Here is a 52,294-nt window from a genome sequence, read left to right as displayed (position 1 = left end):
ACTCTGATGAATGAATAAAAGAGAATAAAATAAGGTTCCAATCCCAAAATCAGGGATTGGACCCTTATTATTTTATCTCTAAAGATAAAAACGAAAGAAACCTATTCGTTTTTCAGCAGCCTCCAAATAGTGGATTCTTTTTTTGAACTCTATAATAATTCGGCACGTAGTTCTGCTCCAGACTTTGGTGATAAATAACTCGGAGCGATGTCAAGTACGGTATGAGCACCAAACTTCCCTTCTTGAGCCAATTTTACACAGGCTCTGGCATATGCCACTAGCACACTGGCCGTGAACTCTGGATTACTATCTAAATGCAGACTATATTCAATGACTTGATGAGAATTTTCATGAGTCGTCCCAGTATGCAAAACAGTGCCACCATGAGGCATTGTTTTATGCTGGGCATTTAGTTCTTCTTGAGAAATAAAATTGACTTCTGTGTCATAATCAGCAAAATAATTCGGCATTGTCGTAATGGTTGATGCGATCTGTTCTTTATCAGCCCCCTCTGCCACAACAACAAAGCATTGACGGAAATGTTTGTCACGCGTTGTTAAGGTCAATTTTTCACCAGCTTTAAGGCGGGTAATTATACCCTCATTAGGAATGGTATACTGAGTCCCATCGAGCACCCCAGGAATACGTCGCAATGCATCTGAATGCCCTTGACTGACTCCTTTCCCCCAAAAGGTCGTCGTTTCTCCCTTTGGTAAGACACTTTGAGCGTAAAGGCGGTTGAGACTAAACAAACCGGGATCCCACCCAGATGAAATAACTGAAACCGTCTGATTCTCTTTAGCGACGCGATCAACCTTGGTAAAATGCTCAGGAATTAACGCATGGGTATCAAAGCTATCTACCGTATTAAAATCAGCCGTCAATGCTGGTGTTTGTTCCGGTAAATCTGTTGCTGAACCGCCACATAATATACAGACATCAATCTGATCTTTCATCTTCAAGACATCCTCCATCACAAAAACCTTCGCGCCATCTGTTTGCACATCTGCCGGTTGTCTTCTTGAAAAAACCCCTACTAGATTCATGTCACTATTTTGTTTAATTGAGCGCTCAACACCTCGTCCTAAGTTTCCATATCCAATAATTGCTACATTCATCATTCGTTACACACCCTTCATTTTTGGCTACTCAAAGTATACCATATCTTGATAATAGCTTACAAAAAGGTTAAGACCTTTTACAAAAGGGGCTCGCTGATTCTTGTTAAAATCAAACTGGTCACACTCGGTTATTTCGGACCTTATTGACTGTTCTAGTCATGATTTTGCAGCCAACCTGAGTGTAGAAAAAATTTTTGAGGCCTGACATCTTTTGTTGATGGGTCATTAACAAGTCATCCGGCGAGTCAAATAAGCCGAAGTCACGGCTAATCGCTTCTTTTTGGATATAGGTATCATTGCCATTCCAATCAATTGGGGGATTTTGTAAATCCTTTGTGGCAATCGCATATTGGTTAAAGGCCCCACGCTCATAAGAAAATAGCTTTTGAACTGACTGCAAGTATTTTTTATCAGTGATGACACCCTCCAGCGCGTACCAGTGTTTCTGATAATACACTTCCACCCAAGTATGTAAGATAAAATCAGGTGCCAGCCATGAAATAACGCCGGTTGTCGCCCCCCGTTGAAACCCTTTACTTACCTCAAAGGCGTGAAGTCGGCAAGGAATGCCAACCGCCCTTAATAATGCCATTAACAGTGTCGCCTTCGTATTGCATTGACCAACCCCCTCAGCTAACACTCGATTGGCCGTTAATTTATCGGAAGCATTATAGCCAAATAAAATATCGTTTTGCACAAATTCATAGATTTCCTTAATTTTTTGGTAATCAGCTAACTTTTGCCATTTTTTTTCAGTTACCAATGCCTGAATGTCTGGCGAATTATAATTCAACAGTTTGGTCTCGTTTAAATAATTTCCCTTCATCATTAAGCTCCTTTCTTTGCTACAGCATTACTATAACAAAAATTCACTTAATTAACTTTCAAAAACTCGCTATCTTTTAGGGAAAAAGAGACAGGCATTCCCATCATTTTTTTGACCGTACTTGAAAAATGAGAAGGCGTGCCAAAACCGGCAATCAAGGCAGCTTCAGTGGTTGTTTTTCCGTCGAACAACTCCCTAAAAGCTCGTTCCAACTGATGAAGAACAAGATAACTTTTTAACGGAACACCTATTTGTTCTTTGAATAAATGGGCCAGTCGACTTGGCGAGAGATGGACTTTGGCGGCGATATTAGCAAGGGTGTGGTCATCACATTCACAAGTTCCAAGCAACTCAAGGGCTTGCCTAACTCGTTCATCGTATTGATTTACAAACGGCTGGAGGCCCAAGTAATTGACGAGCTCTTCTTTAAACCTAAGGTATTTTTCTATGCTACTATCACTTTTTAATTCTTGAGCCTGCTGTCGCAATCCATCCAGCCCCTGTCGCTCAACAATCCAGTACCCTTGATCATTTACTTTGGAGGTTAATTGTTCGGCAAATTCCGAGGTGGGTTCTATCAGAGCTGAATAATACAGTTGCTTTTTCGCTGAAAAAGCATGGGAGACATTTTTAGCGATAACAATGCTCTCACATTTAATTACTTTACCTTCGATAGTGATTTCGACAGGAGCTTCAATCCCGATAAAAAGTTGCATCATCCAGTGACGATGAGCTACCGCTTCCAAGTGATTGGACAAAAATCCAATTTGATCGACTTGCCAAAAAATTTTATTTATCACGATAAGTCACCCAACCTTTCTGATTTTCACTCGCTAAAGCCTTAGTCACCTAACTGTTCCCAAAAGACCAAGGATGCCATTTAATTTACTAGACTTCCCGACTTTCAAATGACTTTCCTTTAAATTATAACAAAAAAAAGAACAGAACACCTGGTTCCATTCCTTCATAAGTGATTTAGTCTTGATTTTTTGACCAATCTGCAGGGCTTTTTTTCCACTCCTGTAGTAAGGACACTTCACGTTCAGTGACATACTCAATCGACAAAGCCACCTTAATTAGCGTGCTGTAATTGGTCAAGGTCAATAAGTCAACTTTTTTCGCGGCAAAATTTTCAATTCCTTTTGGTAACTCGTAAGTAAAGATCGCGGCAACCCCTAAAACCGTTGCGCCTTCACGAGTGGCGGCTTCAGCCGCTTCCAAAACGCTACCACCTGTAGAGATTAAATCTTCGATAATCATCATTTTTTGGCCTTCAGTTATTCGCCCTTCAATTTGATTTCCTTTACCATGGGCCTTAGCTTTACCACGAATATAAACCATTGGCAAATTTAATATTTGAGCCACCCAAGCGGCGTGAGGAATGCCGGCAGTTGCCGTTCCCGCAATGACTTCCACATCTGGGTAAGTCTCTTTGATTCGTTTGGCCAAGCCTTCGGCAATCGCTGTACGTACTTTCGGATAACTCATGGTTATGCGATTATCACAATAAATCGGACTCTTTAAACCACTAGCCCACGTGAAAGGGGCACTAGGACTAAGGCTCACCGCTTTAATTTCTAATAACTCTTGGGCAATTTGTTTGGCTAATTCCGTCATTTTAGTAATCTCCATTCCATTCAGTCAATATTTTTTTATAAGCCGTTGCTGGGGTTTCCGACTGAGTAATTGGCCGTCCCACAACAATATAGTCTGAGCCAATTTGATAAGCATCAGCTGGGGTTACCACACGCTTCTGATCACCAACTTGACTCCCACTTGGGCGAATACCTGGTGTTAAACAAACAAAAGCGTTGGCTGTTACCTTTTTAATGTCGCTGACTTCCAGAGCTGAACAGACAACGCCGTCCAAACCACTGGCTTGAGTCAATTGGGCATAATGGCTAACACTTTCAGCTAAGCCAACAGCAATTAATTGGTCATGTTGCATCGCTGCTTCACTGGTAGAAGTCAATTGAGTAACTGCAATGAGTTGAGGACGTCGCTGACCTTCAGCCGTTCCCGCCACTAACCCCCGCATGGCTCCTTCCATCATCAATTGTCCCCCGGCTGCATGAACATTGGTCATGGCAACACCGAGCTTGGCAATGCCACGCATGGCACTTTCAACCGTATTAGGAATATCGTGAAGTTTCAAATCCAAAAAAATATCATGGCCTAACGCCTTTAACCACGTCACAATCTCAGGACCTTCTTGATAAAATAACTCCATGCCCACTTTTACATATAACTTTTCATCGGAAAAGTGGTTTAAAAAATCTGCCACGCCTTGTCGATCAGGAAAATCTAGCGCAATAATCGGTCGGTTCATCTTTATCTACCTGCCTTTACTTCATTAATCAAAGCCGTTAAACTTTCAATCCCTAACTCATCCATTCGTTTAGGTAATTCATCAATCAACTTAGGACAGATATATGGATCTGTAAAATTGGCCGTCCCAATTGCTACTGCACTGGCTCCTGCCAAATACATCTCAAGAACGTCGTCCACAGTATAAACACCGCCCATGCCAATAATAGGAATATCAACAGCATGAGACACTTGATGAATCAAGCGAATTGCCACTGGCTTAATCGCAGGGCCAGACAGCCCTCCTGTTTGATTTGCTAAAACGGGTTGTCGCGTTTTCAAATCCAAACGCATTCCTAATAGGGTGTTAATCATCGTCAGTCCGTCTGCCCCACCGTCTTCGATCGCTTTCGCAATCGGCACAATATCCGTTACATTAGGAGATAACTTTACGTAAATCGGCACAGAGCTAACCGCCTTAACGGCTTTCGTTAAACGATAAGCCACTTCTGGGTCTGTTCCAAAGGCAATCCCACCATGTTTCACATTAGGACAAGAAATATTTAACTCGATGGCTTTGACATTAGGAGCATCGCCAATCTTTTGACAAACCTCTACATAGTCCTCTTCCGTGGACCCAGCAACGTTAGCGATAATTGGCACATCATAAGCTTCCAAATAGGGCAATTTTTGACTCATCACAACATCCAGCCCTGGATTTTGCAGACCGATGGCATTCAGCATCCCACTTGGCGTCTCCGCCACACGGGGTGTTGGATTGCCAAAACGTTGCTCAACGGTCGTCGCCTTGACCATGATGGCTCCTAAGAGACTTAAATCATAATACTTGGCATACTCTTCACCAAAGCCAAAGCAGCCACTGGCAGGCATAATGGGATTCTTTAAAGCTAATCCTGGGATACTCACTGCTAACCGACTCATAACCTTACCTCCCCTGTTGCAAACACTGGTCCTTCATCGCAAACCTTTTTACTTTCTTTCCCTGTTTCATCAGCTTGCAAGTGACAGACACAAGCGTAGCAAGCTCCCATGCCACATGCCATACGGGCTTCTAACGACAGATAAGCCCGTGGATGATCGTGAAAATTAGCTTCCACCGTTTTCAATAAGCCATTTGATCCGCAGCTATAAACGGCCGTTGGCTGATACTCTTTTAATAACCGATCTAACACATTGCCAACATGGCCCTGTGTCCCATAAGAACCATCATCCGTCGAGATATGAACTTCGTCCAAGGCCTTAAATGCTTCCTCGTAAAAGATGACTTCCTGCTTGGCAAAGCCTAATATATGAACCACTTTAGCGCCCCGTTTTTTTAGTTGACGAGACAACTCATAAAGCGGCGGCACTCCAATCCCCCCTCCGATAATAAAGACAATATCCTCAGAGCTAATATCCGTAATCGGGAAACCATTTCCCAGTGGTCCCATGACATCGAGTAAATCACCCGTGGTTAACTGACTAAAGTCCGCAGTGCCTGCCCCTTCCACTCGGTAAATAATCGTACATTCGGCTTTTTCCAGATTAATTTTAGCTAAACTAATCGGTCGACGTAATAATAAGTCGGCCCGTGGGACTTTAATGTGAATAAACTGACCAGGAACCTTCATTTCCTTTACCAACTCACCTGTTAAGACTAATTCATAAATATTCGGGGCCAACTGAATTTGACTGACCACCGTCATCATTTCCTGCTTCATGATTAACCTCCTAATTTTAGTCCTTGTGACGTTACTGACTTCCTTCGTTTTTCTGACCATGCTCCTCCCGCAAATCAGCAGCAAGATAGATCGCAGCTTGCTGCTAATTCATGTTTATAAGGCTTCGACTTGAAACGCTTGGGATTCTAAGACTTTCAAAATGGCACTAGCTGTATCCAAAGAAGTAAATAAGGGGACGCCATGCTCTACTGATTCTCGGCGAATCAAGAAACCATCAGATTCAGCCGCTCGTTTTTTATCCATCGTATTGACGACCACTTGCGCTTCCCCTTTACGAATCACATCAATCACCGTCTCACTACCTTCGTGAGAGATTTTAGAAACTGACTTAACTGCCAGTCCTTGCGCTTTGAAATAAGCAGCAGTTCCTTCGGTGGCAACAAGACTGTAGCCGATATTAGTGAAACGTTTGGCCAGTGCCAAACTTTCTTCTTTCGCTTCATCAGCAATCGTGAACAACACTGACCCATAGCTTGGCAAATGCATGCCACTTGCTTCAAAAGCTTTATACAAAGCTTTATCCAAGTTAATGTCCGATCCCATGACTTCTCCCGTCGATTTCATTTCAGGTCCTAGGTAAGTATCAACTAGCTGCAACTTGGCAAATGAGAAAACAGGAGCTTTTACGTGTACGCCATGACTTTCCTTATAAAGACCATCTTGATAGCCTAATTCTTTTAAGGTTTGCCCTAAAATCAATTTTGTGGCAACTTGCGACATGGGAATATCAGTGACTTTACTTAAAAAGGGCACCGTTCGGCTCGCCCGAGGGTTAACCTCTATCACGTAAACAGTCTCTTGATGAATCACAAACTGGACATTCATCATCCCCTTACAGTTCAATCCTAAGGCCAAGCGTTTAGTATAGTCGGCAATCGTTGCCTGAATCTCAGCTGACAGAGTTTGCGGTGGGTAAACCGCCATCGAATCTCCCGAATGAACGCCTGCTCGTTCGATGTGCTCCATAATTCCAGGAATCAAGACGTCAGTCCCATCACTAATGGCGTCAACCTCACACTCTGCTCCGACTAAGTAACTGTCGACTAAAACAGGATGTTCTGGTGAAGCTTTGACCGCTTCTACCATATAACTTTCCAAGTCCTCTTTATTTTCAACAATTTCCATCGCTCTGCCACCTAACACATAACTTGGACGTACCAAAACCGGATAGCCAATTCGCTCGGCGATCACGACCGCTTCTTCTTTACTTGTGGCTGTATCGCCTGGTGGCATAGGAATGTCCAACTCTTTCAAGGCTTGTTCAAACAAATCACGATTCTCAGCACGATCCAAGTCTTCAATCGTTGTGCCAATAATTTTAACACCGCGCTTCGTCAAGGGCTCGGCTAAGTTAATCGCGGTCTGTCCACCAAACTGAACAATCACGCCGATCGGTTGTTCTAGATCAATCACATTCATCACATCTTCAAGGGTTAAGGGTTCAAAATAAAGTTTATCAGAAATTGAAAAGTCAGTTGAGACCGTTTCAGGATTGCTGTTCATGATAATCGCTTCATAGCCTGCCTGTTGAATCGCCTTAACAGAATGAACCGTAGCGTAATCAAACTCAACCCCTTGACCAATCCGAATCGGTCCTGACCCCAAGACCAATACGGAGTCCTTTTGAGAACGAAGACTCTCATTTTCCTGCTCATAGGTGCTATAAAAATAGGGAGTGACCGATTCAAATTCAGCGGCACAGGTATCCACCATTTTGAAAACAGGGGTTAATTGGTGATCTTTTCTAAATTGACTTACGCTTAGTTCATCACTTTGCCATAACTCGGCGACTTTTTTATCAGTAAAGCCATTTTGTTTGGCTTCTTCCAAAACCGTCACATTGCCAACATGATCGGCTAATTCTTTTTCCAGTTCAATGATATGCAAAAGTTTATCGAGAAATAATAGATCAATTTTCGTCAACTCCGCCAATTCTTCAATCGAATAATCACGGCGTAATGCTTCAGCTAGGTAAAACAAGCGATCATCTTGAGCCTTGATAATTTTTTCCATCAAGACATCTTCGCTCACCTTCGCTAACTCTTTTAACTCAATATGATGAGTCCCTATTTCTAATGAACGAACGGCTTTTAAAAGCGATTCTTCGATATTGCGGCCAATAGCCATCACTTCGCCAGTGGCTTTCATCTGAGTGCCTAATTTACGTTCACCTTTTTCAAACTTATCAAAAGGCCAGCGAGGGATTTTGGATACGACATAATCAAGCGTTGGCTCAAATTCGGCGTAAGTGGTTTCTGTGACGGGATTTTTCATCTCATCCAACGTCAGCCCGACGGCTATTTTTGCTGCTAATTTGGCAATTGGGTACCCAGTTGCCTTACTGGCTAAAGCGGAACTGCGGCTTACTCGTGGGTTAACTTCAATCACATAGTAGTTAAAGCTATGAGGGTCCAATGCCAGCTGAACGTTACAGCCACCCTCAATCTTCAACGCCCGAATAATTTTTAACGAAGCGTCACGCAGTAGCTGATGTTCAATATCAGAGAGGGTCTGACTTGGAGCAAAGACGATGGAATCCCCTGTATGAACACCTACCGGATCAAAATTTTCCATATTACACACCACAATGGCGTTGTCAGCTGAATCACGCATAACTTCATATTCAATTTCTTTGTAACCAGCAATACTTTTTTCGATCAAGCATTGAGTAGCTGGTGACAACTTTAACCCATTACTGGCAATTTCAATTAATGCTTCAACATTATCACACATACCACCACCCGTTCCCCCTAAAGTGAAGGCTGGGCGAACAATGATCGGAAAGCCGATTTCTTCAGAAAATTTGACAGCATCTTCCACATTATTGACAATCACACTTTCAGGAATTGGTTGATCTAATTCTTCCATTAATTGTTTGAACAAATCGCGGTCTTCTGCCTGATCTATGGCGGTTAATTTCGTGCCAAGAAGCTCAATCTGCAACTCGTCTAAGATACCTGATTTTGATAATTCCATGGCCATATTCAGGCCTGTTTGACCACCAAGGGTTGGCAAGATCGCATCGGGGCGCTCTTTTCGCAAAATCCGTGAAACAAATTCAAGGGTAATCGGTTCAATATAGACTTTATCGGCAATTTCTTTATCGGTCATAATCGTTGCTGGATTTGAATTCACGAGGATAACTTCGTAACCTTCTTCCCGCAATGCCAGACAAGCCTGAGTTCCTGCATAATCAAATTCGGCAGCTTGACCAATGACGATTGGCCCAGAGCCAATCACCATAATTCGTTTGATATCTGTTCTTTTCGGCATTAGTCAATCTCCTTCCAAGCATCCATTAATTCCATAAATTCATCAAACAGGTGAACCCCATCATGTGGCCCAGGTGCGGCATCAGGATGAAATTGCACCGTAAATGCAGGAAAAGCCTTATGACGAACCCCTTCGACTGTTCCATCATTGATTTCCACATGAGTTATCATCAATGTTTCATGATTAATCGAGTCTTCAGCCACTGCAAAACCATGATTTTGCGAGGTAAAGTCGATTCTTCCAGTAGCGATTTCCCGAACTGGATGGTTCACGCCCCGATGACCGAAACGCATTTTATAAGTATCAGCACCATTGGCTAAGGCAAAAAGTTGATGCCCTAGACAAATGCCAAACACAGGAACTTTTCCTTGAATGCCACGAATCATTTCCAGAGCTTCCGGTAAACTTTTAGGATCTCCCGGCCCATTACTGAGCATGACGCCATCAGGATGTAAATTTAAAATGGTTTCAGCATCCGTATTATAAGGTAAAACGGTAATATTACAATGACGCTTACTTAATTCTCGTAAAATGCTGTGCTTAAGCCCAAAATCCACTACGACCACATTGCGACCAATTCCCGGACTAGGATAAGCTTTAGTTGTTGACACTTGTTCCACTTGATTCGTTGGCAATACCGTCGCCTTTAATTGATCGAAGGCATGATCAAGATCTGCTCCTTCATCGACAAAACTGCCTTTCATCGTACCGACAGAACGGATTTTCCGTGCCAACATCCGGGTATCAATGCCCGCAATGCCGGGAATATCTTTGCTTTTCAAAAATTCATCCAAGGTCATTTGACTGCGCCAGTTCGATGCCAGACGGGCATGTTCCTTAACGATTATCCCTTTACACGTTGGTTCAATCGATTCAAAATCATCTCGGTTAATGCCGTAATTTCCTACCATAGGATAAGTAAACGTGATGATTTGGCCATTAAAACTCTGGTCTGTAATCGTTTCTTGGTAGCCAGTCATACTCGTTGTAAAGACTACTTCGCCAGTTACCGCTCGATCAGAACCGAAGGCTTTTCCGGTAAAAATAGTGCCATCTTCTAAAATTAATAAGCGTTTCACTAATTATTCCCCCTGTTTCCAAGCAACCTGACCATCGACTAAGGTCAAAAGGGTTTGGCCTTTGACTTCTTTGCCGATAAACGGGGTATTGGAAGATTTAGATTCAAAATCGACATCGTCAATGGCGTAAACTGTTCCTAGTTCAAAGACTGCCAGATCAGCCGGTCCACCGATGGTAATGCGACCTGCTTTTAAGTTAAACAGTTCGGCAGGTTTGACGGTCATCCAATCGATGACTTGTGCTAACGTGAAAATCCCTTTTTCCACAAACTCAGTATACATTAAGGCAAAGGCTGTTTCACTGCCGACAATGCCGAAAGGCGCTTTGGTCATAGTCTGGTCTTTCTCATCATGACCATGGGGCGCGTGATCCGTCGCAATACAATCAATCGTTCCATCCAACAAACCGTCAATTAAAGCTTGACGATCATCTGTCCCCCGCAAGGGTGGGTTCATTTTGAAATTGCCGTGATCATGAGTGATGTCCTCTTCTGACATAATCAAATGATGGGGACAAACTTCACAGGTCACATGAACTCCTGCTCGTTTTGCATCACGGATTATTCTGACACTCTCTTTGGTAGAAACATGACAGACATGGTAGTGAACGCCAGTCTCTTCAGCTAGCAAGATATCGCGGGCGATCTGTGATGATTCCGTGGCACTCATGATACCAGGCAAGCCTAGTTTTTCCGAAACTTTCCCTTGATGCATACAACCACCAAACAACAAGGACTCGTCTTCGGTATGTGCCACGATCGGACGATTGTATTTAGCTGCTTCCTTCATGGCCAGATACATAGTGCCAGCCGTCTGCACCCCAACACCGTCATTGGTAAAAGCGAAAGCCCCCGCTTTGGTTAAGCCGGCCATATCGACTAAGACCTCACTTCGCAATTCCTCTGTAATCGGCGCATATTGTAAAACCTTAACTACCGCATCTCGCTCAATAATCTCTTGAACTTCAGCAAAACGTTCAACCGTATCTGGAACAGGATCCAAGTTGGGCATGGTACAAACCGTTGTGTAACCTCCGCGTGCCGCCGCCTTACTCCCTGTTTCAATTGTTTCCTTATAAGTAAAACCTGGTTCTCTAAAATGGACGTGAACATCTACCAAACCTGGGGTAATCAATGCTCCGGCCAGATCGATGATTTCGTCAAACGCCACGCCACTAGTGTCAAAGTCCAAACCGATGGCTTTGATTTTCCCTTCTTCAATCCAGACATCGCTTTTTATTAACTCATTTTGTCGGTCTACTATCTGACCATTCTTCAATAATTTTTTCATAACTTACGCCTTCCCTTCTAAGATCGCTTCTAAAATCGCCATTCGCATAAAGACACCATTACTCATCTGTTGCACAATGCGAGATTGAATACTTTCCACTAGTGAATCTGCCAGCTCAACATCCCGATTGACTGGGGCTGGATGCATGATAATCGCATCAGTTTGCATTTTTTTAGCTCGCTCAATTGTCAAGCCATATTGTTGGTGGTAATCTTCTTTAGAAAAACTTTCAGTGCCGTCGTGCCGTTCGTGCTGAACTCTCAACATCATCATGACATCAACTTTTTCAATTAATTCATCCAGCGGTAAAAATGTCCCATAAGCTTGAAATTTTTTGTCGAACCACTCTGGAGGGCCAGAGAAAAAGACTTGAGCTCCTAGACGTTTGAGCATTTGCATATTGGATTTAGCCACACGGGAGTGATTAATATCTCCCACAATCGCCACTTTTAAGTTTTCAAAGCCACCAAATTCCTCATAAATTGTAAGTAGATCAAGCAAACACTGTGACGGGTGCTGGCCACTGCCATCGCCACCGTTGATTATCGAACTAGTAATCGTGTTGCTTTGAATCAATTGATTGTAATAATTTTCTTCCTGATGACGCACGACACAGGCATCAACACCGATCGCCGACATGGTTAGGACTGTGTCGTAAAGAGACTCTCCTTTTGTAACGGAACTGGTTGACGTATCAAACTCGATTACTTCTAAACCTAAACGTTTTTCCGCTACTTCAAAACTTTTGTGGGTTCGAGTGCTATTTTCAAAAAACAAATTAGCTACAAAAAACTTTCGCTGCTTCGGTTTCCAGTTATCGCCATTTTTGAATTGCTGGGCTCTGCGGATTAAACCTAAGACTTCTTGATCACTTAGGGCTTCGACTGTCAATAAATGCTTTAAACTAACTTGTTCTCTTGTAATAATCATCTTCTAACCTCACTTTTCTTTTTTTAATCTTCGCTTAATGCTTTGGCTGGTAAAACCAGATTAAGAATGATTCCAAATAAAGTAGCTAAAGCCATTCCTGATAAAACGAATGCTCCTGCTTCAAATTTCAAGCCACCAATTCCCACAACTAATATGACGGAAGCGATCAACAGATTCCGCTTTTGATCAAAGTTCACCTTATTATCAATTAATATTTTTAAACCACTAGAAGCGATTACTCCAAATAAGACAAAACTGATCCCGCCAATGACTGGCCCGGGAATACTGGTAATGATCGCGCTAATTTTCCCAACAAAAGCTAGGACAATGGCTAATACCCCTGCGCCTCCTAGAACAAATACGCTGTGGACGCGAGTGATTGCTAGCACGCCAATATTTTCACCATAACTTGTGACTGGCGGGCCACCGACTAAACTTGCGACGATTTGTGCTAGTCCATCACCGAATAACGTTCGTGATAGACCTGGTGACTCAAAAAAATTCCGCTTCGTTAATTTATTTAGAACCGTTAAGTGACCGATGTGCTCTGTCATGGTCACAAAGGCGATTGGCGCCATGGTTAAAATCGCGCCAAGGTGCAATTTTGGTGTATAGGTGGCAAAAGGAATCTGGAAATCTGGCATGGCAAACAATGGTGCATTTTTAATCAGTTCTGTATCAACTATGCCAAAGGCCAAGGCCACTAAGTAGCCACCAATAATCCCCAACAAAATCGGCAGTAGACCTAAAAATCCTTTTAGATACATGTTGAAAATGATGGTCAGCACCAAGGTGACTAGCGCCACAATAATGTATGTAATATTGTACTCACCAGCAGGCGTGTACATGGCATTTTTGGCAGCTGTTTCAGCTAAACCAAGGCCGATCACCATGACAACAGGTCCTACCACAATTGGTGGTAATAATCGATCCAACCATTTTGTGCCAAACTGCTTGATCAGCAACGAGACTAGCAAGTAGACCAATCCGGTTGTTAAAGCCCCTTGAGCGATGGCTGGATAGCCGGCTCCCTGATCAGCCATTAGCATTTGCATCGCCGTAATAAAGGCAAAACTACTTCCTAAATAGGCTGGAATTTTCCCCTTTGTAACCAGCATGTAAACAATCGATCCCAAACCTGAACTCAACAAGGCAATACCAGGATCAAGGCCAACTAGCTTTGGCACTAAAACCGTCGCGCCAAACATCGTGAATAAGTGCTGTAAACTTAAGCCAAACCATTGGAACGGTTTCGGCTTATCATTAATATCCAATACTGCATCTGGATTTCTAAACTCTGTCATAAAAACAACTCCTCCTCAGTGGCTTCTAACCACCTATCATTCTCTCATTATTGCTAATGTCATATCCTATAGTCTAAAAAACCCTCATACCAGAAAGGTTTGAGGGTCAATACACTTCACCAAATTTAGGCTAAGCTTAGCCTTTGGCTCTATGATTGCTCTTCTCAGTCTCTCTGGACTCAATTAAAAAGCGCGTTTATTTTTCTTTGACAATACAGATACGATCTTGTTTGTCGAATTCTTCCATTTCAACAACCACTGCTTCTTTCGCTGACGTTGGCAAATTTTTACCAACAAAGTCGGCTCGGATCGGTAACTCTCGGTGACCTCTATCCACAAGTACAGCTAAAGAAATTTTTTCTGGTCGGCCAAAATCCATGACAGCGTCAAGTGCCGCCCGAATGGTTCTGCCAGTATACAAAACATCGTCAACTAAAATGACATGCTTTCCTTCTACAGAAAATGGAATGGTTGAAGCCGATAAATCAGGTTTAGCTTCAATCTCCTGCCCTTTATCATCGCGGTAAAGAGTGATATCAAGTTCCCCAACTGGTAATTCAATCCCCTCTAACTGCTTCATCCGTTCAGCAATTCGTTGCGCAATAAAAATCCCTCTTGTTTTAATGCCGATTAAAACCACATCTTGAACACCTTTGTTACGCTCAATAATTTCATAGGTAATGCGCGTTAGAATTCGCTTCATCGTCACACTGTCGATTACTTCTTTTTCAATCATGCTACTGCTCCTCTCATTTTTCTCCATTAAGATTGGCTTCTTTTGCTCCCGCCCTGCTTTAACCAGTTGACAACTTGTTAACCTCTGACTTGATCTGCTTGCTTAGTGAACCATAAGCAGACAAGCAAAAACTCCTGCCTCTAAAATAAAGGCAGGAGTTAAGTAGTTGGATTCACTTAAATACAGTTTCCCCAAGGGATGACTGTGCGCCTTTTTAGCCTCACGGGACTAGTTCTTAAAGGTGTCTATTTAATTTTTCTTCTTACATAGTGTACCCTTAATCCACTTAAAATGCAATCTATTTTTCCAAGTTTTTTAAGGTTGTCGCAAATAGCTCTGGAACAGGGATTTCAAAAAACATTTGTTCACCTGTCCGCGGATGAACAAATCCCAGCGTTTGAGCATGTAAAAACTGACCCTTGCCTTCCAGTGTTTTACGACGACCGTATAGTGGGTCCCCTGCCACTGGATGTTTGATGTATTGCATATGGACACGGATTTGGTGAGTCCTTCCGGTTTCCAATTGACATTCAATCAAGGTATAGTCTTTAAATCGCTCAAGAACTGAGAAATTGGTGACTGCTGGTTTGCCACCTTCAATAACTGCTTGAGATTTACGGTTAATTTTCGAGCGACCAATCGGCGCATCAATCGTGCCTTTGTCGTGTGATATTTCATCATGGACAATCGCTAAATACTTACGAGTGGCCGTCTTATCCTTCAGTTGCTTACTCAAAGAATCATGGGCTAGATCGTTTTTGGCAACCATCAATAAGCCAGAAGTATCTTTGTCAATTCGATGGACGATACCAGGACGAATGACATCGTTAATACTAGATAGATTTTTTATATGGTACAACAAGGCATTAACCAAGGTCCCGGTCGGATGGCCTGCTGACGGATGGACGACCATTCCTTGGGGTTTATTAATAACCACCACATCATCGTCTTCATAAACAATTTCTAACGGAATGTTTTCCGCTTCAATTGTCATTTCAACTGGTTCTGGCCGCTTGATTTCAATCTTGTCTTGATCTTTAACTTTGTAATTGGCTCGAGCCACCTCGCCGTTAACCGTGACCAGTTCTTCTTTAATCCACTGTTGAATTTGCGATCGCGAAAATTCGGGCATCGCCTCCACTAACGCTTTATCAAGACGGCCCCTTTGACCGTCAATTGTCACTTCAATTTTTTCTAACATATCATTTCACCTTATCTGTTTTTTCGTCAAGTATGATGTAAATAAAGACGCAAATGACACCGATTGTCAAGGCGATATCAGCTACATTAAAAATAGGAAAATTAAAAAATTCCACTTGAAACATGTCCACGACAAATCCTAAACGCAAACGGTCGATAAAGTTACCGATCGCTCCGCCTAAAATCAAGGACAATCCTACTAATAACCACTTACTCTCCCCTTGGTTTTTATAAAGAAAGTACAAAACAACGACTGACGTAATCGCTGTGATGATGTAAAAGAACCACATTTTACCTTCCAAAATACTCCAAGCTGCTCCTTCATTACGAATATGAGTCAGTGATAAAATCGGATTTTGCATGATGGTTTCACCAAAGTCGATATTACCAGCCACCCACCACTTGACAACTTGGTCAAGTGCCACAACAATGGCCGCGATAATTAAATAAATAATCAATTAAGGTTCCCCCAATCTTCATAATAATCTTGAAACAATTCTTTTGGTCGCATAATGCCAATTAAGTTACCGTCAGGGTTACCATCATTGGTAATTAGCAAAGCTTCCACTGTTGGATCCTTTAAAAAATAGTCAATCGCTTGAAAGACATTTGTTTCTTTATCGATAAAACGGTAATTATTGCGTTTTCGATCGCTTTCTAAGACAACTTCCACTGTTTGACCATTAATTCTAATAGAAGTCTCATGATCTTGCATCGCCATCCAAATTCCCAAACCGTGAGCTGTCACTAACCCGAGAAACTTTCCTCGATCATAAATCGGAAACTGTGAATAACGCTTCTCAGCAATGATGGTCAATATGTCGGTTAATTTAGTTGCCTTGTCAAAGCCCGTCACTTGTTTTTTAAATCGAGGAATCACCTTTTCTGGTCGTGTCAAATCCCCTTCAATCTTCAATAATTTAGCTATAATCCAGTCATTCGGTTCCGCAATAACAAAATCTGGCGAAATTCGATCGTGTACAATGGCATTTCGCAGTTGGGCAATTTCGATTAAATCGTCTTGATAACGCCGTACCAAAAGGTCCTGACGCTTTGCTAAACGCCTAACTAGCTCACTAAAGCCCATGCTATTTGGTGCATTCACTTCATCTCGCATCCATTTTTCAACCCGATTAAAGGCTGCTAAAAATTCATTGGCCTGTTCTCCCACTTAATCGAGCTCCTCAATCACGTAAAATTTTCGAGACATCACTGCGACGAAGATGACGTAAATCGCTAAAATCCCAACTCCCAATTCCCAAGACTTAAAAATAATTGGCAAAATAAAAATCAATGTGAATAATGACATATACAATTTAAGAATGTTGGGATTAATTTTGATTTGCAATCTTTTCTCTTCCCCACTGTTATCAATATGAACAGTTTCGCTTTTAAGTAATGAAAACTTGACATCCAAATTAAAGCCTGCTTCCGCCCCGTCAATTTCTTTTGTTTCATCGTTATTTAATACACACACTTGTTCGCCATTTTTAAAAACTTTCAAGGGGCTCCCCATTCCAAAGAAGCCAGTTTTTCTAACTAATGATACTTTCATCGCTTATCTCCTCTTTCTAATAGGTCCGACCTTCAACTCTTAGTGATTTATCACTTAGAAGTTGTTGTGATCGAAACCGTAGGTGTAGTGTCCACTATCACTCCACTTTGCTACGATCTCATCAATCTCTAAAAACTAAAGTTTTAAGAATTGAAGGGCAATAACTAAAGTTATAAGCATAGGGGCTCTCCTCTTTCTAATAGGTCCGGTCTTTGATTCATTCCTATTTATTGTCACTCGTTCTTTATAATAAAAATTAACGTAACTTTAAGACGCAAAACGACTATTTCATCCCTTCCTATAATAACAGTAAACATCAAAAAAAGCCAAATAGAATGTAGTAAATCCACTCTATTTGACCGAATTAAATTAGATTTTTTTTTGATTCAAGTTTTTTTCACGTTGCAAGCCACTTTTTAAGGCTTTAGGATAATAAATAAATAGTCGACCAACTACATACCCGAATTTATACATAACCGCTTCTACTTTCTTCATGTCTGCCACGTCCTCGTCACTTACTTAACATCAGTATAGCCCATTAGTAGTGACTTGTAACGACGCTTTCAGCAATTTAACATTTATTTATTGTTTTTGTAACAATTTTAATATATCAGCCGTTATTAGGGCTTGGTCGCCACTTTCAATTTGATGGCTTTAGCGCGGTGGCTGGCCGCCACCACCGCCTCTACCACCACCTCCTCCACCCATCTGATTGCCTGATACGGCCTCACCAGATTGTGAAATTGAAGTAGTCATCTCTTCTATGGTTAAGCTCAACAACTTGTCCCCTTGGTAATCACTGTTAGCAGCAAAACCAAACTGAGAGTCTGTGGTCATGGTGCCACCTACTGATAGGGTATACTCACTGCCTTTTTGGATGTCAGGTGCACTAATCGCTACATGCTGATAGCTTTTATTAGGGGCAAAGCTAATGATGTTATTGCCGTCAGAGTCTGCTACATTAATAAGTTGATCCGCTCCTTGGCTACTATCAAAATAAATGCCGACAGAAGCTTGACTAGAACTATCACTTGGCAACATAGCCATCCCACCACTTCCTGCTGCTACGAGAATACCACCACTTATGGTGTAAGTTCCATCATAATCCAAGGCACCATTACCACCATTCGTCGGACCACTAACAAGGGCTGTTCCACCGGTTTGAGTCACCGTTCCATTAGAATCAATGCCATCGCCTTCAGCGTCGATAAATATCACACCACCGTTAATGGTAATGGAGTAATCACCACCACCGCCGCCAAAATTATCTTTGCCAAAACCACCGGCACCTGCGTCTGCTCCGTCGCTACCACCGCCGGCATTTAACCCGTCATCACTACTTGTGACTGAAATTGTACCATCTTCAATGATGATATCGGCTGCTTCTAATCCTTCATAAGATTCCGCGACCGTTACTTGACCGTTATTGATTGTCAGCGTATCATCTGCGTGAATACCATCGTCTCCAGTTTTTAAGTTAAACTCGCCATTTTCAATAGTGATGCTACCATTAGCGTGTAAGCTATCGTCTGCTGAATTAATGGTAAATTTCCCCGTATTAATCTGGATGCCACTACCAGCTTTCATCCCTTTAAGACTTTCAGTATCGCTGGGAGTGCCCGTTGAACCGCTGCCTGCTTCAATAGTAATTGTCCCGTTTGAAATCTTTAAATTGGTTTCCGCTTGAATACCATCACGGCCCGTCGTAACATTAAAACTACCACCATCAATGGCTAACCATCCTTTCGTCTCATCTGTTGAATTACTGGACTGAATCCCATCATTATCCGCCTTAATTTCGTAATTGCCTGCTAAGATTGAAATTGAATCATTGCCCTTAAGCCCATTGTTGGCTGCTTCTATTTGATACGTGCCGCTGATTAGAACTAAATCGTCTTTACTTCTGATGCCGTCATGGTAACGGCTAACCACTTCTAAACTGCCTTGTCCATTAAGGGTTAAATCAGCTTTACTAAACAAGGCGGCATCAGGTTCAGTGTCATCGCTGTCCCCTTTCACCTTACGGTTATCTGTTAACACGTTGGTCGTCCCTTTGGCCAAAGTGATGATGACTTTATCAGCTGTCTCAATCTCAATAGGAGCAGTGGTACTATTACTAATTGTGGCCCCATTTAAGATAATTCGAACATCATCTGTTTCCTTATTGGCCGCTACTTTTAATTGCCCTTCTTTTAATTCGCCACTGACTGCATAAGTCCCTGCTTGAGTGATAGTCAGACTGCCATCTTTCACAGTTACTCCTTCACCTTCAACAGTAGCTGACTGACCTGTTAATGTGATAGTAGTTGTTGCATCAGCGACAGTCGCCTCTTGCTTATCCTTGTCACTGTACACACCGTATTGATCTGCCGCCTCTGTCTCAGTCACAGTTTGATCACTTGTGGCTGTGGTCGCTGTCGAACTACCGCCTGTACTTTCTGTTTCTGTCACCTTCTGACAAGCACTTAATGTTAATAAGGTGGCTAATAATAGTAGTTTTTTCGATTTTTGATAACTCATACTCGACACATCCTTTTTGAGACTGTTTATAACTCTTCCCGATTTGTGGCCATTTTTGCTGAAGTGACCGTTAAATTACCATTACGGATTCTAATTTTATCTAATAAATCTTTTTCCAACGTTTGATCTTTCAGCATCACGCTGTAACACAATTCATATAGACTTCCCATATTCGTGGTTTTAACCCTGTCAAGTGTGGCTTCATGAGTATATTCCTCAAATAAATCATCAAATAAATTAGGATAATCCAAATCTTCCGGTATCACAATTTTAATCAGCCGATTAGAGACTTTTGACTGTTTCCCAAAATTTGTTAGTTGTAACAAGATTAATGTTACACCTGTAATTACTGAGAACACCGCAATATAGGCAATGTATCCCATACCCGTTGCTAAACCGATGCCCATTGACCAAAAGATACTGGTTATCTCACGAGAACCGCCGGCCACAGAACGAAAACGAATTAAGCTAAAGGCGCCTAAAACTGCCATCCCTGTTCCTAAGTTACCATTCACTAGCATGATCACCGATTGCACAAGAACCGGTAAAATTGCTAAGGTCACGATAAAATTTTTAGAATAAACATTGCGATACATGTGAATGGAGGCGACAAATACGCCTAAGATGATGGAACTAACTGTACAAATTAATAATTGCACCATGGTAATATTTTCAGTATTATTGGCTAATAGACTAGATAACATGTTGAAACGACTCCTTCTTAAATAAATATCGTTGATAGGTTTGACCATATTTGGTAAATGATCCTGGGTAAATCGCTAAGTTTGCTAATGCTTCAGCAAACCAAATGGGATAAGCTCCTAAAGCTTTGACTTCCATTAAGACATCGATTTCTGGTGCAACCCGCGCTCCTTCTGTGCCACTGAGTAGCTGTAAATCTTCTTGTCGATAGCGAATATTAAAATCAAAGGTCACCCTGAATTCCGGCTCACTCGGAGCAAAAAAAGCGCGGCGTTCATAGGCAATCATTACTTTGGGCTCCAACTGCTTACGGGCCAACAACCAGCTGATTTCCTGACTCACTTGGCGCTCAACGCCAGAGGCAAACTTATCCTCAGGTTGGGCAATATAATCAGCCACTTCTTCTAATGGCATGGCTACTCGGCGTTTATAAACTATCCCCGCGTATTTCTTTTTAATTTCTAAAAAGACGGGTGTTGACTCTTGCGGCTCACCATAGGCCCTTAAGCGAAATTTCTCCCGATAGTCGGGCTTTTCAATCGAAGCTCGAATCAGATCATAATCTTCTGTATCAAAATACAAGGAAGAAATAGTGTGCAAGCCGTACTCATCCTCGACTAAATCAGAACCCAACTTTACAATTAATTGCTCGAAATCAGCATAGCTGAGTAAATATTTTTTTTCCTTTCGTTGAAACATATGTTTTAGTTTGGTCATTTTGGATCACTCTTTCTTTCTTTTTGTGATATCCTTAGGTTAACTTGCTTACCATAAACGAACCTTAAAGCATTCCTTAAGATTATTTTAAGCTGACACCCATATGATGTAGTTAATGAAGAAAAAAATATCGGATAATTCAAATTAAAGGTAAAGAAATGAGGACCTAAAATGAGCATGATGATCACTATTTTACTGGTAGAAGACGATCAGATTTTGGCCGGCAGTATCGCTGAAATATTAGAAGAAGTTGGAACCGTCACACAAATTTACGACGGGGACGAAGGGTTATATGAAGCAGAATCTAATAAGTACGACTTATTTGTTTTCGATATTATGCTTCCTGGCATTGATGGCTACGGCATACTGGAAAAACTTCGCCAACAAGGCATCGAGACCCCTGTTCTTTTTCTAACAGCTAAAGACAGCTTAGAAGATAAAATTAAAGGATTCCAACAAGGGGCTGATGATTATTTAACGAAACCCTTCCACCGAGAAGAACTTTTATTGCGGGTACAAGCGATGCTAAAACGCAGTTTAGGTCTTTCAGCTGAACAGACCATCAGTTTTCATAACACCGATTGTCAACTGACTACCCGAATCGTCACGATTAACAATCAACCTTTAGAACTTCAAGGCAAAGAATTCGAATTGCTCATCTATTTAATCAAGCAAAAAAATCGGATTGTCACAAAAGAACAGATTTTCGAACGAATTTGGGGATTTGATTCTGAGACCTCTTATACGGTTGTCGAAGTTTACATGAGTAATTTACGAAAAAAATTAAAACAGGCCGATTCCGATGTCAACATTAAAACCATTCGTAATGTCGGTTATATTCTAGGAGAGACTTCTTAATGAAAACAGAATTTAAACAACGACGTTCGCTCTTTATGAGAAACGTCTTAGCCTTCGGGGTTATTTTCCTAATGCTCGGCTTCATCGTTAACCAAGTGCTTTACCAATCTCTTTATACCAATATCGACGAAGAACTACGCTCAGTGTCAACCAATAGCAACTTTATCGAACAAGAACTTACTAAAGGAGATCCTGGTAGCAACAACATGCCCAAATTCTCTGAAGAGCTTAAACCTCATCGAGATCTAAAACCACCAAATACGTTTCAAGTTCAACCGGTGTTATGGTCAAAAGACGGTAAAATCATCAATCAGGAAGCTCTGGGCAATCGTTATACCGATATGGCCAACTTGACCTTTGATAAACAAAAACTTGGACAGATTGAAGCCCTCCATGTGGAAGATAGTTATGATCAAAAAATCAACTTTCGTTCCATCACCAAACAGGTGGATTCAGGAGATGTAGCTTATATTCAATTCATTTCCAATACCAATCAGTTAGAAGAAAGTATGAAATTTTTTCAACAAGTTTTGATCGGCTGTATGATTGTTTTTTGGATCCTATCCATTGTCGTTAGCTATTATCTAGCCAAGCTCAACATGGCGCCAATTATGGCCTCTTGGAAACGACAACAAGAGTTTGTGGAAAACTCCTCCCACGAGTTGCGAACCCCTTTAACAATCATTCAAGCCAAGTTGGAAAAGCTTTTCACTAAACCAAATCACACGATTTTAGAGGAATCCGAAGACATCGCCTTGGCTTTAAACGAAACACGTCGCCTGAATCAGTTGACAAATGATTTGCTACTGTTAGCACGCTCTGACAGCAATGAATTAGTGGTCGACCGAAAATTGGCTGATGTCAAAGAGTTTTTAGTTAAAGCGAGCGAGCCTTATCAGGAAATTGCCAAAAGCCAACACAAAGAAATGAAACTGTCATTAGGTCACCTGCAAACCGTTTCTTTCGATAGCAAGTTAATCACGCAGCTGTTGATTATTTTATTGGATAATGCCCTAAAATATACAGGAGAAGGGGATACTATCACCGTTTTTTCAGAAACAACGGCCAAACATTGGTTAATCGAAGTTCGAGATACCGGAATTGGTCTCAAAACAAGTAATACCGATCAATTATTTACTCGTTTTTACCGAGAAGATGGTGCCCGCCAGCGAAAGACAGGTGGTTACGGATTAGGTTTATCTATCGCTAAATCAATTGTTGACATGCATCACGGTAAAATAAGTATTAAAGAAAACCAACCCAAAGGCACTGTTTTTAGCATCACCCTTCCTTTAGACTAAAACATGCTTACTGACAACAGCGTCAGTAAGCATGTTTTTTAGAATAATCCTTTAATACTTCCGTTTGAATCAACAGACATTTTCAACGCAGCTGGTTCTTTTGGCAAGCTTGGCATCGTCATAATATCACCAGTAAAGGCTACGATAAAACCAGCTCCCATCTTCGGCACCAGCTCTCGAATGACAACCGTAAACTCGCTAGGACGACCAACTTTTTTCGGATCATCTGACAATGAAAACTGAGTCTTTGCCATACAAATTGGCAATCTGTCCCAGCCGTATTTCTTAAAGATTTCGATTTGTTCCTTGGCTTTATCAGTAAAGAACACCCCGTCTCCGCCGTATAACTCTTTGACAATCGTCTCAGCTTTTTCTTCTATTGTCATGCCAAATGAATAAACAGCTTCAAAATCACTGCTATCTTCTTCAATTATTGAAATGACTTTCTCCGCTAAAGCCAGACTTCCTTGATAACCGTCCGACCAACTACTGGTGATTTCAACAATAGCTCCCAGATCTTCACATAGACGCGTTAATAATGCCAATTCTTTGTCGGTATCGCTGGTAAACTGGTTAACAGCAACGATGACAGGTAAGCCATATTTTTGCATGTTTTGAACGTGTTTTTCCAAATTTGCCACGCCCAGCTTCAGCGCTTCAGGGTTTTCGATTGTCAGCTCATCATGAGGCACTCCTCCATGCATCTTTAAGGCGCGAATGGTCGCCACAATCACAATCGCGTCAGGCGCTTTTTCTAAAATTGGCACTTTAATATCCAAGAATTTTTCCGCGCCTAAATCTGCTCCAAAACCGGCTTCTGTTACCACAAAATCGCCTAGCTTTAATGCCATCTTTGTAGCGACGACACTGTTACACCCATGAGCAATGTTGCCAAAAGGTCCCCCATGAATAAAGGCTGGTGTTTGATATAACGTCTGAACTAAATTAGGTTTAAGTGCGTCTTTTAGCAATAAGGTTAGCACCCCTTCAGCATTCAGATCACCCACGGTTATCGGTTCATTCTGAAAGGTATAGCCAATGATAATGTTGCTTAACCGGCTAGTTAGATCCGCCAAGTTTTTAGCCAAACAAATAACGGCCATAATCTCACTAGCCACCGTAATTTCAAATTGTTCTTCTCTTGGAACACCTTGCTTAAGCCCGCCTAAGCCAATCGTTGTTTGCCTTAAGCTGCGATCATTAATATCCAAAACCCGTTTCCAAATAACACGGCGTGGGTCGATTTGCAACTCATTTCCCTGATAGATGTGATTATCAATTAACGCAGACAGGGTGTTATTCGCCGTGGTAATGGCGTGCATGTCCCCAGTAAAATGTAGATTAATGTCAGCCATCGGCATGACTTGCGAATAGCCACCTCCCGTGGCCCCTCCTTTAGTGCCCATAACAGGGCCTAGGGAAGGTTCTCGTAAAGCAATTACCGCTTGTTTCCCTAGAGCATTCAAAGCATCTCCAAGACCAATTGTCACGGTTGATTTACCTTCACCAGCATTAGTAGGATTAATCGATGTCACCAATATTAATTTTCCATCTGGTCGATCTTTTAAGCGATTCAAAACGCTCGTTTTTATTTTCGCTTTAAGATGACCGTATTGTTCGACTTCATCTGTTGATAAATTAAGTTTTTCAGCAATGTCTGTTATCGGAACACCATGACTTGTTTGAGCAATTTCAATATCCGTTTTCAATACTCTCTCCTCTTTCTGCTAATCGTTTGATAAAATCCATTGAATAGATTTTAGATAGGGGATTAAGAAAGCTGATCCGCGGCTCAAAAGAGCAAACGCTTACCTTTTTTTGAAAGGGCCTCTCTTACTCACACCCTCTCTCTATTATACCGTGAAAATAAAAAAATAGCATTATCAACCAATAGTTATCATAGATTGTTTGACCTTTGGCCTATTAATCTTTATAATGAATTTAGCTCCAAAATATATGCGACGGGGGAATGTAAAATGACTGAAGGCATTGTCAAATGGTTTGATACAAAAAAAGGCTATGGTTTTATTACTTATAATGACACCGAGGAAATCTTCGTTCATTTTACTGGTATCGAAGGTGATGGTTTCAAAACCTTAAAAGATAATCAACACGTCCAATTTGAAATTAAAGAAGGACACCGTGGCTTGCAAGCAACTAACGTGTCTGCCATTGAAGAATAAACGCAAAAAAGTGTCGGCTCTTTGGCCCACACTTTTTTTACTTTATAGGAAAGTATAAAACTTTCTCTATATCGCAGTTCCGATCCGGCTTCACGCCTCGTTCAGCTTTTCTTAATACTGACAATAATTCCTTTAAATTCGGCTGATTGCTCCAAGGCAGATATAAAGTTAGCAAGTGTCTTTTTTGACATCAACACGGTCCGATCTGATTCTTCAATTTCATGGTGTCCATCGAAGATGAATGTCAGGCCATAAGCCCCTAAAGAAATTTTTTCAATCGTTCTCAAATCAAATTGATGACGATTCCTTTTTAATATCGCGTGGACAATTAACCGATCGTCTTGAATGCTAAAGTGGCGTGATTGCCCCAAATAAGTCAGTATAGCAAAACAGATAAAAAACGATACACACAAAACACTCAGTCCCAAGGCCTCAAATGCGGCAATTGAACTAAGAAAAAAGGTACCGAAAGTTAAAGACCAATAAATAATGCTGGTTGCTAATTCAGGTTGCCACCTAAATTTTTGGTTGGTTTCTTTTTTAGTCACAACTGTACCTCTCAAACTATCAACTAATACTCTCATACTACCATATTATCCATGAAATAAAAAATATTTACTTAAAGAAAGGCTTGAAAGATGCTAAAAATATACATAGATGCTGCTACTAAAGGCAATCCAGGCATTAGTGGTGCTGGTGTGCAACTCATTGGTCAGCAGTTGTATCAACAATTAAGCTATCCGCTACCGGAATTAACGAATCACCAAGCGGAATTCGCTGCTTTGGAATTAGCGCTTAATGAAATTATCGCTCAAGAATTACACCAACAGAATATCATTGTCTATACTGATAGCAAATTAGTCGCTCAAACCGTTGACAAAGATTACTCCAACAATCCGCTTTTTAGTCCTTATCTGGAACGAATCAGAGGTCTTTACCCTTACTTCCCCCTGCTGGTCATTCAGTGGCTCCCTGAAAAAGAAAACAAAGGCGCTGATAATTTAGCACGACAAGGCCTACAAAAAGCCCTAAAATTAGCTAAAAAGAAGCCAAAATAGTTTTAGCGTCTCCGTTCTGGGGACGCTTTTTTACCTCTAGCCAGCTAGCGGCTACTCTCCTAAGACTAAAAAACTACCGATGATTTAAGAGTTAAACCAACCAAAGTGTTGGCACGCTTTATAAATACCATCATTCACATTTAAATCCGTGACATAATCCGCTTTTTCTTTAACGTCCTGTCCCCCATTCCCCATGGCGATACTCAACCACTGGGAATCAAACATGACCAAGTCATTGGTATCATCACCGAACACGACGACCTCTGCTAAAGGTGCCTCAAGCTCCTTCATCATCTCAAGAATGCCTTGATGTTTTGCATCATATTGAAACATCAAATAATCAGGAACAAAACGCAAATTGCCAAGATCATTTCGCTTTATCAGTCGTTCTTCTTCCTCTTTCCCAACGGAAATATAAATTTTGAAAATCCTTGTCAGCTGCTGAAAATCCAATTTTGGGTTAATTAGATAGTCCGTCTTTTCTTGTCGTTCACCAACTTGTTGACGAAATAAATCATTTTTGGCATGAACTACGTAAGAATCATCCAAACTCAGCAAGACTCCATAACCAAGCTTCTCCGCCTGTTGGATTATGCCAACCGCTTTCTCCAGGTCTAACGGGTGATTTTGTTTCAACTGATTATCAATTACCAAAGCGCCACCACCAGCACACACCATATTCTCAAGACCAATCTGCTCCATAAACGGACGAGCTTTATAGTGAGCCCGACCGGTTGCAATGGCGACAAAGTGACCCGCTTCCTGTAATTTTTGGAGCGCAAGCTGAGCTGAAGGGACAACTTGATTGGTTTTCCGATCGGTCAAGGTTCCATCAATATCAAAGAAAAAATATTTTTTTGTCACATCGATCCCTACTTTCTTACCTCTCTCTTACTAAACTTTCAAGTAAATCCACAAAGCCAGGATCATCATTAAATGGATGAATATAATTAAAGATTTTCCCTCCATGCTCCATGAAGTAACCACGATTTTCAGTTTCAATTTCTTCAATGGTTTCGATACAATCAGAAACAAAGCCCGGTGTAATGATCAAGACATTCTCGACCCCTTTTTCCGGCAAGCCCATCAAAGTTTGATCAAGGGCCGGTTTAAGCCATTCAGCCTTGCCAAAAGTCGATTGATACGCCACTTGCCAAGGAATTTCCAGCTTTAATTTGGCAAAGATAGCGTCCGTGGTGGCTTGACATTGCTCCTTGTAAGGATCGCCCTTTGCGACATAGCTGACAGGAATACCGTGGTAAGAAATCACCAAACGATCTGGTTGATAGTCGGCGATGCCTTTTTTAATCTGCTGAATCAATAGATCAATATACAGTGGATGTTCCGTAAATTCACGAATCAAATGAAGACTTGGCATGTCCTCCTGTTTCAGATAGTGATGAAACACCGCATCATTAATAGAAGCGGTTGTTGTCGTTGAATATTGTGGAAACAAAGGAATCACTGTCACATCCTCAACACCCGCCTCAGCCATTTCAGTTAATGACTCGGAAATCGTGGGTGAGCTGTATCCCATGCCATACTTCACCAAATGATCCGGAAAACGCTCTTGAAGTTGGTTAGCCTGAGATTTCGTATAAACCAATAATGGCGATCCCTCCGCTGTCCAAATCTCCTGATAAAGTGCTGCTGATTTTTTCGGACGTGTGTTTAATATTATACCATGTAAAATCGGTAACCATTTCCATCGCGGAGTATCAATTACCCGTTGATCGCCTAAAAAATTCTTTAAATAGGCTCTAACCTCTTTTGTTTCAGGTTTATCTGGTGTCCCAATATTGGCAATTAAAATCCCTTTTTTCTTTTTCAATTTCTTACCCCTCATTCAATAATTGCTATTACCGTCATCTAGTATAACAAAGTTTCTTTTATCTTCCTACTACTTGAGATAACGTTAGATGGTTCTTAATATACAAATTGCCCTGACAACGGTATACTGAAGGAAGAATGTTATCACTGTTATCTTCATTAGCTGAAAGCCTTCGAGTAATAAGCTGAAAGGTTAACAATTCCAACAGATCACCGCATTATCATTGAGATAGGGAGGTTTTTATATGAGTTTTTCATGGGAAGAACGACGGGAGCATCTTAGAAAAATGTCAGCAGTCACACTTGATATATTGGTTATCGGTGGAGGAATTACCGGCGCTGGTATTTCCCTCGACGCCATCAGTCGTGGACTCGGTGTAGGGTTAGTTGAAATGGGAGATTTTGCCTCTGGAACATCCAGTCGATCAACCAAACTGGTCCATGGTGGGTTACGCTATTTAAAACAATTTGAAGTTAAAACAGTCGCAGAAGTCGGCCGTGAGCGAGCCATTGTTTATGAAAATGCCCCTCATGTGACAACACCTGTCAAAATGGTCCTGCCCTTTTATCAAGAGGGATCTTTCGGTCCATTGACGACAACGATTGGCTTAGATATTTACGACAAACTGGCCCAAGTCGAAAAACATGAGCGGAAATTTATGTTACGTCCCCGCGACACGCTAAAACGAGAACCCTATTTAAAAGCAACAGGGCTCAAAGGAAGTGGCGTTTATGTGGAATATCGAACTGATGATAGTCGTTTGACACTAGAAGTCTTAAAAAAGGCCGAAGAATTTGGAGCTTATATCGCCAACTATGCCAAGGTTGAGAAATTACTCTACAGCAAAGAAACTGGCAACATTATAGGTGTCCGCGTCCGCGATTTAATTGACAACATCGAATACCCCATTTATGCCAAACGTGTGATAAACGCAGCCGGTCCATGGGTCGATCAGATTCGTGAATTGGATCGTTCCAAACAAGATCGCTATCTTCATCTGACCAAAGGCGTTCATTTAGTTTTTGATGACAGTCGGTTCCCTTTGACCAACGCGGTTTATTTTGACACACCTTTTGACGATGGCCGCATGATGTTTGCTATCCCTCGTGACGGTAAGGTCTACGTGGGAACAACAGACACTGGTTATCATGGTTCACCTGCTGATGTGACTGTGACATTGGCGGATGTGACCTATGTTCTAAATGCTATCAATCTCATGTTTGCGGTTCCTTCAATGACTGTGGCTGACATTGAATCAGCATGGGCCGGGATTCGACCGCTGATTCATGAAGATGGCAAGGCCCCTTCTGAGCTTTCCAGAAAGGATGAGATTTTCCATTCTGACAGCGGGCTTTATTCGATTGCTGGTGGTAAATTAACTGGCTATCGGCACATGTCGAAAGAAATCGTTGACACTGTCTTACATGATATTTGTCAAGAATATAAACGACTCTTTATTAAATGTCGCACTAAAAACTTGAACTTATCTGGCGGTGATGTTGGTGGCAGTCAGGGCTATCAGCGGTATGTTAAAGAATTTGTCAAAATAGGCATAGAAAAATTTCATTTAACTCATCGAGAATCTAACCTACTTGTAAAACGTTATGGCTCCAATGTGATTGACTTATTCGCTTATTTACTAAGTGTTCCAGAGAGCAGTCAACTATCGGATGTGGATTATGTCATGTTGCGTTATGCCTTGGAACACGAGATGTGCCTTCACCCGATTGACTTTTTATTGCGACGAACGAGCTACATGCTGTTCAATATGAAACGTTGCCAGTTAATCAAAGAAGAAGTGGTTCATGAGATGAGTAAGTTCTATCAATGGACAGATGACTATCAAGCTAAAATGCTAGCAGAGACAAATCAGGAAATTGAAAAACACCTAACATTTCGATAAGAAGACAGTTGCAGATTTTCGGAAGGTTTTTCTCACATCATAGATCTAAAACAGGGTGGGACATAAGTCCCACCCTGTCTAACTAACTATTCAGAAATATTGTAAACATCAAAATACAATTTACGCATATAATCAAGTAAATATTGAGGGTTTAGCGCTTCGCCGGTCGCATCCATGATGAGCCGATTGGGTTTCCGTGAAGAACCATACTGATGAATATTTTTCGTTGACCATTTGCGAATAGCCGAATAATCATCAGAACCAAGAATCGCCTCAACGTCCAACTCTTTCTCCATACCGTGATGAAGCTGTGCGGCATACATATAACCTAGTGCGTAGGACGGAAAATAGCCAAAGCTGGCGCCTGCCCAATGGACATCTTGTAAAATCCCTTCTAAATCATTCCCTGGACGAACCCCTAAATACTCTTCGTATTTATCATTCCAAATTTGAGGCAAGTCATCGATGGAAACTTCATCGTTAAAAATCATTTTTTCAATTTCATAGCGTATGATGATGTGCAATGGATAGGTCAAAGAGTCAGATTCAATTCGTACAAAACTAGCCTTGGTTTCTTTTAACCCTTTGTAAAAAGTCTCAAATTCAACATCTGCAAAAGTCTCCCCTGTAATGGCCTGCAGCGCTGGAAATTGACGTTGCCAGAAAGCCTTACTGCCTCCGACAATGATTTCATTAAAGAGTGATTGAGATTCATGGATCCCCATTGAGACTCCACCTGCTAAAGGCGTGTAATCATACTTAGCAGCCACATTTTGTTCATACATGCCGTGGCCAGCTTCGTGTATCACGCCTAAAGTTGCCATACCAAAATCATTCTCGTCCCAACGTGTCGTAATTCGCGCATCATTGCGGTTTAAATTTAACATAAAAGGATGAACCGTGTCGTCTAAGCGACCTCGACTAAAGTCATAACCTAATTCTGTCACAACTTGAGTAACAAACTGGCGCTGCTGTTCTTTCGTCACATGCCGATGCAAGAACGACGTATCTGGCACTGTGCCTTTTTCCGCCACGACTTGGCGAATGTCCATAATCCCATCTCTAACTTGGCTAAAAACGTCATCTAAAATAGCCACTGTCATACCTGGTTCATATTGATTTAGCAACACATCATAAGGTGTTGCTTCTTCTTTGCGCCACAAAGGAATAAACTCTTTAGTAAAATTGATTAATTCTTCTAAAGACCCTTTAAATAGATGGTAATCTTTGGCTTCACGAGCTTTCACCCATGTACTATGAGCCATCGATTGAACTTTTCTAAAGGCTTGATAACGATCAGCTGGAACATTTTTATTTAAGTCGTATTCCTCTTTGACTTTGTCATAAACAGCTTGTCCAAATTCAGATAATTCCTCAGGATGGGCCGCAAAATAAGCCAGATAGTCCGTCATTTCAGGTCCTGTTGACATACTAAAGGCCTTGCCACTCAAATAGCTGGACACTTCCGCCCGATGAGCCGCTCCTTTTTCAGGCATTCCCGTTTGACTATCCCATTCAAGTAATCCAATTGACTCATGGATTAACGCAATCTCTTTCAAGTAAGCTAAAAATGCTGGTTCATTCATCAATAAATCCCTACTTTCCACTAAATAATGTACAACTAAAATCGTTTGGCTGATCTATGATCGGTTAATTTGGCTCTAAATTCCTTCAGCTTTTTTACAGAATAAAAAAATTACTGATCAGCACTCGTTTCACGAGGTGGACGTGGCGGTCGCGTTCCCCAATATTGGAATAAATCCGTTCGCAACGAACCGTTATAAAGTTTGCGTTTTTTTGTGGCTTTGGCCTTATAAAAGGTTTCAAAGGCTAAATCGCTGGTTAGAATATACTTGCTCCAGGTTTTTAGTGGGCGATATGTTTCTCCCATTTCTCGGTATAGTTTATGGACACTTTCTTCTTCCCCAAGGCGCTCACCATACGGGGGATTAGCCACAATAACACCATACTCTTTTTCAGTCTTAAAGTCGCTTAATTGCAATTGTTTGAAGACGATCGAATCGGCTAAACCAGCTTCTTCAGCATTAGCTTGAGCAATTTTAATCATCCGAGGGTCATAGTCAGTTCCTAAAATATCCAATTCAATATCATAATCGGCCTTTTCTTCTGCTTCGTTGCGAACTTTATCCAACAGGTCTTTGTCAAACCACTCCCAGGCTTCAAAAGCGAATTCTCGATTAAAGCCAGGGGCGATATTATGACCGATCAAGGCCGCTTCAATACAGATTGTCCCTGAGCCACAAACCGGGTCATAAAATGGGCGATCTTTCCGCCAATTTGTTAATAAGACAAGGGCAGCTGCCATATTTTCTTTTAAGGGTGCTCCCCCTTTATCAATGCGATAACCACGCTTAAACAAACTTGGTCCGGTTGTGTCTAGGGTAATTGTCACCTGATCTTTGAGCAACGCCACTTCTAAGGCGAAGAGTGCACCTGTTTCAGGTAATCGGCCATAGCGATGGTAAACATCGCTTAAACGGCTAACGATAGCTTTTTTGGTAATGGCCTGACAATCAGAAACACTGAACAAGGTCGATTTAATCGACTTGCCCGCCACGGGGAACTCCGCGTCCATCGGCAAGATGTCTTCCCAAGGAATCGCCTTTGTCTGTTCAAACAGTTCCTCAAAGGTAACGGCTTTAAATTCACCGACAACAATCTTTACCCGGTCAGCTGTTCGCAACCAAAGATTGGCTGTGGCGATCGTTTCCATATCTCCGTGAAAAATTGCCTTACCATTTTCGACCTGGCATTCAATGCCCAAATCTCGTAATTCTTTTCCTACAAGAGCCTCCATGCCACTGGCTACTGTTGCAATCAACTTAAATTGTTTCATATGTACCGCCCCTTTCAAGGGTTAAATAGTCGTTTAATAGAACAGCTCGGATCGCCCAGATGCTTGATCCAACTGCAAGCTAGAAAAGCTTAAACACTTTCCTACACTCCAAAAAAATTCCTTCCATTTAAACGGAAGGAATGCCCCTGATAAATTGTAGTTTTCTATAAGCCATGTTCTGTATTGCCAGTTCTCAGGTAAAAACTGGCAACGATAATCATCTGTCTACAGATAAATCTGTCTCTTTTCTTCGTTCATTTCCTTGAAAAAAGTGCCCCGACCGTAGTTTGGGTTGCTCGCTCGAGGGGTTTACCGCGTTCCACCAATTTCATTTCTAAAATTGCTTCGTCACTGTGGCACTTTCAAGCTTACTCCAGCATAGTCCGAGGACCTTAGCTGTTTTGGCTGCCGTTATTCTTGCGAATACCTTAGCTTATGGTTTCACTAAGCACGAACACTACAAGCATCTCAGCTTGTGCGAGCATGGACTTTCCTCAACCTAGTTACCTAAGCTGCAATTATCCGAAAACTACAAGAAATCTTGCTGGTTGTTAAAATTGTTTTGTTTGGTCCAAATCGTCTTCTTCGTCTAATTTACTGCCGAAGACTGTTTTTTCAAGATTGGACAAGCGTTTTAAGATATCAAAATTCGTCACTGCTGCCGCTTTAGGTGGATCTTGCTTGATACGAGATAAGGTTGCTTGACTTTTCGTCAATTGATCCACTTTCGCAATCAGACGTTGATTTTCTTCTCTTAAAGCCAGAATCTCACGGTTGTACGTTTCGTAATCTTTAATTACCCCATCTAAAAACTCATCCACTTCAACTGGATCATACCCGCGCATTTTTGTTTTAAATTCTTTTTGTAAAATTTCCTTTGCTTCATAGTTAAACTTTGCCATTTTAAGCACCTCATCTATTTCAATTCATAATTTTGCTCATTATCTTTATCATTCCTATTGTAACTAAAAAAAACAGGAAAATCAAACGCAAACACTAATATATTTCATAATTTTGCAAATCGTCCATGGTGATAAAATCGATAGCGTATTCATGGGATTCTTGAAACTTCTCCGCTTCTCGCAAAAAGAACATGGTTTTTCCTTCATATTCACGATCATATAACAATAAACAACCATCTGAATGAGTCAACATAAATTGCGTATGATTTTTTAATTGACTGGGATTTTGATAAGGCGCATGGGAAGTTGCATTGACATAATCCGCATGCAATTTCATTTCCGTCATAGCCTGTTGATTGGTCTCATTCCAATTACTGCCAAATTCTTCAAATGGATAAATCAGAGAGTAGCGAATTTCTGGGTAATCCACTCGTAGTTCTTGAACGACTTGCGCTGCCCAAAACTCAGTTCCCAGGTTGCCACCAAGTAAAATCCACTCAGTTCCGTTCTCAATATAGCTGATCAAACGACTTCTTAAGACATTTTTAATTATTTTCACTTTAGGGTCTGTCTCTTGAAAAACCCCAAGTTCAAAGCTTCGGTAGCCCGTAATATATAAACGTTTCATTGTTTTAAACATCTTACCTTTCCATTCTATTTTGTTTTTTGTTATAATATTGTCTAGGAGTGTGAAATATTGTGGCAATCAACTATCCAAATGGGATGTCTTCTTCTAATAATGGAGCGAAAAAGCAAAAAAAGCAAGGGCAATCTCTTGCGCCAAAAACCAATTTTGCCAATCGAGGAATGAATTTTGAAGATGATATCAATCAAAGCAACGACTACTATCGCAATCGAAAAACTGCGATTATTCACAAAAAACCAACTCCTGTTCAAATTGTCAAAGTCGACTATCCGCGTCGGAGCGCTGCTGTTATCAAAGAAGCCTATTTCGCTCAAGCTTCTACTACTGATTATAACGGTGTTTACAACGGATATTACCTTGATTTTGAAGCTAAAGAAACGAAAAATAAAACCTCGTTCCCTTTGCGTAATTTCCATGAACACCAAATTAGCCATATGAGAGAGTGTCGTGAACAAAAAGGAATTTCCTTTGTTCTCTTATGGTTTTCTAGTCTAGGCCGTTGTTTTTTTCTGGATTCTGCTTCATTAGAGCAGTTCTGGGAACATCAAAGTACTGGTAAAAAATCAATTCCACTTACTGAAATTGAGCATCTTGGCATTGAAATTATGCCGGGCCTTGCACCACGTATACCGTATCTTAAAGCCTTAGATGAGTACTTAAAAAAGGAGATTCAACACAATGGATGATCAAAATAAACCAATTCCACCTGGAAGGACTACTGGGCAACCGCTAGGTCCAACTAGAGCCCAAAAGCCGAAAAAGAAAAAACGGCGCATCTTTTTAAAAATTTTCTTAGGACTTCTTTTTCTAGGATGTATCGCCTTTTTAGCTGTCTCGGCAGTGGTTTACAGTTATGTCAAAGAGTCCCCTAAACTGGAGACCAGTAAATTAGAAGGCGTATTGTCTTCACGAATTCTTGGCCCTGACGGAAAACTGCTTTTCGAGCTTTACACTCAAAAAAGAGAAACCGTGCCGATCAATGAAGTTCCTCCCTTGCTTAAACAAGCGATTATTTCGATTGAGGATAAGCGATTTGAAGAACATATTGGTGTGGACCCCATTCGGATAGCTGGTGCAGCTGTGGCTAACTTCACGGGTAGCGGTGGACTACAAGGAGGGAGTACTTTAACCCAGCAGTTGATTAAGCTATCTTTCTTTTCAACGGATGTCAAGGACCAAAACTACAAACGAAAAATCCAAGAAGCTTGGATGTCTATTCAACTAGAGCGGCAAAAATCAAAAGATGAAATTCTTAATTACTACATCAACAAAGTCTACATGTCTTCAGGATATTATGGGATGGAAACAGCGGCTAAAGGGTATTACAATAAACCTTTAAGTGAGCTATCCATCGCCCAAACGGCATTAATGGCTGGGATTCCTCAGGCACCTGCAGACTATGATCCGATCTTAAATCCCGAAGCAGCTAAAAAAAGACGGGACATGGTCTTAAACGAGATGTACAAAGATGAGATTATCACTAAAGCCGAATACGATGCTGCTGTCAACGAACCAATCAGTGAGGGCATTGTGGATCAACAGCCTCTATATGGTGATAGCAAAATCATCGATAACTACATTAAAGAAGTAATTGCGGAAGCTCAAACTAAAACCACCCGTGACATCTACACTGATGGGTTGGATATTTACACCAATATCGACATGGATTTACAAAGATATATTTACCACATGGTTAATTCCGATGAATATGTCACTTTTAGAGATTACACAAAAGAAGAACTTTTCTGGGAAGAAGGCGAAACGCCGGTCGATGTCAATTTCCAGACGGCCATCACTGTCATCAACCCTAATAATGGGCAAGTTTTAGCCCAAATCGGGGGACGGAAAGTTCCTGATGGAGTTCAATTCGGAAACAATATGGCAGTCTCAGCTGAACGGGATTTTGGTTCCACAGTTAAGCCGATTACGGATTACGCTCCAGCGATAGAATATCTCAATTATGGAACAGGCCGCTATGTTGTCGATGAGCCTTATAAATACCCAGGTACCTCTGATAGTGTTAATAACTACGATCGGGCATATAAAGGAACCATGACCATTAGAGAAGCCTTAGTTGACTCACGAAACGTTCCGGCTGTCAAAACGCTAGATGAAGTTACTTTAGAAAAGAGTGCTGAATTCTTACGCGGCTTAGGCATTGATTATGGCGAAGGGAATATGTTCCTATCCAATGCCATTCACGGCAACTTGACTTCTCATAAAATGGCGGGGGCTTACTCTGCTCTTGCTAATGGCGGTATTTACTACAAGCCATATTACGTCAATAAGATTGTTCTACCTGATGGTCAAGAAGAAACCTTTAAACCAGAAGGAACGAGAGCTATGCAAGAGTCCACAGCTTATATGGTAACAGATACGTTGAAAGACGTGTTACTACGGGGGACGGGGACACAAGCCATAATTTCTGACTTGTATCAAGCTGGTAAAACAGGAACTTCTAATTACGATGATGACTCGCTAGCTAAACTAAAACTCAATGTCTATGGCGGTGTGCCAGATATTAGTTTCGTAGGTTACACGAAAAATTTTGTCGTCTCAATTTGGACTGGCTATGAAAATTACTTTGTGCCGATCGCTTCTGAGGATCAACAAGATGCGATGACGCTTTACAAATTTATCATGAGCCACATCTCGCAAGATGTTGAAACAACTGACTGGGAGATGCCAGAAAATGTGGTTAAAATTGGCAATGAACTTTATGTCAAAGACCATGTAAATGATCAAAGCATTTGGAAACAACCTGTAAGCTCGTGGCAAGAGCAAGATGACACTAATTATGTGCCACCTGCGTCAAGTTCGACGATCCCGCCGGTGAAGGACTCAACACCTGCAACTAGTGAACCACCGATTGAGCCAGATCCACCAACAGATCCAACGGTTGAGCCAGAACCACCGACATCGACGCCACCTACGGATCCACCAACAACGCCAACAACACCAACCACTGACCCCGGTGCTGGTGCTGGCGGTGGATAAAAAAATAAGCCCTTTGAAATCCTTTGATTTCAAGGGGCTTTATTTATGGATTGGACACTTTTAAACGAGTCTTCCCTTCCTGACAAAGGTTCAATAATGGGCAAACCTCACATTTAGGATTTCGAGCCAAACAGTGATAGCGACCAAAAAAAATCATTCGATGGTGGGTTTGAGTCCACATCTCTTTGGGGATTTTTTTCATTAAGGTTTGTTCAACCTCTAGGACGCTGGCGCTCTGTTTGACGATACGCAATCGTTTAGAGACCCGCTCTACATGAGTGTCCACTGCAATTGAAGGCACTCCAAAGGCTTCGCCAAGAACCACATTAGCTGTTTTGCGGCCTACGCCTGGCAATTGAACTAATTCCTCCATGGTTTGGGGAACTTCCCCATTAAACTTCTCAATTAGCATTTGAGAACAGGCTTTAATATTTTTAGCTTTATTCCGATAGAGGCCGATGGTCCTAATGGCATTTTCAACCTCTTCCAAAGGCGCTTGAACAAAAGCATCTGGAGTTGGGTATTTTTCAAACAGTCCTGGTGTCACCTTATTAACCGATACGTCTGTCGCTTGAGCACTCAAGGAAACCGCGATTACCAACTCAAAAGGATTTCGATAAGTCAGTTCACAGTGAGCCTCCGGAAACATTTCCGCCATAATCTTAACTACTTCTATGGTTTTTTCTTTTGATAACATCGTTTACTCCTACCTTTTTATCATGATTCTTTTCCTTGATCCACCCAATTGTATAAAGGAACTTGTGGCAATTCTTCTTCTTGTGGGCTAATTTTATCAGAAATTGATTTTTTACGTCGTCGCTGCTCTGTCAAAATTTGATCCTTGGTTCGTAGATTTTTTCGTTCCCACCCTAATAAAATGCGATCGATGTATTTCAAACTGTACGCCTGATTTAAGACAGCTTCCCGCAAACCTAAGCGAATGATCTCAAGGTCGTATTTATCTTCTTGAATCCACATGTTGATCGTTTCCATTTCGATTGGCGACAAGGGACGCCCAAACTCTTTTTCAAACAACTCGAACAACTCTTGGATGCCTGTTTCTTTTTTTTGTTGATCCGATTGTTTTACGAGGCTCATTAAGTAATGACTCAAGCGATCATAAATCGGGGTCAAATCGTAAGCGTCAACCATTTTCCCCTGATGATTTTGAGTTGTCACTAACCGAATCATCTGTTTGCCTAGCAGGCCTTCTAAAATCCCATAGATTTCCTCATTTGGCACACCAATACGCTGACTTATTTCAAATAAATCAGGGAAATCACTGCCTGATTGCTGGTGATGTAGCAACTGCAAGTATAATAAAAACTCCTGATTACTTAGTCCTAGTTGGTGATAATGGGTTAACAATAAATTGGAAATAGTTGTCTCCCCAGCATTTAAATAGTCTTTTAATTCTAGCATGATCAGTCACTCTTTCTTTACATCTTAGCTCTCTATCTAGTATAGCAATTTTCACGAGAAATTGTTATCTTTTCAGCACGAAAAAAAAGAAGCCAACCACTTTTGTGATCAGCGCCCTTCTCTTAATCAACTTTAGTTTTCCATGAGGTAGCTGTCACTGCTAGGACAGCATTTAATTCTTCCATATTTTGACGTCCGACAATCTGTAGCCATTTCCGTGCTGCCTCTTCTCCTTCTTGGATAAAAGGAATAACGCCTTCGGCCCACGTCGCACGTCCACACAGGACACCATTAAAGGTAGAACCCGCTTCTTTCGCAAATTGTAGCGTCTCTTGAAACATTTCAGCACTAACACCAGCACTCAAAAAGATAAATGGCACGTCAGTGGCATCGGACTGAGCTTTAAAATAGGCTAGTGCTTCTGCTCGCGTATAAGCACTGTCACTTTCTTTTTCTCCAACAAAGGTCATATTGACTGGGACTTCTACTTTTAGGACATCCACATAATATCGTGATCTTGAAAATTCTTTCATCATCTCGATCACTTTTCGCGGTTTTACTTTTGCATAAGCCATCGATAAATTATCAGAATTAACCGCATCATAAGACAATAACTCTAAGTAAAATGGGATGTCCTCTGCTACACACTCGGAACCAATGCGCTCAACAAAAGCATGCTTTTTATTATTGATAGCCGGTTCTTCGTCCACATCGTAATAAAGTAAGAACTTAACCGCCTCTGCCCCCGCTTCTTTTATCCGTTTAACCGACCAATCACTTAATAAATCTGGCAAGCGACCTGCCAGAGCGGTATCATAACCGGTTTTTTCATAGGCTAATAACAACCCCGCTTCTTTCGCTCTGACTTTAGCTGCTGGCAGTCCATATTCAGGATCTAAAAGGATCGCTGATCCGTAATCCGTCAATTCTTCAGAAACGATCTCCTTAAAACGTTCAATTTCCCCTTCATCAACGTTTTTACGGCCAGCTTTGATCATCATTTTTTTCATGGCCCCTCGCTGATCAATGGCTAATGCTGAAATAATACCATCCCTTGTTGAGAGCTTTTCCATGGCCTGTCGTTTATTTTTTGATAGTTTCACTTAAACCTTTCCTTCCTTCGTCTTTCTTACGTATCTAACTGCTCTTTAACCCTTTTTCGTCCTCCTTTATCACTGCTCGTGAATCGTCACGCCTTGGACAATTCGATTAACCGTCCCCGTTGGTGATGGTGTGTCAGGGCGATTGCCAACTTTGACCGCTGTTAGCAGGCCAACCGTTTGGCCAAACAACGCATAGGCTAGGGCTAGATAAGCGTCTGGCAGATCGCCATACTGCGAGTCAAAAGTAAAATGGTCATCAACACCCCCTCCTTCTTTATTGACACTTATCCCAGTAACTGCTGTTGCAATTTGATCTTCATTAAGTTCATTGAGCATGTCACAATCATACTGACGGGTATAATCATCGTTAGAGACGAAAAGAAACACCAGGGTTTTTTCGTTTACAAACGATTTTGGGCCATGCCTGAAGCCAAGAGAACTATCGAATAAAGTAGCAATTTTCCCCGCTGTTAGCTCTAAAATTTTAAGTTGAACTTCTCGGGCCAATCCTGCTAAGGGGCCAGAACCTAAATAGATAACTCGCTGGTAATCTTTTTGAAGGAGAATTGCAATTTCATTTTCCCGTTCCAAGACATTTTCTGCCATCTTAATAATTTGTTTAATATAATCAGCCTTTGACGGATCGTTGGTTTGATCAAAAATCAACAAACTCATCAACGTCATACAACTAAAACTGCCAGTCATCGCAAAACCATCGTCGTTGGCTTTCTCAGGCATCAGCAGCAAGAAATTCGTAGGATCTCCCTTGGCTTTTTGCGCAAGTTGGCCATCTTTGGCGCAAGTAATGGTCAATTGGTAAAAATCAGTCACTAATTGCTGCCCAAGCGATACACTAGCTATACTCTCAGGACTATTGCCACTTCTTGCGAAGGAAACTAAAAGGGTTGGCTGATCAGCCTTATAATAGCTCAGAGGATTGGCTACAATGCTCGTAGTCGGCACAGTCTGAAAGTCAAAAGCCCGTTCATCTCCCGTCGCTTTTAAATGAGGAAGCACGACTTCCCCGACATAAGCTGAAGTACCTGCGCCTGTAAAAATCACTCGGATACGATGATGTTTTTTGCTAATTCCACTTAAAAATTCATCAATGTCCTTTAGTTTGTCTTGGTAAATCTCCCATGTTTCCTGCCATAGTGTCGGCTGTTGTTTAATCTCACGGGTGGTTATTTCCGCCCCAAGCTCCACCAATTCTGTTGCGCTTTTCTCAAACATGTTCTTGCCTCCTATTTTTATTAGCTCAGCAAATGTGACTTCAAGGAGATCACATTAACTCACACTAAATTATGCTCGGTCATTTCAATGAAGCATTCAACGACCAGTTCTGCTAACTTACCTTAAACTAGATAGTAAGTTGTTCCCCAATTAACAGCAACTTGATCACAATTGCCAACAAGTTTCTTCTGCTTTTCAATCGTTTTCCAAAAAGTTACAGTAACCAGGTTAACACCAACTGGTTACTACCAGTTACAATTACATTTTAGTCCAACCTCTTTACTTTGTCAATCAATTATGTCGATTTCTACACATGCACAAAAAAACAACCAAGACATTCTCGGTTGTTTTCGCCTGCTTATTCATTGCCATACTTGATTAAGATCAAGCATTTCGCTTTTTTTCATTTGAGACACATAGGGATGGCCAGCCACGTAGAAACGCAATGGCTCAATCGTCCACTTGCCCTTATTGGGGATGCCGATTCTTGCTGACTGTTTAATAGCAGATGGCTGGCGCTGGCTCTCAGGTAGAATTTTTAACTCCTCCCCCAGCCGTTTCCCATCCAATTTAGTAGAGATGCCTAGTGCTTTGGTTAACTTCCCTGGTCCATTTGTTAACTCTATGCCCCCTTTGTGACGATTCCTGATCATCAGCTCCGCATTCTCCAGTGGTTCTAATGCGCGAATTAACACAGCTTGGGGCTCATCAACTTCCTTGGTCACAATATTTAACATCTTGTGCGTGTGCATCGTATAAATATAAATAGTCCCACCGATAGCATACATCGATTCTAGTTTAGGCGTTCGCTTGTACTGAAAACTGTGAGCTGCTTCATCCTCAGCACCAACATAAGCTTCAGTCTCCACAATATAGCCAGACACTAATCCTTGAGGTGATTGGTACACTAGTAATTGGCCTAATAAAGACCGGGCAGTATCAACTGTGGTGGCCTTAACAAAATCAAGCATGAGATTCACTCAGATCTTCGTTTATATAAATCCGAGGCACTCGTTCTGATAAGATACAGGGCAACTCATAATTAATCGTATCCACATACTCAGCCCCATCTTGAAATGTGTTAACTAAATCGCCATCCTTGCCAAAAATAGTCACTTTTGTCCCGACAGGCAAGGCATGTGGCAAACGAATCATACATTGATCCATACAAATTCGGCCAACAATTTCCGCTTGATGCCCCTCTACTAATACGCTAAATCCCTTAAAATGTCGAATAAATCCATCAGCGTAACCTATTGGTAATGTGCCAATCCACTCATCTTGCTGAGCTTGATACTCCGCCCCATAACTGACTCTTTCCCCTTTTTTCAAGCGTTTAACTTGAACCAGAGATGAAATGAGCGACATCACTTGTTTGATTTCAAAAGGGGTTGCCAACTCCGTGCCTGATGGATTTAAGCCATACATTTCGACACCTAAACGAATCATGTTAGACCGCCAATGATCATGCCACAAGGCGGTAGCAGAATTGGAGGTGTGGATATAACGAATGGTAGTTGGAAAGATCGCCAAAGCCTTTCTAAAGCGTTCTTGCTGCATTTCGAAATAGCTGTTATCCTTAGAATCAGCCTTGGCAAAATGGGTAAAAAGACCTTCTAAATAAAATTCAGGATGCTTTTCAATAAAATCAATCGCTGCCAGCATGTCAACCTCTTCAACAAAACCTAACCGGCCCATACCAGTATCGATTTTCACATGGATTAAAACTGATTGCGTGCATTCAAATTGATGCCAGTAATAACTAGTTTGTTCTAACCACTCGAGACTGGCAGCGGTTGTCGAAATTTTCTCTTGAACTAAAATTGCCACATGTTTCGGATCAACCACCCCTAAAACTAGAATAGGCTCTTGAAAACCTGCTTCTCGTAACTCCAGCGCTTCATCGAGCAATGACACACAAAAACCAGAAGCTCCTGCTTTTTTAGCAACTCCCGCTACTTTGACCGCACCATGTCCATACCCATTAGCCTTCACAACGGCAAAGACTTCCGCGCCATCCTTAATAGTTGCTAACTCACTTTTTATATTATGATAAAGAGCCTGACAGTCTACTACTGCCTTTGTTGGTCTCAAAAATCCAATTGTCATAAAACCTGCTCCTTTCATGAGCTTACTAAAAATATATAATCTTTATAGTACCCTTTAATCTAAAAATTTACTAGCCATTCACCTGGCTTTAATAAATAATTAAAAGAAGTACAATGCAATGTCGCATCGTACTTCTTCCCTATCTAATCGCTTTACTCAAGTTCGCTAAGTTCGTTTCCATCACACTAAGATAGTCTTCTCCAGCAGCTTGCTGAGCCTTGGATAAACCCTCTAAGGTATTTAACGTTGCCAATTCGGCACCTGTGGCTTTGGCAATCGTTGACGCAATTTTATCTGAAGACAATTCTTCAGTAAAGATAATCTCGACTTGATGAGCCTTAACAAAATCTTCAATTGTGGCTAATTCGGCCGGACTAGGTTCTTGATCAGGAGAAATCCCTGAAATTGCAACCTGATGTAGATCGTATCGGGCGGCTAAATAACCGAAAGCAGCATGCTGGGTGACAAAATCTCGCTGTGTGGCCGATTTAAATTGTGCGACAAACTGCTGATCTAAGTTAGTTAGTTGTTCCATAAATCCATCGCTATTTTTTTGATAGCTCTCTTGATTAACTGGGTCAACTTTTAATAGACTATCGCGAATAGTCGCCACTTCTTTTTTAGCTAATATCGGATCCAACCAAATATGGGGGTCAACGCCATGAGCATGATCGTGATCTTCGTGATCCTCGTGATCCTCTTCTTCTGTCATTTCCATTAACTCAATACCTTGACTGGCTTCCACCACCACTGTCTTCTTAGTATCAATACTATCTAAGACCGCTTCAACCCAGGTTTCCATTTCTTTCGAATTGTAGACAAAGACATCCGCATCTTGAATTTTAGCAATATCCTTGGCGCTAGGCTCATAATCATGGGGCTCTGTTTCACCTGTCATCAAAACTGAAACGTCACCATTATCCCCGACAATTTTTTTTGTAAAATCATACATTGGATAAAAAGTGGTCACTACTTGAAGTTTCCCATCTGTCTTTTGCTCATTCTCTTGGGAAGCGCCACAGGCCGTAAATAAGGTGATACTCCCTATTGCCAGTATCAGTAACATTATTTTTCTCATTTAGAACTCCTTTGATTTAAATCGTAATAATTACACTTAGTGATTATAACGAATTTCCATCATAAAATCAATCAAAAGACCTTTTTTTTGATAAAAATATTAAACTAATTAGCATCTTCGATTTAATGAGTAAAGCCTTGGCTCCTAGGCTTGACCTCCTTTGGGCTTTCCAGCTTTACTTTTTGAAGATAGTCAATAGCTTCTACAAAGTCATCTTTAAACTCTTGAGCCATGTTAAACCCTAAATCAGCCCGACAAACGATTCGTTGAATTACACAATTTTCTAAATTATCTGGCAAAGGATACGTTGGAACCTGCCATCCCTTCATCGCTAATCGATCTGCTAACTCATAAAGTGTCCAATTAATGTCTAGTCCTTCTTTTAAGCTATAGCAAACAATCGGTAAATTTTCTCCGCTATTTTGAATATCAAATAACCCTAAGTTAGTAATTTCATGTGAAATAAAGAGAGCCACGTCTTTTGTTCGTCGATGAATCGCTCGATAACCTTCTACGCCTAAACGCAAAAAGTTATAATACTGCCCAATTAATTGACTGGCACTATGAGAAAAGTTAATCGCCATAGTTGGCACTTCTCCACCCAAATAACTCACATTAAAAACCAATTCTTCCGGTAAATAGCTAGTATCACGCCAGATAACCCAGCCGATGCCAGGATAAACAAGGCCATATTTGTGACCCGATGCATTGATGGAAATAACGGTTTTCAAACGAAAGTCCCAGACTAACTCAGGATTGACAAAAGGCGTGAAGAAGCCACCTGAAGCTGCGTCGACGTGAATGAATACCTTGTAGTCCGTCGTGTTATTATAAGCCGTAAGCCGCTGATCCAATGCCGCAATGTCATCAAATTTTCCCGTATAAGTTATGCCTAAAATCCCCACAATCCCAATGGTATATTCGTCAATTAAACTCATGGTTTGATCAATGTTCAGACTCATATGATCTATCTCCATGGGAACAACTCGCATCTCAATATCCCAATAAACACAAAACTTCTCCCAACAAACTTGATAGCCAGAAGACATAATCAAATTTGGTTTTTGGGCCATTACATTTAGCCCTAGCTCCTCAGCGCGTTTACGCCAGGAGAATTTTAGCGCCATTCCCGCAAGCATACAGGATTCTGACGAGCCAATCGTTGAGGTTCCTATATATTTTTCCGCTTTAGGGGCGTTCCATAGATCGGCAATAATGTTGACACATCGATTCTCAATTTCAGCCGTTTTGGGATATTCGGACTTATCAATCGCATTTTTTTCAAGCGTCTCACTCATGAGTAGGATCGCCTCATCTTCCATATAAGTTTGACAAAATGTTGCCAAATTTTGGCGGGCATTCCCTTCATCTAACAACTCATCTTTTACTAAACGATAAGCGATTCGCGGGTCCATTGACGCTTCACCCAAACGATATAAGGGAATTGCCTGTCCCTCTTCTTTTGAGCCAAAAATCGGTGCAGTGCTTTGAATACGCGCTTTATCCTCTTCGCCATACAGCATGGTCATTCCTCCATTCTCCTTGTTTCCCTCTGACTACTCATGGTTTATCTGACCTCTACTATACTACAAAGAGTTAAAATTAGCTCCTCAAACCCCCGACTTCTAAGAAGCATGATGAGCGGTAGGTCTTCTGTGGAGTGATATTCGCGGCGCATTGAGAGAGCGCCTGCCTTTCCACACAAAAAAAAGAGGCATTATTTCGGTTCATCCTTCTGACAGAAGAACTGAAATAATGTCTCAATTATGATTGTTAAAGACTATCTTTTTTTCTTTTGATCAAAGTTAAAGGCATCTTTCATTTTATCGAAAAAACCTTCTTCTTGTTCCTCAACTTTATCGCCGCCCGCTTCAGCAAACTCTCTTAAAGCACGTTTCTGAGCGTCACTTAAGTTCTTAGGTGTAATGATCTTAACGGAGACTTGTTGGTCACCATTGCCACTACCACGTAGCTTAGGCGCACCTTTACCGCGTAAGCGGAAAGTAGTCCCTGTTTGCGTGCCAGCAGGAATCTTCAATTTAACTTTACCATGAACCGTTGGGACTTCCAACTCATCACCGAGTGCGGCTTGAACAAAGCTCAATGGTAAATCGTAATAGATTTCAGACCCATCACGATCGTATAAATCACTTTCTTCCACGTGGAAAACCACATATAGATCCCCGTATGGTCCACCATTAACACCAGCTTCACCTTGACCTGCTAAGCGCATTTGTTGGCCATCTTCCACACCAGCTGGCACGTTAACTTTAACCGCATGTTTTTTCTTAACGCGACCAGTTCCATGACAGTCGTTACAAGGGTCTTTAATAGTTTGGCCAGCACCACCACATTGATCACATGTTTGACGAGTCATCACGCGACCAAGAGGCGTTTGTCTTTCCACATTGATTGTTCCTTGACCATGACACTTAGAACATGTTTCAGGCTTCGTACCAGGTTTTGCACCACTACCGGAACAAGTACTACACGAATCCTCACGGTTAAACTTCACGGTTTTTTCAATGCCAAAAATCGCTTCTTCAAACTTTAAATTTAATGAGTATTGTAAATCTGATCCTTGTCTTGGTGCATTTGGGTTAGCCGAACGACCACCGCCACCACCAAAAAATGATTCAAAAATATCTTCAAATCCGCCAAAGCTGCCACCGCCGCCGAAACCTTCAAAGCCGCCGCCACCGAAGCCACCGCCACCATAATTAGGATCGGTGCTAGCGTGACCATATTGATCATAGGCCGCTCTTCTTTGGGGATCGCTTAAAATTTCATACGCTTCTGAAACTTCTTTAAATTTATCTTCCGCATCAGCCTCTTTATTAATATCTGGATGATATTGTTTCGAGAGCTTCCGATAAGCTTTTTTTATTTCATCATCTGTTGCGCTTTTGGACACACCCAGAACTTCATAATAGTCTCTCTTCGCCATGGGTTTTCCCTCCACATCTATTCTCTAGTTTTTTCTGTTTCCAGAGCCTAGTAAATCATACCATATATCAACAAAATACTAAACCATTTTTCGTGAAACAAATTGTCAAATTATCAAACTAAACTGCTGGATTTAAAGTAGAAGTAGGAAAAGCCAAAAGCAAACTGCTAATGGCTTTCCACGTTCAGACTTTTATTTGTCGTCGCCTTCAACTTCTTCAAAGTCGGCGTCAACCACATCATCTGCACCTGATTGCGCTTCTTCTGGGTTTTCTGCCGCTTGAGCTGCTGCAGCTTGTTCATACAATTTAACGGTCAACGCTTGAACGATTTCGTTAAGAGCGTCACGTTTTTCTTTCATTAAGTCTAAGTCATTCGCTTCAACGGCTGCTTTTAATTCATCACGAACTTCTTCTGCTTTTTTAACTTCTTCTTCATCCACTTTACCTTCTAAATCAGTCAATGTTTTGTCAACTGAGAACAACAAGGCATCAACATCATTACGTAAATCAACTTCTTCTTTACGGGCTTTATCTGCTTCAGCATTGGCTTCAGCATCTTTCACCATTTTGTCGATTTCTTCATCTGTTAAACCTGAAGAAGATTTGATAGTGATCGTTTGTTCTTTTTGAGTGCCTAAATCTTTGGCACTAACATTAACGATCCCGTTTTTATCAATATCGAAAGTAACTTCGATTTGAGGCACACCACGAGGTGCTGGTGGAATATCAGACAATTGGAAACGTCCTAGTGTTTTGTTATCTGAGGCCATTGGACGCTCACCTTGTAAGACATGAATGTCTACAGCTGGTTGATTGTCTGCTGCCGTTGAGAAGACTTGTGATTTACTTGTTGGAATTGTTGTATTACGATCAATCAGTTTTGTAAAGACTGATCCCATTGTTTCAATCCCTAATGATAATGGTGTTACATCTAGTAAGACAACATCTTTAACGTCTCCAGTAATAACCCCACCCTGAATGGCAGCACCCATCGCTACTACTTCGTCTGGGTTAACAGATTTATTAGCGTCTTTGTTTGTTTCTCTTTGAACCGCTTCAACCACTGCAGGAATACGTGTTGAACCACCTACTAAGATCACTTCGTCGATATCTGATTGAGATAAACCAGCATCTTTAAGAGCTTGACGAACTGGACCTTTCGTACGTTCTACTAAATCAGAAGTTAATTCATCAAATTTAGCACGAGTTAAGTTTAATTCTAAGTGAAGGGGTCCAGCGTCACCAGCGGTAATAAACGGTAAGCTGATTTGAGTGCTTGTCACACCTGATAAATCTTTTTTCGCTTTTTCAGCGGCATCTTTCAAACGTTGAACAGCCATTTTATCTTTAGATAAATCAATGCCGTTCTCTTTTTTGAATTCAGCTACTAAATGGTCGATGATTTTGTTATCAAAGTCATCTCCACCTAAGTGGTTATCTCCAGCAGTTGACAATACATCAAAGACACCATCGCCTAATTCAAGGATTGAGACGTCAAAGGTACCACCACCAAGGTCAAAGACTAATACTTTTTCTTCTTTATCTGTTTTGTCCAAACCATAAGCAAGTGCTGCAGCTGTTGGCTCGTTAACAATTCGTTCTACTTCTAAACCAGCTATTTTACCAGCATCTTTTGTCGCTTGACGTTGCGCATCGTTAAAGTAAGCTGGAACGGTGATAACCGCTTTTGTCACAGGCTCGCCTAAATAATCTTCAGCAAAACCTTTCATGTATTGTAAGACCATTGCTGAAATTTCTTGAGGTGTGTATGTTTTACCTTCTGCCTCAACCGTAAATCCAGCTTCGCCCATATGACGTTTGATTGATGCAATCGTATGTGGGTTGGTGACTGCTTGACGTTTTGCTACTTCACCTACTTGAATTTCACCATTTTTAAATGAGACAACAGATGGTGTTGTACGATTTCCCTCTGGATTTGGGATGATTTTTGCTTCTCCGCCTTCTAAGACTGCGACTGCAGAGTTTGTTGTTCCTAAGTCAATTCCGATAATTTTACTCATAGTTAATTTCTCCATTCATCTTTTAATTTTTTTATTATTAGCGACTGCGGCATAGCCGAGTCAGCGAAGTATTACTGGGCAACGATGACCATCGTTGGACGCAAGACACGGTCTTGCAAGATATAACCTTTTTGTAAGACTTGAACGATTTGATCCACTTTTTGTCCCTCTTCAACTGGCATGGTTTGCACCGCCTGATGTAAGTTAGGATCAAAAGTTTCGCCTAGAGCAGGAATTTCTTCAATTCCAGCTGATTTCATGGCATGTAAAACACTTTCCATCACCATTTCAATCCCTTTTTTCAAACTCTTACCTTGCTCATCTTCCACTTCGATGGCTAAGGCACGTTCCAAATTATCGATGGCTGGCAATAATTCTTTTCCTAAATCTTGAGAACGATACTTCGCCGAGCCCTCTCGTTCTTTTTGGAACCTATTGCGCATATTCGCAATTTCAGCTTGAGCTCGCAAGAATTTATCTTCCATCTCATTTAACTGATCTTGTAAGATTTCCTCTTGCGTTTTGTCTGTTTCATCCGATTCTACTGCGCCTTTCAAAATCTCGTCAATCTTTGCTTGATCAACTTCTTCGATTTCTTCTGTCACATCTTGCTCTAATTCTTCATTTTTTTCTGTCACGTCTCTGACTTCCTTTCTAACCTTAGAATGTTGATGATGAATCCAATGTGCGATAGTAATCCGCCAACTCACTGGCTAGCTCATACCGAAACGCATCAATCAATCCAAACATTTTTGCATAGGACATATTCGTCGGCCCGAGCAAGGCAATGGTTCCTCTACCATGGCCTGATACTTCATAAGAAGCAGAGATCAAACTCATGTTTGCCAAGAGGTCATTGTTTAGTTCGTTGCCAATTCGAATGCCAATTTCATCTTCCGGTGGTGCAATTAAGGAAGTAAGTTTATCTGTGTTATCCATTAACGAATACACAGACTTAAATTGGGATAAGTCTGTCAGCCCGTCGAAATCCAATAAATTCATGCGACCGCTAACGTAAACTCGCTCTTCGAAGGCATGTCCTAATATGGAATCGAAGAGGCCCATAATACCTTGTGGTGTGTGGAAATATTTTTGCAGGATGATCGGAATCTCTGTTCTCAGTTTATGGTAAACGGTCAACAGTGGTTCCCCTACTAACTTGTCATTGATGATTTTAATCATCTTTTCGATATCTTCGCTGGACACCTCATTAGGAATAGTGAAAACTTTACTTTCGACATTTCCTTTATCCGTCACAATAATCGCAATTAATTGATGACTATTTAAAGGCACAATTCGAAAACCCGTTAACCGTCGTTCCTTTACTTCTGGTCCAAGCGAAAATGCCGTGTAACTCGTTAGTTCAGACAAGATATCAGCTGATTGTTTGATAATATCATTAATCGCGTTAAACTCTTGCCCAAAGGCCTGTTTAATTGTCGATAACTCCGTGTGACTAACTTCAGCGGGCTGTAATAGATTATCCACGTAATAACGATACCCCTTAATAGAAGGTACTCGTCCTGATGAAGAATGGGTTTTTTCAATTAACCCTTGTTCTTCAAGAGCACTCATGTCATTACGAATAGTTGCCGAGCTAGCATTAATCCCTGCGTTCATCAACGTTTTAGATCCAACTGGTGCACCACTAGAGGTATAGACTTGGATGATCAAACGCAAAATATTCAATTGTCGTTCACTAAGCATCCTTATCACCTCTTTATTTTTTAGCACTCAATAAACTTAAGTGCTAATCACAATTAATAATATACCAAGTCTCGAACCTTTTGTCAACTAATAACCATTATTTTTTAGCACTCGACTCGCTCGAGTGCTAATTCACTTTAAAACAGCTGCCTGATTCGTAAAATCAGCCAAAATAAAAGGTTGCTGAAAGAGGGGTCTTTTCCAGCAACCTCATAATTAATCGGGTTGTTTTTTTTCAATTAAAAATTCTTGGAAGACTTCGTTCCCTAAAATTAACCCCTTATCGCTTAACCGAATAAAGCCATCCACTTGCTCAAGCATGTTAGCTTGTAACAACCGGTCAATCACCGGTCCATAAACACTTGTCAATTCCCGTTGAAATTTCTGATTAAATTTTTCATAAGAAACACCTTCGATTTTCCGCAAACCAAGAAACATCTCTTCCTCCATCTGATTGACTAGACTTAAAGTTTCGATTTCAATCGTCGGCAAACGATCTTCCTTTAAGGGGGTTAAATAATGTAAAATTGGGCCATAATTGCGATAACGAGATTCCCCCAAATAGCCACTAGCACCTGCCCCAAAGCCATAATAATGTTCATTGTTCCAGTAAATTAAATTGTGTTGACTTTCTTTACCTGGAATAGCAAAATTACTCACTTCGTATTTTTTTCGACCGGCCCGCTCCATAAAAGAGGCTGCTAGATCAAACATATCTCCTTCAGTGTCTTCTGTCGGTAAATTTAAGCGACCTTGACGAGCCCAATTATAGAACATCGTTTTATTTTCCAAAATTAGCGAATACATTGAATAGTGTGGTAGGTCCAGGGCTAAA

The 52,294-nt window shown here is 41.2% G+C and carries 49 protein-coding genes and 1 other RNA gene (1 of these 50 only partly in view); 7 read left to right on the top strand and 43 right to left on the bottom strand.

Features of this window, described 5'->3' with window-relative positions:
• Positions 1 to 149: 149 nt before the first annotated feature.
• From I6N95_RS20245 to I6N95_RS20150, 21 genes are all read right to left on the bottom strand, one after another.
• Positions 150 to 1,121: a diaminopimelate dehydrogenase gene (locus I6N95_RS20245; RefSeq protein WP_209531165.1), complete on the bottom strand. Its 972-nt coding sequence runs from the start codon at positions 1,119 to 1,121 to the stop codon at positions 150 to 152.
• Between the two features lie 118 nt (positions 1,122 to 1,239).
• Complete coding sequence (locus I6N95_RS20240) at positions 1,240 to 1,947, bottom strand: transglutaminase-like domain-containing protein (protein ID WP_209531164.1); 708 nt, start codon at positions 1,945 to 1,947, stop codon at positions 1,240 to 1,242.
• A gap of 47 nt (positions 1,948 to 1,994) precedes the next feature.
• The gene (locus I6N95_RS20235; RefSeq protein WP_347340581.1) at positions 1,995 to 2,747 is read right to left on the bottom strand and encodes a helix-turn-helix domain-containing protein; all 753 of its coding nucleotides are present in this window, start codon (positions 2,745 to 2,747) and stop codon (positions 1,995 to 1,997) included.
• Positions 2,748 to 2,922: 175 nt separating this feature from the next.
• Positions 2,923 to 3,564 (bottom strand): orotate phosphoribosyltransferase, encoded by a 642-nt coding sequence (gene pyrE / locus I6N95_RS20230; protein WP_209531163.1) that lies wholly within the window; start codon positions 3,562 to 3,564, stop codon positions 2,923 to 2,925.
• A 1-nt stretch (position 3,565) separates the two neighbouring features.
• Positions 3,566 to 4,276: an orotidine-5'-phosphate decarboxylase gene (gene pyrF, locus I6N95_RS20225; RefSeq protein ID WP_209531162.1), complete on the bottom strand. Its 711-nt coding sequence runs from the start codon at positions 4,274 to 4,276 to the stop codon at positions 3,566 to 3,568.
• A 2-nt stretch (positions 4,277 to 4,278) separates the two neighbouring features.
• On the bottom strand, positions 4,279 to 5,196 hold the full coding sequence (locus I6N95_RS20220) for a dihydroorotate dehydrogenase (protein ID WP_209531161.1): 918 nt from the start codon (positions 5,194 to 5,196) through the stop codon (positions 4,279 to 4,281).
• On the bottom strand, positions 5,193 to 5,975 hold the full coding sequence (locus tag I6N95_RS20215; protein WP_245249749.1) for a dihydroorotate dehydrogenase electron transfer subunit: 783 nt from the start codon (positions 5,973 to 5,975) through the stop codon (positions 5,193 to 5,195). The genes I6N95_RS20220 and I6N95_RS20215 overlap by 4 nt, the downstream gene beginning before the upstream one ends.
• A 114-nt stretch (positions 5,976 to 6,089) precedes the next feature.
• Entirely contained in the window at positions 6,090 to 9,269 is a 3,180-nt protein-coding gene (carB, locus tag I6N95_RS20210; protein WP_209531159.1) for a carbamoyl-phosphate synthase large subunit, read from the bottom strand.
• Positions 9,269 to 10,348 (bottom strand): carbamoyl phosphate synthase small subunit, encoded by a 1,080-nt coding sequence (locus tag I6N95_RS20205; RefSeq protein ID WP_209531158.1) that lies wholly within the window; start codon positions 10,346 to 10,348, stop codon positions 9,269 to 9,271. Before I6N95_RS20205 ends, carB begins: the two co-directional genes overlap by 1 nt.
• 3 nt (positions 10,349 to 10,351) lie before the next feature.
• Positions 10,352 to 11,638 carry a dihydroorotase gene (pyrC, locus tag I6N95_RS20200; RefSeq protein ID WP_209531157.1) on the bottom strand — a complete coding sequence of 429 codons (1,287 nt, stop codon included), beginning with the start codon at positions 11,636 to 11,638 and terminating at the stop codon, positions 10,352 to 10,354.
• 3 nt (positions 11,639 to 11,641) lie between these two features.
• A complete protein-coding gene (locus I6N95_RS20195; RefSeq protein WP_209531156.1) occupies positions 11,642 to 12,568 on the bottom strand; it encodes an aspartate carbamoyltransferase catalytic subunit in 927 nt (308 codons plus the stop codon).
• Positions 12,569 to 12,591: 23 nt separating this feature from the next.
• Positions 12,592 to 13,872, bottom strand: a complete 1,281-nt coding sequence (locus I6N95_RS20190) for a solute carrier family 23 protein (protein ID WP_209531155.1) — start codon at positions 13,870 to 13,872, stop codon at positions 12,592 to 12,594.
• 196 nt (positions 13,873 to 14,068) lie between these two features.
• The gene (gene pyrR, locus I6N95_RS20185) at positions 14,069 to 14,608 is read right to left on the bottom strand and encodes a bifunctional pyr operon transcriptional regulator/uracil phosphoribosyltransferase PyrR (RefSeq protein WP_209531154.1); all 540 of its coding nucleotides are present in this window, start codon (positions 14,606 to 14,608) and stop codon (positions 14,069 to 14,071) included.
• Between the two features lie 298 nt (positions 14,609 to 14,906).
• Positions 14,907 to 15,809: an RluA family pseudouridine synthase gene (locus tag I6N95_RS20180; RefSeq protein ID WP_209531153.1), complete on the bottom strand. Its 903-nt coding sequence runs from the start codon at positions 15,807 to 15,809 to the stop codon at positions 14,907 to 14,909.
• A gap of 1 nt (position 15,810) precedes the next feature.
• Positions 15,811 to 16,266: a signal peptidase II gene (lspA, locus tag I6N95_RS20175; protein ID WP_209531152.1), complete on the bottom strand. Its 456-nt coding sequence runs from the start codon at positions 16,264 to 16,266 to the stop codon at positions 15,811 to 15,813.
• Positions 16,263 to 16,979, bottom strand: coding sequence for a CBS domain-containing protein (locus tag I6N95_RS20170; protein WP_209531151.1), 717 nt, complete (start codon positions 16,977 to 16,979; stop codon positions 16,263 to 16,265). The genes lspA and I6N95_RS20170 overlap by 4 nt, the downstream gene beginning before the upstream one ends.
• Positions 16,980 to 17,363: a hypothetical protein gene (locus I6N95_RS20165; RefSeq protein WP_209531150.1), complete on the bottom strand. Its 384-nt coding sequence runs from the start codon at positions 17,361 to 17,363 to the stop codon at positions 16,980 to 16,982.
• 369 nt (positions 17,364 to 17,732) lie between these two features.
• Positions 17,733 to 17,858 carry a hypothetical protein gene (locus I6N95_RS27525; protein WP_283809002.1) on the bottom strand — a complete coding sequence of 42 codons (126 nt, stop codon included), beginning with the start codon at positions 17,856 to 17,858 and terminating at the stop codon, positions 17,733 to 17,735.
• 159 nt (positions 17,859 to 18,017) lie between these two features.
• Positions 18,018 to 19,883: a carbohydrate-binding domain-containing protein gene (locus I6N95_RS20160; RefSeq protein ID WP_209531149.1), complete on the bottom strand. Its 1,866-nt coding sequence runs from the start codon at positions 19,881 to 19,883 to the stop codon at positions 18,018 to 18,020.
• Positions 19,884 to 19,909: 26 nt separating this feature from the next.
• A complete protein-coding gene (locus I6N95_RS20155) occupies positions 19,910 to 20,587 on the bottom strand; it encodes a DUF4956 domain-containing protein (protein ID WP_209531148.1) in 678 nt (225 codons plus the stop codon).
• A complete protein-coding gene (locus I6N95_RS20150) occupies positions 20,577 to 21,302 on the bottom strand; it encodes a polyphosphate polymerase domain-containing protein (RefSeq protein ID WP_209531147.1) in 726 nt (241 codons plus the stop codon). Before I6N95_RS20150 ends, I6N95_RS20155 begins: the two co-directional genes overlap by 11 nt.
• A gap of 180 nt (positions 21,303 to 21,482) precedes the next feature.
• Here I6N95_RS20150 and I6N95_RS20145 point away from each other — a divergent pair, with 180 nt between their 5' ends.
• A complete protein-coding gene (locus tag I6N95_RS20145) occupies positions 21,483 to 22,160 on the top strand; it encodes a response regulator transcription factor (RefSeq protein ID WP_209531173.1) in 678 nt (225 codons plus the stop codon).
• The gene (locus I6N95_RS20140; RefSeq protein WP_209531146.1) at positions 22,160 to 23,461 is read left to right on the top strand and encodes a sensor histidine kinase; all 1,302 of its coding nucleotides are present in this window, start codon (positions 22,160 to 22,162) and stop codon (positions 23,459 to 23,461) included. Before I6N95_RS20145 ends, I6N95_RS20140 begins: the two co-directional genes overlap by 1 nt.
• A 38-nt stretch (positions 23,462 to 23,499) precedes the next feature.
• Here the strand turns inward: I6N95_RS20140 and I6N95_RS20135 are convergent, their stop codons facing one another.
• A complete protein-coding gene (locus tag I6N95_RS20135) occupies positions 23,500 to 25,170 on the bottom strand; it encodes a formate--tetrahydrofolate ligase (RefSeq protein WP_209531145.1) in 1,671 nt (556 codons plus the stop codon).
• 267 nt (positions 25,171 to 25,437) lie between these two features.
• Between I6N95_RS20135 and I6N95_RS20130 the strand changes: the two genes are divergently transcribed.
• The gene (locus I6N95_RS20130) at positions 25,438 to 25,644 is read left to right on the top strand and encodes a cold-shock protein (protein WP_209531144.1); all 207 of its coding nucleotides are present in this window, start codon (positions 25,438 to 25,440) and stop codon (positions 25,642 to 25,644) included.
• Positions 25,645 to 25,745: 101 nt separating this feature from the next.
• On the opposite strand, the gene I6N95_RS20125 is transcribed toward I6N95_RS20130, so the two are convergent.
• Entirely contained in the window at positions 25,746 to 26,192 is a 447-nt protein-coding gene (locus I6N95_RS20125) for an EbsA family protein (protein WP_209531143.1), read from the bottom strand.
• 90 nt (positions 26,193 to 26,282) lie between these two features.
• Between I6N95_RS20125 and I6N95_RS20120 the strand changes: the two genes are divergently transcribed.
• Positions 26,283 to 26,702 (top strand): ribonuclease HI family protein, encoded by a 420-nt coding sequence (locus I6N95_RS20120; RefSeq protein WP_209531142.1) that lies wholly within the window; start codon positions 26,283 to 26,285, stop codon positions 26,700 to 26,702.
• Positions 26,703 to 26,786: 84 nt separating this feature from the next.
• On the opposite strand, the gene I6N95_RS20115 is transcribed toward I6N95_RS20120, so the two are convergent.
• Together I6N95_RS20115 and hemH are read right to left on the bottom strand one after the other, a co-directional pair.
• Entirely contained in the window at positions 26,787 to 27,566 is a 780-nt protein-coding gene (locus I6N95_RS20115; RefSeq protein WP_209531141.1) for a Cof-type HAD-IIB family hydrolase, read from the bottom strand.
• Positions 27,567 to 27,582: 16 nt separating this feature from the next.
• Complete coding sequence (hemH, locus tag I6N95_RS20110) at positions 27,583 to 28,533, bottom strand: ferrochelatase (RefSeq protein ID WP_245249745.1); 951 nt, start codon at positions 28,531 to 28,533, stop codon at positions 27,583 to 27,585.
• A 244-nt stretch (positions 28,534 to 28,777) separates the two neighbouring features.
• Between hemH and I6N95_RS20105 the strand changes: the two genes are divergently transcribed.
• Positions 28,778 to 30,436 carry a glycerol-3-phosphate dehydrogenase/oxidase gene (locus I6N95_RS20105; protein ID WP_209531139.1) on the top strand — a complete coding sequence of 553 codons (1,659 nt, stop codon included), beginning with the start codon at positions 28,778 to 28,780 and terminating at the stop codon, positions 30,434 to 30,436.
• Between the two features lie 86 nt (positions 30,437 to 30,522).
• On the opposite strand, the gene I6N95_RS20100 is transcribed toward I6N95_RS20105, so the two are convergent.
• The 5 genes from I6N95_RS20100 to I6N95_RS20080 all read right to left on the bottom strand — a co-directional run bounded on the left by I6N95_RS20100 (position 30,523) and on the right by I6N95_RS20080 (position 34,823).
• On the bottom strand, positions 30,523 to 32,022 hold the full coding sequence (locus I6N95_RS20100) for a carboxypeptidase M32 (RefSeq protein WP_209531138.1): 1,500 nt from the start codon (positions 32,020 to 32,022) through the stop codon (positions 30,523 to 30,525).
• A gap of 110 nt (positions 32,023 to 32,132) precedes the next feature.
• Entirely contained in the window at positions 32,133 to 33,293 is a 1,161-nt protein-coding gene (locus tag I6N95_RS20095; protein ID WP_209531137.1) for a THUMP domain-containing class I SAM-dependent RNA methyltransferase, read from the bottom strand.
• Between the two features lie 162 nt (positions 33,294 to 33,455).
• An RNA gene (rnpB, locus tag I6N95_RS20090) (RNase P RNA component class B) lies at positions 33,456 to 33,823 on the bottom strand.
• 21 nt (positions 33,824 to 33,844) lie between these two features.
• Entirely contained in the window at positions 33,845 to 34,195 is a 351-nt protein-coding gene (gene gpsB, locus I6N95_RS20085; RefSeq protein ID WP_209531136.1) for a cell division regulator GpsB, read from the bottom strand.
• 94 nt (positions 34,196 to 34,289) lie between these two features.
• Complete coding sequence (locus tag I6N95_RS20080; RefSeq protein ID WP_209531172.1) at positions 34,290 to 34,823, bottom strand: SLOG family protein; 534 nt, start codon at positions 34,821 to 34,823, stop codon at positions 34,290 to 34,292.
• A 71-nt stretch (positions 34,824 to 34,894) separates the two neighbouring features.
• Here I6N95_RS20080 and recU point away from each other — a divergent pair, with 71 nt between their 5' ends.
• Positions 34,895 to 35,527: a Holliday junction resolvase RecU gene (gene recU, locus I6N95_RS20075; RefSeq protein WP_209531135.1), complete on the top strand. Its 633-nt coding sequence runs from the start codon at positions 34,895 to 34,897 to the stop codon at positions 35,525 to 35,527.
• Positions 35,520 to 37,838, top strand: a complete 2,319-nt coding sequence (locus I6N95_RS20070; RefSeq protein ID WP_209531134.1) for a PBP1A family penicillin-binding protein — start codon at positions 35,520 to 35,522, stop codon at positions 37,836 to 37,838. Before recU ends, I6N95_RS20070 begins: the two co-directional genes overlap by 8 nt.
• Positions 37,839 to 37,881: 43 nt before the next feature.
• Here the strand turns inward: I6N95_RS20070 and nth are convergent, their stop codons facing one another.
• From nth to hemW, 13 genes are all read right to left on the bottom strand, one after another.
• A complete protein-coding gene (gene nth, locus I6N95_RS20065) occupies positions 37,882 to 38,535 on the bottom strand; it encodes an endonuclease III (RefSeq protein WP_209531133.1) in 654 nt (217 codons plus the stop codon).
• 20 nt (positions 38,536 to 38,555) lie between these two features.
• The gene (locus I6N95_RS20060) at positions 38,556 to 39,260 is read right to left on the bottom strand and encodes a DnaD domain-containing protein (protein WP_209531132.1); all 705 of its coding nucleotides are present in this window, start codon (positions 39,258 to 39,260) and stop codon (positions 38,556 to 38,558) included.
• A gap of 122 nt (positions 39,261 to 39,382) precedes the next feature.
• On the bottom strand, positions 39,383 to 40,363 hold the full coding sequence (gene lacD / locus I6N95_RS20055; RefSeq protein ID WP_209531131.1) for a tagatose-bisphosphate aldolase: 981 nt from the start codon (positions 40,361 to 40,363) through the stop codon (positions 39,383 to 39,385).
• Positions 40,364 to 40,432: 69 nt separating this feature from the next.
• The gene (locus tag I6N95_RS20050; protein ID WP_209531130.1) at positions 40,433 to 41,596 is read right to left on the bottom strand and encodes an AgaS family sugar isomerase; all 1,164 of its coding nucleotides are present in this window, start codon (positions 41,594 to 41,596) and stop codon (positions 40,433 to 40,435) included.
• Positions 41,597 to 41,958: 362 nt separating this feature from the next.
• Positions 41,959 to 42,567, bottom strand: a complete 609-nt coding sequence (locus tag I6N95_RS20045) for a DNA-3-methyladenine glycosylase (RefSeq protein ID WP_209531129.1) — start codon at positions 42,565 to 42,567, stop codon at positions 41,959 to 41,961.
• A complete protein-coding gene (gene alr / locus I6N95_RS20040; RefSeq protein WP_209531128.1) occupies positions 42,560 to 43,705 on the bottom strand; it encodes an alanine racemase in 1,146 nt (381 codons plus the stop codon). The genes I6N95_RS20045 and alr overlap by 8 nt, the downstream gene beginning before the upstream one ends.
• A 139-nt stretch (positions 43,706 to 43,844) precedes the next feature.
• The gene (locus I6N95_RS20035) at positions 43,845 to 44,783 is read right to left on the bottom strand and encodes a metal ABC transporter substrate-binding protein (protein WP_209531127.1); all 939 of its coding nucleotides are present in this window, start codon (positions 44,781 to 44,783) and stop codon (positions 43,845 to 43,847) included.
• 122 nt (positions 44,784 to 44,905) lie between these two features.
• Positions 44,906 to 46,306 carry a glutamate decarboxylase gene (gene gad / locus I6N95_RS20030; RefSeq protein ID WP_209531171.1) on the bottom strand — a complete coding sequence of 467 codons (1,401 nt, stop codon included), beginning with the start codon at positions 46,304 to 46,306 and terminating at the stop codon, positions 44,906 to 44,908.
• A gap of 257 nt (positions 46,307 to 46,563) precedes the next feature.
• Positions 46,564 to 47,730: a molecular chaperone DnaJ gene (dnaJ, locus tag I6N95_RS20025; protein WP_209531126.1), complete on the bottom strand. Its 1,167-nt coding sequence runs from the start codon at positions 47,728 to 47,730 to the stop codon at positions 46,564 to 46,566.
• A 192-nt stretch (positions 47,731 to 47,922) separates the two neighbouring features.
• Entirely contained in the window at positions 47,923 to 49,752 is a 1,830-nt protein-coding gene (dnaK, locus tag I6N95_RS20020; RefSeq protein ID WP_209531125.1) for a molecular chaperone DnaK, read from the bottom strand.
• 71 nt (positions 49,753 to 49,823) lie between these two features.
• Positions 49,824 to 50,432: a nucleotide exchange factor GrpE gene (grpE, locus tag I6N95_RS20015; protein WP_347340584.1), complete on the bottom strand. Its 609-nt coding sequence runs from the start codon at positions 50,430 to 50,432 to the stop codon at positions 49,824 to 49,826.
• Entirely contained in the window at positions 50,413 to 51,459 is a 1,047-nt protein-coding gene (gene hrcA / locus I6N95_RS20010) for a heat-inducible transcriptional repressor HrcA (protein ID WP_209531123.1), read from the bottom strand. Before hrcA ends, grpE begins: the two co-directional genes overlap by 20 nt.
• Before the next feature lie 216 nt (positions 51,460 to 51,675).
• On the bottom strand, positions 51,676 to 52,294 hold the 3' portion of the coding sequence (gene hemW, locus I6N95_RS20005; RefSeq protein WP_209531122.1) for a radical SAM family heme chaperone HemW. It continues 560 nt past the right edge of the window; only the last 619 of its 1,179 coding nucleotides appear in the window; its start codon lies beyond the right edge, outside the window; it ends in the stop codon at positions 51,676 to 51,678.

The sequence above is a fragment of the Vagococcus allomyrinae genome (assembly GCF_017829975.1).
Classification (GTDB): domain Bacteria; phylum Bacillota; class Bacilli; order Lactobacillales; family Vagococcaceae; genus Vagococcus_D; species Vagococcus_D allomyrinae.
This window is presented reverse-complemented; position numbering and strand designations above follow the sequence as displayed.

Coding starts and splice junctions, on each gene's coding strand:
- I6N95_RS20070 (WP_209531134.1), top strand. CDS start 35,520: ATGGATGATCAAAATAAACCAATTCCACCTGGAAGGACTACTGGGCAA.
- I6N95_RS20080 (WP_209531172.1), bottom strand. CDS start 34,823: ATGAAACGTTTATATATTACGGGCTACCGAAGCTTTGAACTTGGGGTT.
- pyrC (WP_209531157.1), bottom strand. CDS start 11,638: ATGAAAAAATTATTGAAGAATGGTCAGATAGTAGACCGACAAAATGAG.
- alr (WP_209531128.1), bottom strand. CDS start 43,705: ATGACAATTGGATTTTTGAGACCAACAAAGGCAGTAGTAGACTGTCAG.
- I6N95_RS27525 (WP_283809002.1), bottom strand. CDS start 17,858: ATGAAGAAAGTAGAAGCGGTTATGTATAAATTCGGGTATGTAGTTGGT.
- I6N95_RS20140 (WP_209531146.1), top strand. CDS start 22,160: ATGAAAACAGAATTTAAACAACGACGTTCGCTCTTTATGAGAAACGTC.
- I6N95_RS20050 (WP_209531130.1), bottom strand. CDS start 41,596: ATGTTTGAGAAAAGCGCAACAGAATTGGTGGAGCTTGGGGCGGAAATA.
- I6N95_RS20215 (WP_245249749.1), bottom strand. CDS start 5,975: ATGAAGCAGGAAATGATGACGGTGGTCAGTCAAATTCAGTTGGCCCCG.
- I6N95_RS20105 (WP_209531139.1), top strand. CDS start 28,778: ATGAGTTTTTCATGGGAAGAACGACGGGAGCATCTTAGAAAAATGTCA.
- I6N95_RS20160 (WP_209531149.1), bottom strand. CDS start 19,883: ATGAGTTATCAAAAATCGAAAAAACTACTATTATTAGCCACCTTATTA.
- I6N95_RS20100 (WP_209531138.1), bottom strand. CDS start 32,022: ATGAATGAACCAGCATTTTTAGCTTACTTGAAAGAGATTGCGTTAATC.
- pyrE (WP_209531163.1), bottom strand. CDS start 3,564: ATGACGGAATTAGCCAAACAAATTGCCCAAGAGTTATTAGAAATTAAA.
- I6N95_RS20245 (WP_209531165.1), bottom strand. CDS start 1,121: ATGATGAATGTAGCAATTATTGGATATGGAAACTTAGGACGAGGTGTT.
- carB (WP_209531159.1), bottom strand. CDS start 9,269: ATGCCGAAAAGAACAGATATCAAACGAATTATGGTGATTGGCTCTGGG.
- pyrR (WP_209531154.1), bottom strand. CDS start 14,608: ATGATTGAAAAAGAAGTAATCGACAGTGTGACGATGAAGCGAATTCTA.
- I6N95_RS20095 (WP_209531137.1), bottom strand. CDS start 33,293: ATGAAACAATTTAAGTTGATTGCAACAGTAGCCAGTGGCATGGAGGCT.
- nth (WP_209531133.1), bottom strand. CDS start 38,535: ATGTTATCAAAAGAAAAAACCATAGAAGTAGTTAAGATTATGGCGGAA.
- I6N95_RS20120 (WP_209531142.1), top strand. CDS start 26,283: ATGCTAAAAATATACATAGATGCTGCTACTAAAGGCAATCCAGGCATT.
- dnaK (WP_209531125.1), bottom strand. CDS start 49,752: ATGAGTAAAATTATCGGAATTGACTTAGGAACAACAAACTCTGCAGTC.
- I6N95_RS20060 (WP_209531132.1), bottom strand. CDS start 39,260: ATGCTAGAATTAAAAGACTATTTAAATGCTGGGGAGACAACTATTTCC.
- dnaJ (WP_209531126.1), bottom strand. CDS start 47,730: ATGGCGAAGAGAGACTATTATGAAGTTCTGGGTGTGTCCAAAAGCGCA.
- I6N95_RS20195 (WP_209531156.1), bottom strand. CDS start 12,568: ATGATTATTACAAGAGAACAAGTTAGTTTAAAGCATTTATTGACAGTC.
- I6N95_RS20150 (WP_209531147.1), bottom strand. CDS start 21,302: ATGACCAAACTAAAACATATGTTTCAACGAAAGGAAAAAAAATATTTA.
- I6N95_RS20045 (WP_209531129.1), bottom strand. CDS start 42,567: ATGCTTGATTTTGTTAAGGCCACCACAGTTGATACTGCCCGGTCTTTA.
- I6N95_RS20155 (WP_209531148.1), bottom strand. CDS start 20,587: ATGTTATCTAGTCTATTAGCCAATAATACTGAAAATATTACCATGGTG.
- gad (WP_209531171.1), bottom strand. CDS start 46,306: ATGCTGTATGGCGAAGAGGATAAAGCGCGTATTCAAAGCACTGCACCG.
- I6N95_RS20180 (WP_209531153.1), bottom strand. CDS start 15,809: ATGTTAGAAAAAATTGAAGTGACAATTGACGGTCAAAGGGGCCGTCTT.
- I6N95_RS20145 (WP_209531173.1), top strand. CDS start 21,483: ATGATCACTATTTTACTGGTAGAAGACGATCAGATTTTGGCCGGCAGT.
- I6N95_RS20130 (WP_209531144.1), top strand. CDS start 25,438: ATGACTGAAGGCATTGTCAAATGGTTTGATACAAAAAAAGGCTATGGT.
- pyrF (WP_209531162.1), bottom strand. CDS start 4,276: ATGAACCGACCGATTATTGCGCTAGATTTTCCTGATCGACAAGGCGTG.
- I6N95_RS20190 (WP_209531155.1), bottom strand. CDS start 13,872: ATGACAGAGTTTAGAAATCCAGATGCAGTATTGGATATTAATGATAAG.
- I6N95_RS20220 (WP_209531161.1), bottom strand. CDS start 5,196: ATGAGTCGGTTAGCAGTGAGTATCCCAGGATTAGCTTTAAAGAATCCC.
- I6N95_RS20165 (WP_209531150.1), bottom strand. CDS start 17,363: ATGAAAGTATCATTAGTTAGAAAAACTGGCTTCTTTGGAATGGGGAGC.
- hrcA (WP_209531123.1), bottom strand. CDS start 51,459: ATGCTTAGTGAACGACAATTGAATATTTTGCGTTTGATCATCCAAGTC.
- I6N95_RS20035 (WP_209531127.1), bottom strand. CDS start 44,783: ATGAGAAAAATAATGTTACTGATACTGGCAATAGGGAGTATCACCTTA.
- gpsB (WP_209531136.1), bottom strand. CDS start 34,195: ATGGCAAAGTTTAACTATGAAGCAAAGGAAATTTTACAAAAAGAATTT.
- I6N95_RS20240 (WP_209531164.1), bottom strand. CDS start 1,947: ATGAAGGGAAATTATTTAAACGAGACCAAACTGTTGAATTATAATTCG.